This is a genomic window from Bacillus sp. FSL L8-0528 (genome assembly GCF_038593085.1).
In the GTDB taxonomy this organism is placed as follows: domain Bacteria; phylum Bacillota; class Bacilli; order Bacillales; family Bacillaceae; genus Bacillus; species Bacillus paralicheniformis.
The window spans coordinates 740597-798267 of sequence record NZ_CP151961.1 but is presented as its reverse complement, the minus strand read 5'-3'; the positions used below and the strand labels follow the sequence as shown (position 1 = coordinate 798267).

At 45.1% G+C, this 57671-nt stretch carries 47 protein-coding genes and 2 pseudogenes (2 of these 49 running past the window's edge); 10 read left to right on the top strand and 39 right to left on the bottom strand.

All coding sequences use genetic code 11. From position 1 onward, the window contains the following. The 3 genes from MHI30_RS03960 to MHI30_RS03950 form a co-directional block, all read right to left on the bottom strand. Positions 1–221 carry the 5' portion of a hypothetical protein gene (locus tag MHI30_RS03960; protein ID WP_026578901.1) on the bottom strand. The gene continues 199 nt to the left of window position 1, outside the view, so the window shows 221 of its 420 coding nt (coding positions 1–221); it begins with the start codon at positions 219–221; its stop codon lies off the left edge, out of view. Between the two features lie 288 nt (positions 222–509). Continuing rightward, a complete protein-coding gene (locus tag MHI30_RS03955; protein ID WP_075755041.1) occupies positions 510–1946 on the bottom strand; it encodes an anion permease in 1437 nt (478 codons plus the stop codon). Between the two features lie 312 nt (positions 1947–2258). After that, positions 2259–2606 carry a general stress protein gene (locus MHI30_RS03950; protein ID WP_020450524.1) on the bottom strand — a complete coding sequence of 116 codons (348 nt, stop codon included), beginning with the start codon at positions 2604–2606 and terminating at the stop codon, positions 2259–2261. Between the two features lie 195 nt (positions 2607–2801). Here MHI30_RS03950 and MHI30_RS03945 point away from each other — a divergent pair, with 195 nt between their 5' ends. Next, positions 2802–3185 carry a DUF3212 family protein gene (locus MHI30_RS03945; RefSeq protein WP_065644553.1) on the top strand — a complete coding sequence of 128 codons (384 nt, stop codon included), beginning with the start codon at positions 2802–2804 and terminating at the stop codon, positions 3183–3185. A 50-nt stretch (positions 3186–3235) separates the two neighbouring features. After that, positions 3236–4264, top strand: a complete 1029-nt coding sequence (locus MHI30_RS03940) for an NADP-dependent oxidoreductase (RefSeq protein ID WP_142238643.1) — start codon at positions 3236–3238, stop codon at positions 4262–4264. A gap of 43 nt (positions 4265–4307) precedes the next feature. Here the strand turns inward: MHI30_RS03940 and MHI30_RS03935 are convergent, their stop codons facing one another. Next, positions 4308–5438, bottom strand: coding sequence for a DEAD/DEAH box helicase (locus MHI30_RS03935; RefSeq protein WP_075755037.1), 1131 nt, complete (start codon positions 5436–5438; stop codon positions 4308–4310). A 137-nt stretch (positions 5439–5575) separates the two neighbouring features. Here MHI30_RS03935 and MHI30_RS03930 point away from each other — a divergent pair, with 137 nt between their 5' ends. Next, positions 5576–7132 carry an ABC-F family ATP-binding cassette domain-containing protein gene (locus tag MHI30_RS03930; protein WP_020450520.1) on the top strand — a complete coding sequence of 519 codons (1557 nt, stop codon included), beginning with the start codon at positions 5576–5578 and terminating at the stop codon, positions 7130–7132. Between the two features lie 221 nt (positions 7133–7353). On the opposite strand, the gene MHI30_RS03925 is transcribed toward MHI30_RS03930, so the two are convergent. Together MHI30_RS03925 and MHI30_RS03920 are read right to left on the bottom strand one after the other, a co-directional pair. Beyond that, entirely contained in the window at positions 7354–8538 is a 1185-nt protein-coding gene (locus MHI30_RS03925; RefSeq protein WP_020450519.1) for an MFS transporter, read from the bottom strand. Positions 8539–8609: 71 nt separating this feature from the next. After that, positions 8610–9032: a MerR family transcriptional regulator gene (locus MHI30_RS03920; protein ID WP_003179703.1), complete on the bottom strand. Its 423-nt coding sequence runs from the start codon at positions 9030–9032 to the stop codon at positions 8610–8612. 164 nt (positions 9033–9196) lie between these two features. Here MHI30_RS03920 and MHI30_RS03915 point away from each other — a divergent pair, with 164 nt between their 5' ends. Then, positions 9197–10027: an ion transporter gene (locus MHI30_RS03915; protein ID WP_075755035.1), complete on the top strand. Its 831-nt coding sequence runs from the start codon at positions 9197–9199 to the stop codon at positions 10025–10027. A 39-nt stretch (positions 10028–10066) separates the two neighbouring features. On the opposite strand, the gene MHI30_RS03910 is transcribed toward MHI30_RS03915, so the two are convergent. The 9 genes from MHI30_RS03910 to MHI30_RS03870 form a co-directional block, all read right to left on the bottom strand. Next, complete coding sequence (locus tag MHI30_RS03910; protein WP_075755033.1) at positions 10067–11263, bottom strand: cytochrome P450; 1197 nt, start codon at positions 11261–11263, stop codon at positions 10067–10069. A gap of 17 nt (positions 11264–11280) precedes the next feature. Further along, entirely contained in the window at positions 11281–12273 is a 993-nt protein-coding gene (gene bioB / locus MHI30_RS03905) for a biotin synthase BioB (RefSeq protein ID WP_075755031.1), read from the bottom strand. Further along, complete coding sequence (bioD, locus tag MHI30_RS03900) at positions 12270–12977, bottom strand: dethiobiotin synthase (protein ID WP_075755029.1); 708 nt, start codon at positions 12975–12977, stop codon at positions 12270–12272. Before bioD ends, bioB begins: the two co-directional genes overlap by 4 nt. Beyond that, positions 12974–14125 (bottom strand): 8-amino-7-oxononanoate synthase, encoded by a 1152-nt coding sequence (gene bioF / locus MHI30_RS03895; RefSeq protein ID WP_075755027.1) that lies wholly within the window; start codon positions 14123–14125, stop codon positions 12974–12976. The genes bioD and bioF overlap by 4 nt, the downstream gene beginning before the upstream one ends. Beyond that, positions 14115–15461 carry an adenosylmethionine--8-amino-7-oxononanoate transaminase gene (gene bioA, locus MHI30_RS03890; protein ID WP_075755025.1) on the bottom strand — a complete coding sequence of 449 codons (1347 nt, stop codon included), beginning with the start codon at positions 15459–15461 and terminating at the stop codon, positions 14115–14117. Before bioA ends, bioF begins: the two co-directional genes overlap by 11 nt. After that, positions 15458–16228, bottom strand: coding sequence for a 6-carboxyhexanoate--CoA ligase (gene bioW, locus MHI30_RS03885; RefSeq protein ID WP_142238642.1), 771 nt, complete (start codon positions 16226–16228; stop codon positions 15458–15460). Before bioW ends, bioA begins: the two co-directional genes overlap by 4 nt. 181 nt (positions 16229–16409) lie before the next feature. After that, the gene (locus tag MHI30_RS03880; protein WP_075755023.1) at positions 16410–17612 is read right to left on the bottom strand and encodes a GTP-binding protein; all 1203 of its coding nucleotides are present in this window, start codon (positions 17610–17612) and stop codon (positions 16410–16412) included. 65 nt (positions 17613–17677) lie between these two features. Then, the gene (locus MHI30_RS03875; RefSeq protein WP_075755021.1) at positions 17678–19351 is read right to left on the bottom strand and encodes a nucleoside recognition domain-containing protein; all 1674 of its coding nucleotides are present in this window, start codon (positions 19349–19351) and stop codon (positions 17678–17680) included. Then, positions 19345–20457 (bottom strand): NAD(P)/FAD-dependent oxidoreductase, encoded by a 1113-nt coding sequence (locus MHI30_RS03870; protein WP_075755019.1) that lies wholly within the window; start codon positions 20455–20457, stop codon positions 19345–19347. Before MHI30_RS03870 ends, MHI30_RS03875 begins: the two co-directional genes overlap by 7 nt. Positions 20458–20589: 132 nt before the next feature. Here MHI30_RS03870 and folE2 point away from each other — a divergent pair, with 132 nt between their 5' ends. Beyond that, complete coding sequence (gene folE2 / locus MHI30_RS03865) at positions 20590–21492, top strand: GTP cyclohydrolase FolE2 (protein ID WP_075755017.1); 903 nt, start codon at positions 20590–20592, stop codon at positions 21490–21492. A gap of 135 nt (positions 21493–21627) precedes the next feature. Next, a pseudogene (locus MHI30_RS03860) lies at positions 21628–21904 on the top strand (helix-turn-helix transcriptional regulator). 29 nt (positions 21905–21933) lie between these two features. On the opposite strand, the gene MHI30_RS03855 reads toward MHI30_RS03860, so the two are convergent. Then, positions 21934–22599 carry a DJ-1/PfpI family protein gene (locus tag MHI30_RS03855; protein ID WP_075755015.1) on the bottom strand — a complete coding sequence of 222 codons (666 nt, stop codon included), beginning with the start codon at positions 22597–22599 and terminating at the stop codon, positions 21934–21936. Between the two features lie 125 nt (positions 22600–22724). On the opposite strand from MHI30_RS03855, the gene MHI30_RS03850 reads away from it, so the two are divergent. Further along, a complete protein-coding gene (locus MHI30_RS03850) occupies positions 22725–23639 on the top strand; it encodes a LysR family transcriptional regulator (protein WP_075755013.1) in 915 nt (304 codons plus the stop codon). A gap of 29 nt (positions 23640–23668) precedes the next feature. On the opposite strand, the gene MHI30_RS03845 is transcribed toward MHI30_RS03850, so the two are convergent. The 14 genes and pseudogenes from MHI30_RS03845 to MHI30_RS03780 form a co-directional block, all read right to left on the bottom strand. Then, on the bottom strand, positions 23669–25558 hold the full coding sequence (locus MHI30_RS03845; protein WP_075755011.1) for an ABC-F family ATP-binding cassette domain-containing protein: 1890 nt from the start codon (positions 25556–25558) through the stop codon (positions 23669–23671). Positions 25559–25642: 84 nt separating this feature from the next. Continuing rightward, entirely contained in the window at positions 25643–27067 is a 1425-nt protein-coding gene (locus tag MHI30_RS03840) for a DASS family sodium-coupled anion symporter (RefSeq protein WP_075755009.1), read from the bottom strand. 146 nt (positions 27068–27213) lie between these two features. After that, complete coding sequence (locus MHI30_RS03835) at positions 27214–28065, bottom strand: methyl-accepting chemotaxis protein (protein ID WP_075755364.1); 852 nt, start codon at positions 28063–28065, stop codon at positions 27214–27216. A gap of 16 nt (positions 28066–28081) precedes the next feature. Further along, entirely contained in the window at positions 28082–29539 is a 1458-nt protein-coding gene (locus MHI30_RS03830) for an aldehyde dehydrogenase family protein (RefSeq protein ID WP_061578645.1), read from the bottom strand. Positions 29540–29697: 158 nt separating this feature from the next. Continuing rightward, the gene (locus MHI30_RS03825) at positions 29698–30021 is read right to left on the bottom strand and encodes a DUF2178 domain-containing protein (protein ID WP_240931694.1); all 324 of its coding nucleotides are present in this window, start codon (positions 30019–30021) and stop codon (positions 29698–29700) included. Then, complete coding sequence (locus MHI30_RS03820) at positions 30005–30214, bottom strand: helix-turn-helix transcriptional regulator (protein ID WP_003179660.1); 210 nt, start codon at positions 30212–30214, stop codon at positions 30005–30007. Before MHI30_RS03820 ends, MHI30_RS03825 begins: the two co-directional genes overlap by 17 nt. Positions 30215–30358: 144 nt before the next feature. Further along, positions 30359–31078 carry a YebC/PmpR family DNA-binding transcriptional regulator gene (locus tag MHI30_RS03815; protein WP_075755362.1) on the bottom strand — a complete coding sequence of 240 codons (720 nt, stop codon included), beginning with the start codon at positions 31076–31078 and terminating at the stop codon, positions 30359–30361. Positions 31079–31475: 397 nt separating this feature from the next. Beyond that, positions 31476–32234, bottom strand: coding sequence for a methyltransferase domain-containing protein (locus tag MHI30_RS03810; protein WP_075755358.1), 759 nt, complete (start codon positions 32232–32234; stop codon positions 31476–31478). Between the two features lie 164 nt (positions 32235–32398). After that, complete coding sequence (locus tag MHI30_RS03805) at positions 32399–32521, bottom strand: PhrK family phosphatase-inhibitory pheromone (RefSeq protein ID WP_011197633.1); 123 nt, start codon at positions 32519–32521, stop codon at positions 32399–32401. Further along, the gene (locus MHI30_RS03800; RefSeq protein ID WP_075755356.1) at positions 32518–33630 is read right to left on the bottom strand and encodes a Rap family tetratricopeptide repeat protein; all 1113 of its coding nucleotides are present in this window, start codon (positions 33628–33630) and stop codon (positions 32518–32520) included. The genes MHI30_RS03805 and MHI30_RS03800 overlap by 4 nt, the downstream gene beginning before the upstream one ends. A 274-nt stretch (positions 33631–33904) precedes the next feature. After that, positions 33905–34753 carry a PRD domain-containing protein gene (locus tag MHI30_RS03795; protein WP_075755354.1) on the bottom strand — a complete coding sequence of 283 codons (849 nt, stop codon included), beginning with the start codon at positions 34751–34753 and terminating at the stop codon, positions 33905–33907. Between the two features lie 29 nt (positions 34754–34782). Next, positions 34783–36249, bottom strand: a complete 1467-nt coding sequence (locus MHI30_RS03790; protein ID WP_075755374.1) for a glycoside hydrolase family 1 protein — start codon at positions 36247–36249, stop codon at positions 34783–34785. Positions 36250–36254: 5 nt separating this feature from the next. Beyond that, the gene (locus MHI30_RS03785) at positions 36255–38120 is read right to left on the bottom strand and encodes a beta-glucoside-specific PTS transporter subunit IIABC (RefSeq protein WP_075755352.1); all 1866 of its coding nucleotides are present in this window, start codon (positions 38118–38120) and stop codon (positions 36255–36257) included. Between the two features lie 485 nt (positions 38121–38605). Continuing rightward, positions 38606–39208 (bottom strand): annotated as a pseudogene (locus MHI30_RS03780) (methyltransferase domain-containing protein); the annotation flags it as partial. 433 nt (positions 39209–39641) lie between these two features. On the opposite strand from MHI30_RS03780, the gene MHI30_RS03775 reads away from it, so the two are divergent. After that, the gene (locus MHI30_RS03775) at positions 39642–39857 is read left to right on the top strand and encodes a hypothetical protein (RefSeq protein ID WP_075755350.1); all 216 of its coding nucleotides are present in this window, start codon (positions 39642–39644) and stop codon (positions 39855–39857) included. Between the two features lie 634 nt (positions 39858–40491). On the opposite strand, the gene MHI30_RS03770 is transcribed toward MHI30_RS03775, so the two are convergent. The 7 genes from MHI30_RS03770 to MHI30_RS03740 all read right to left on the bottom strand — a co-directional run bounded on the left by MHI30_RS03770 (position 40492) and on the right by MHI30_RS03740 (position 53196). After that, positions 40492–41829, bottom strand: a complete 1338-nt coding sequence (locus tag MHI30_RS03770) for a DNA cytosine methyltransferase (protein ID WP_075755348.1) — start codon at positions 41827–41829, stop codon at positions 40492–40494. An 11-nt stretch (positions 41830–41840) separates the two neighbouring features. Then, positions 41841–42563 carry a phospholipase D-like domain-containing protein gene (locus MHI30_RS03765; RefSeq protein WP_075755346.1) on the bottom strand — a complete coding sequence of 241 codons (723 nt, stop codon included), beginning with the start codon at positions 42561–42563 and terminating at the stop codon, positions 41841–41843. Then, entirely contained in the window at positions 42564–44315 is a 1752-nt protein-coding gene (locus MHI30_RS03760; RefSeq protein ID WP_253185719.1) for a DUF1998 domain-containing protein, read from the bottom strand. Further along, a complete protein-coding gene (drmA, locus tag MHI30_RS03755) occupies positions 44305–47664 on the bottom strand; it encodes a DISARM system helicase DrmA (protein ID WP_020450479.1) in 3360 nt (1119 codons plus the stop codon). Before drmA ends, MHI30_RS03760 begins: the two co-directional genes overlap by 11 nt. Positions 47665–47668: 4 nt before the next feature. Then, positions 47669–50068: a DISARM system-associated protein DrmE gene (gene drmE / locus MHI30_RS03750; RefSeq protein WP_256700788.1), complete on the bottom strand. Its 2400-nt coding sequence runs from the start codon at positions 50066–50068 to the stop codon at positions 47669–47671. A gap of 785 nt (positions 50069–50853) precedes the next feature. After that, positions 50854–52233, bottom strand: coding sequence for a 23S rRNA (uracil(1939)-C(5))-methyltransferase RlmD (gene rlmD / locus MHI30_RS03745; RefSeq protein ID WP_075755342.1), 1380 nt, complete (start codon positions 52231–52233; stop codon positions 50854–50856). Positions 52234–52281: 48 nt separating this feature from the next. Continuing rightward, positions 52282–53196, bottom strand: a complete 915-nt coding sequence (locus MHI30_RS03740) for a diacylglycerol kinase (RefSeq protein WP_075755340.1) — start codon at positions 53194–53196, stop codon at positions 52282–52284. Positions 53197–53395: 199 nt separating this feature from the next. Between MHI30_RS03740 and MHI30_RS03735 the strand changes: the two genes are divergently transcribed. Beyond that, a complete protein-coding gene (locus MHI30_RS03735) occupies positions 53396–54346 on the top strand; it encodes a nucleoside hydrolase (protein WP_075755338.1) in 951 nt (316 codons plus the stop codon). A 16-nt stretch (positions 54347–54362) separates the two neighbouring features. Next, entirely contained in the window at positions 54363–54905 is a 543-nt protein-coding gene (locus MHI30_RS03730; RefSeq protein WP_075755336.1) for a GNAT family protein, read from the top strand. Positions 54906–55002: 97 nt separating this feature from the next. Here the strand turns inward: MHI30_RS03730 and MHI30_RS03725 are convergent, their stop codons facing one another. Together MHI30_RS03725 and MHI30_RS03720 are read right to left on the bottom strand one after the other, a co-directional pair. Continuing rightward, positions 55003–55203: a hypothetical protein gene (locus MHI30_RS03725; RefSeq protein WP_075755334.1), complete on the bottom strand. Its 201-nt coding sequence runs from the start codon at positions 55201–55203 to the stop codon at positions 55003–55005. A 131-nt stretch (positions 55204–55334) separates the two neighbouring features. Then, a protein-coding gene (locus MHI30_RS03720; protein WP_075755332.1) for an efflux RND transporter permease subunit crosses the window boundary here: on the bottom strand, positions 55335–57671 show its 3' portion. Its footprint extends 822 nt past the window's final position; only the last 2337 of its 3159 coding nucleotides appear in the window; its start codon lies off the right edge, out of view — the gene reads right to left on this strand; the stop codon is at positions 55335–55337.

The following is a 57671-nucleotide window of genomic DNA, read 5'->3' as shown; positions in this document are numbered from 1 at the left end:
AGAGTTTCACCAGTTTCAGCCTTAATAGTTCTTGCACTAGCAGTTATAGTGGTAGATTTATTGCTTAGTTTATGTTTAGCTTCTCCAGTTACTGCTGATCGGATATTGAAAGAATATGGCTCATTATAAGCTAAACTCACCGTACTAAAGCCGAAAATAAAGACCAAAGCTACCACAGAGAAAGTACCAAATATTTTCTTTCTCTTTAATAATCTTTTCATAAATAATCCCCTCTTCCTTTTTATCTTCTTTTTGATTGTCCAATCAGAAACAGATCTGTCATATATTAGGTTAATATGAAAAATAATGTAAGTCAATGCATAAATTAGATTTCTATATCCATCATTTGTTTCAAAGAAATAACTAATATAAAACGGATATATGATGATAGATAGGCTAATTCCAAAGCTTTTAATTTATTACGACTTTTAACCGCAAGTGTGGAATTTCAAATCAACAGCATCGAAATGGACATAAAAGAAAGGACAGGATCTCTCCTGCCCTTCATTTTACCATATACCCAAAAATTTCCACCACAATCCTCCGACAACAAGCCATGTCACAATATGAACAATCGACAGGATAAAGCCGATTGACCACCATTTGCTTTGCGGAATATAGCCTGCCCCGAAAAAGACGGGAGCCGCTCCAGCTCCGTAATGTGTCGTCGAAGCAAAAAGGTTGCTGAAAAAAGCAAGGCTTAATGCTGCGAGGAGCGGCGGAGCGCCTGCAGCGATAATCACGGCGAGAAAGGCCGAATACATCGCGCTGATATGAGCGGTTGCACTCGCAAAGAAATAATGCGAATAATAGTAAACCGCAATTAAAATGAGAAATGCGCTGACCCAGGAGAATCCTGAAACATACGATTTCATCGCATCGCTGAACCAGCCGACCATGCCGAGTTCATTCAAGAAGCTCGCCAGCATGACGAGCGCGGCAAACCATGTCAGCGTATCCCATGCGCCTTGCTCTTTCTTAATATCGTCCCACGTCAGAACCTGTGTCAAAAGCAGGACGGCTAAACCGATCAATGCCGTTGTCGTTGCGTCAATTTTCAGGTTTCCGCCGAAAATCCATAAAAAAAGGACGAGCAAAAAGACCGCGACCATCGAGAGTTCCGATTTTTTGAACGGGCCCATTTCTTTCAGCTTCTCTGTTGCGATTTTCGCCGCATCAGGTGTTTCTTTCACCTCAGGCGGATACAGTTTATAAATGACAAGCGGGGTGATGATCAAGCTGACAAGTCCCGGGACGATGGCCGCCACAGCCCAGCTTGTCCAGGTCAGATTCACACCTGCCACATCATGGGCAAGTTTGGCAATCAGCGGATTTGCCGCCATAGCCGTTAAGAACATCGCTGAAGTGATCAAGTTCCCCTGAAAGCCCACCTTCAGCAAGAAAGCGCCAATGCGCCGTTCCGTGCCGTCCTTGGGCGTTGACTGAAAAGTTTCGGATAACGAACGAATAATCGGAAAAATAATTCCCCCGGCCCGTGCGGTATTACTCGGGATCGCCGGCGACAAAATCAAATCGCTGACAAGAAGTGAATACGAGAGTCCGAGTGTTTTTTTGCCGAACATCCGCACAAATAAATAGGCGATTCGCGCACCTAAACCGGTTTTAATGAATCCCCGTGAAATAAAAAAGGCAATGACGATCAGCCAAATCGTCTTGTTTCCAAAACCGCTGAGCGTTTCTTCAATCGACAGCGTTCCGGTCAGCGCCGTAACCGCCAATGCGAATACGGCGATTGCCCCCATCGGCAGCGGTTTTGATATAAAGCCGATAATCGTTGCCACAAAGATTGCAAATAAGTGCCATGCTTTCGGGTCCAATCCGGCGGGCGACGGAATAAACCAAATCACCGCTCCGACTAAAATCGTGACCGCAAGAGGAATGATGTTCAATGCCGATTTTTGTTCTGCATCTTTTTCTTTAGCCAAAACCTTTTCCTCCTATTCATATCGTTTTCGTTTATTATTCTACTCCTTTCCTGCTATCATTCAAATTTTATTTTATTAAAAAAACTGCCGACCTTGTCGGCAGTCTCAGATTTTTGACAAAATCCCAAAACGACTTCTAGTTTTGGGATTTTGTCATCCCTTCAGCGTGATTGAAAACCTTTGCAGTCTAGGAAGGCCGAGCATCGGAGCGGAGCGAATGTTGGAATTCGTGAGCACCGACGCGCAGGCCTGACAACGAATGCGAGGGTTTCTCGACACGCTGAAACTGCCGACCTTGTCGGCAGTCTCAATTTATACCCAGGATTTCACTCTTTCATGATCCGTGACAAAGAGGAGGACTTTTCCTTCATCAAGCTGCTTCTCGAATTGTTCTGCTTCCTGTTTTGAAAAGCCGATCTCATGAATTTTATTGCGAAGTTCGTCCCCTTTTTTGTTGAAGATATTGCCCACGGCATTTTTAAGGCCTGTCTCTTCGGCTCCGATCGTATTGGCATCCGCGTTGTCTGCGAGTCTTTCAGTACGGTCGTCATCATGTGACAGAACGTAAATATCTTCTCTTGCAACTCCGATTTCCCTGAGTTCCTCAACATCCTTCATCAGTTTTTCATCATTAGTATATTGTCTTACTACTGGTTTCATATGAATCTCCTCCCTTTTTTCATGTTGTATTTAACACTTACCCTTTGTTTGCGCGGCTAAACGGATGAATGCTCTGTCATGACATTTTCATTTCAATGTTACAATTGTTATAAATTTTCAGACAAAACGTTTGAAAGGATTGCCAATTCAGGTACATTACAAATAGACAAGGCTTTGAGATGGGGTGATTGAAGCGTGTATTATTTTTCACCGGAACAGCAATATAACGCATGGATCATTAGCGATTTGGTCAAGCAGATTTTTTCAAGGGAAGGTCATCAAGAAGTTGATACTCATCGATTTGAATCTTTTGCCGCCAGACGATTCGGCATTAATATCGATTACGTCTTTTCAATCATCATGAACATCGGCGATCCGGAAGAAAGGAGAACGGCAAGCAGCACCGAAGACCTCCTCTCTTCATATCTCTTGTCATTGCTTCCTTTTATCACAAAAGACATGTTTCAATTTTCGAGAGAAAATGCCAATCAATATCTTTTAAATGAAAGAAATGCTGATGTTTTTCATCTTTTTCTGCCCGATGCTGTGCTGAAAAAAACCTTTCATGCAACCCGCTGATCTTTTGCTAAACCTCTTTTTTACGTGGTAAGTTATAAGTAAAAGGAGGAATCATTATGTCGCAAAAACAAATTGAACTCGCAAGACGTCCGCAGGGCATACCTGTTATGGACGATTTTCGCATAAAAGAAACGGAAATTCCGGAAGCAAAAAACGGTGAAGTGCTTGTAAAAACGCTTTATGTCTCAGTGGACCCTTATATGAGGGGAAGAATGCAGGACACGAAATCCTATGTCGAGCCATTTCCGCTTGATAAAGTAATCACCGGAGGCGTGATCGGCGAAGTGATATCTGCAAAAGGAGACAAGCTCAAAAAAGGGGACATTGTTTTGGGCCGCTTGGGCTGGCAGGAGTATTCAGCGGTTCGCGAAGACAATCTGCAGAAAATCGATCCGTCCCTCGCGCCTGTTACCGCTTTTCTTGGGATTCTCGGCATGACCGGTTTGACGGCTTATTTTGGACTTTTGGACATCGGACAGCCAAAAGCCGGTGAAACGGTTGTTGTCTCCGGTGCCGCCGGAGCAGTCGGCTCCGCCGTCGGACAAATTGCCAAAATCAAAGGGGCGAGAGTCGTCGGTATTGCAGGCTCTGACGAAAAAACGGCATACTTAAAAGAAAAGCTCGGTTTTGATGAAGCAATCAATTATAAAACAACGGAAAATATGGCCTCAGCGCTTGAACAAGCTTGTCCGGACGGTGTCGATGTTTACTTTGACAACGTCGGAGGCACGATTTCAGATGCTGTCTTCCCCCTGCTCAATAAGTTTGCACGAATTCCGGTTTGCGGGGCGATTTCTTCTTATAACGTCAAAAGCGCAGAAGATGATATGGGGCCGCGTGTACAAACGGCCTTAATTAAAACAAGCGCCCTGATGAAAGGATTTGTTGTCAACGATTACAGGGACCTCTTTCCTGAAGGAACCAAACAGCTCGCCGAATGGGTCAAAAGCGGGCAGCTTCAATATGAGGAAACGATAACAGAAGGTTTCGAGCGGATACCTGAGGCATTTTTAGGCTTGTTTGAAGGAAAAAACCTCGGCAAACAGCTGATCAAAGTCGCCGATTCCGACAATGCCTGAGCATTCATATAAAAAAGAGGCCTGCCGGCAGCAGGCCTCTTTTTTATCTTTCAATAATCCGTCCTCTTTCATACACGATCCGCTGAAGCGGGATTTCAAGCTTCTTCGCCAGCTTTTTCAGCCTTTCCTCTTCAATGCGGTTGACAAGGCTGATCACGGTTCCTTCATTCCCCGCTCTTCCCGTCCTTCCCGACCGGTGGATATAGCCTTCAATGTTTGGCAAATCGGCGTGGATGACATAAGGGAGATCTTCGATGTCGATTCCGCGCGCTGCGATATCGGTCGCGAGAAGCAGCGTGAATTCGCCTGCTTCAAATGCCTGCAATATTTTGGCGCGCTCGATTTTTTTCGCCTCGCTGTGAAGAACGCCGATGTCGACATGATGAAATTTGAGCTTTTCGGCATACACGTTTAAGTTGCCGATGTCTTTGACAAAGACGAGCGCCTGCATGCCCGGAAGCCGCGAGAATTTTTGCAGGATCTTCACCTTATCCCGCTGGTCGCATACGAGAAATTGGTGTTTGATTTTTGCAGATTCTTCTTTCGACCTCTTGATCCTGAGAACTTCCGCTTCTGTCGTCATGCTGCGGAGCTCGCGTTCGGCGTCGTCTTTTAAAGTCGCCGAAAAACAGAGGAGCTGCCTGTCGCGGAGCGTCGATTTGATGATGCTTTGTATCGTCCCGTGATGCTCCGGTGTAAGCAGATGATCGGTTTCGTCAAGGACGATCGTTTTCACTTCATGCATTTTCAGTTTTTTCATTTTAATCAGCTCAAATACGCGTCCAGGTGTGCCCGCAATGATGTGCGGGTGTTTTTTCAGCTTTTCCTGCTGCTTTTTAACATTGGCGCCGCCGATCAGGGAAGCGGCTCTGATATCCGATCCTTTTTTCCATTCGACGATCACATCAAAAATCTGCATGACAAGCTCGCGGGACGGAGCCAAAATCACAGCTTGCACGTTCTTTTGATCCGCCTCCAGCTTTTCCAGAATCGGCAGGACATAAGCGAGCGTTTTGCCCGTTCCAGTCGGCGACTCGGCGATCACGTCACGCCCGTCCAAAATCAGATCGACTGCATTTTTTTGGACACTCGTCGGCTCTTGAAAGCCCGATGCCTTCCAGTTTTCTTGAATAAACGGTTTTGCTTTATTTAAAAATGGCCATCTTTCTGTCATGTTTTTCTCCTTTTATCAGGTTGATTCTGCTCCTAGTATCTCAAAACAAAAGCGGCTGCGCAATTTTTCTTTTATTGTTCCCTCTGAGTTCGATATAATCTTATAGAATACAGATTATATTTTTTGAGGTGCAAAACATGAGTTTACTTACAGTCACAAAGCTGAGCCACGGTTTTGGCGACCGGGCGATCTTTCATGATATATCCTTTCGCTTGCTGAAAGGCGAACATGTCGGTCTCATCGGAGCAAACGGCGAGGGAAAATCGACCTTCATGAATATCATTACAGGCAAACTTGAGCCTGACGAAGGAAAAGTGGAATGGTCCAAAAAGGTCCGGGTCGGCTATCTTGACCAGCATACATCACTTGAGCGCGGACAAACAATCCGCGACGTGCTCAGAAACGCTTTCCATTATTTATTTGCGATGGAAGAAGAAATGAATGCCATCTACACAAAAATGGGCGAGGCTGACCCCGATGAGCTTGAAAAGCTTCTCGAAGAAGTCGGAACGATCCAGGACGCCCTGACCAACAACGACTTTTACGCGATTGACGCAAAAGTTGAAGAAATCGCCCGCGGCCTCGGGCTTAACGATCTCGGCCTTGACAGGGATGTCGCGGATTTGAGCGGCGGCCAGCGGACAAAGGTGCTGCTTGCTAAACTGCTCTTGGAAAAGCCCGACATCCTGCTGCTCGATGAGCCGACAAACTATCTGGATGAACAGCATATCGAATGGCTGAAACGCTATTTGCAGGAGTACGAGAACGCCTTTATTTTGATTTCTCACGACATTCCGTTTTTAAACAGCGTCATTAATTTGATCTACCATGTGGAAAACCAGGAGCTGACCCGCTATGTCGGCGACTACAACCAATTCCGCGAAGTATACGAAGTGAAAAAACAGCAGCTTGAAGCAGCCTACAAGAAACAGCAGCAGGAGATTTCGGAGCTGAAAGATTTCGTCGCCCGCAACAAAGCGCGCGTCAGCACAAGAAATATGGCGATGTCCCGGCAAAAAAAGCTCGATAAAATGGATATGATCGAGCTCCCTTCGGAAAAACCGAAGCCTGAATTTCATTTTAAACAAGCAAGAACATCCGGAAAGCTGATTTTTGAAACGAAAGAGCTCGTCATCGGCTATGATGAGCCGCTGTCCCGTCCGCTGAACTTGAGAATGGAGCGGGGCCAAAAGATCGCTCTGTACGGAGCCAACGGCATCGGAAAAACGACATTGCTGAAAAGCCTTCTGGGTGAAATTTCACCACTGTCGGGAGAAGTCGAACGCGGCGAACACCTTCATATCGGCTATTTCGAGCAGGAAGTCAAAGAGACCAACAACAACACATGCATAGAAGAAGTGTGGAACGACTTTCCGTCCTTTACACAGTACGAAATCCGCGCGGCTCTGGCGAAGTGCGGACTGACGACAAAGCATATCGAAAGCAGGGTATCCGTATTAAGCGGCGGGGAAAAAGCAAAAGTCAGACTATGCAAGCTTATCAATTCGGAAACGAACCTGCTTGTACTCGATGAACCGACAAACCACCTTGATGTTGAAGCAAAAGAAGAATTAAAAAGAGCTTTGAAAGAATACAAAGGCTCCGTCCTGCTCATCTCTCACGAACCTGAATTCTATATGGACATCGCGACAGAAACATGGAATTGCGAGTCATGGACAACGAAAGTTTTATAAACAAAAAAAGCTTGTTTCCTTTTAGGGAAACAAGCTTTCAGATTGTTGACAAAATCCCTAAACGGCTTTTTGTTTTGGGATTTTGTCATCCTTTCTGCGTGATTGAAAACCTTTGCAGTCTAGGAAGGCCGAGCATCGGAGCGGAGCGAATGTTGGAATTCGTGAGCACCGACGCGCAGGCCTGACAACGAATGCGAGGGTTTCTCGACACGCTGTTTTCATTAATGACCGGCTTTGATGCCTGCCAAATAACGGCGGCCTCCAGTCAAAACAGCCATGCCGGCAAGCACGGCAATGCATCCTGCAAAATAGGGAGTATGCGCAGTAAAATGATCGGCTAACACACCGGCGATCCAAGGCGCAATGGCCCCGCCGATGAACCGGATGGAGCTGTAGGCAGATGAAGCGACAGACCGTTCGACAGGCGCAGCTTCCATCACCGCTGTTGTCAAAATCGTATTGATCATGCCCAGAATCCCTCCGGCTATGATGATCGCCCCGATGACGAGCGCCATGTGCTCCGTCCAAATTCCAATCGCGAGCAAATCAGCTGCAAACAGCATAAACAGAAAGATCAGCGAGCGGACGGTTCCAAAGATCCGCTGTACGGCCGGAGCGATGAAAACGGAAGTGATCGCAAGAAACAGCCCCCAGCCGAAAAAGACGTAGCCGAGGCCCCGTTCATTTAAGTCAAGAACAAACGGCGAATATGCAAGCAGGGTGAAGAAACCGAAGTTATATAAGAATGCGGCGCCTGAAAGCGTCAATAGCCCTTTATAACGAAGCGCTTTGATCGGCGCGCTGACGGAAATTTTCTTCCGCGGCTTTTGGACAGGCGGCAAAAGAAAAAAGATGGCCAAAAGAGCGGCCGCCATTAAAACCGATACGCCGAAAAACGGCGCTCTCCACGATATTGTGCCAAGCTCTCCACCGGCAAGCGGTCCAACCGAAATGCCCAATCCCAAAGCAGCCTCATACAAAATAATGGCTTTTGCGCTTCCGCCAGATGCCACGCTGACAATGACGGCAAGCGCAGTTGAGATAAACATGGCATTTCCGAGTCCCCAGCCGCCGCGAAAGCCGACGAGCTGAGAAATGGAATGCGAAAGCCCGCCCAAGCCTGCAAAAACGATGATCAGGATCAAGCCGCTGATTAACGTCAGCTTTGCCCCAATCCGGCTCGATACGGCGCCTGATAAAAGCATGGCGAAACCTGTGACTAGCAGATAGCTTGTAAATAAAAGCGAAACCTGGCTGGGGGAAGCATGCAGCTGCCGCGCAATCGCCGGCAGAATCGGATCGACAAGCCCGATCCCCATAAACGAGATCACGCAAGCAAAGGCCACGGCCCAGACCGCTTTTGGCTGTTTAAACATACTTGAGTTCTCAGGTGGTTGTTCATTCATGATCTATCAAACCTTTCTTTGCAAATAAAGAAACGCTATAAAAATAGCGTTTAAAATAGCGTTTTTCTTGTTTAATCAATTGATTGAAGCGCATTCTCGGCTTTTGCCTGCATACCCTCCAAGCGCTTCTTGAATGATTGAAATTTTTCAATCTTTTCATCAATCATTCTCATCTGTTCATTCAGCATCCTCTGAATGTCTTCAAGCTTTTCTTTTCGTTCCCGTTTGTCCAGCGATAAAAGATATCCTTCTTTATTCATCTCCAAGTGCTTGCCCGTTTCCATGAACTGCTGGAGCTCCTGCAGCGAGAATCCCAGCACTTCCTTCGCGCTGATCACTCTTTCAAGCTCTTCAAGATCGTCTTCAGAGTAAAGACGGACACCGCCTTCCGTCCGCTTCGGTGAAGAAAGCAGACCGATTTCTTCGTAAAAGCGGATCGTTCTTTTCGTCAGGCCGCTTCGCTTGGCCATTTGATCAATCTTCATCCACTCCACGTTCATATCCCCCCGAGATTTTTCTTCTTTTCTATTATACTACCATTATACTTTTACGTAAACGTTAAGTTTTTTGATGCAAAAAAAAGAACTGACTTGACATCATCCTGCTGCTGTAACGTATCATAGAAATGGACAACAAAACAGGAGGACAAATAATTAGAGTGAACACTCATCAAAATCGATTTTCAGTTCAAAGCAAAGTTTCGGCATTGATTGAAAGCCGGCTGTTTCAGTCATTCATCACGACGGTCATTGTGTTGAATGCAATCTCGATCGGTTTGGAAACTTACGCTTTCTTTAAACCTTATCAAAAAGTATTTTTTATTGTGGATTGCTTGTTTTTAACGATATTTGTAATCGAACTATCTCTTAAACTATTCGTTCAAAAACAGCACTTTTTTAAAAACAACTGGAACGTTTTTGATTTTGTAATCGTCGCCGGCAGTTTGATTCTTTACAACACGAATTTTGTCAGCGTTCTCCGTATCTTCCGGGTGCTGCGGGTGTTGCGGACGATCACTTCCGTTCCCTCATTAAGACGGATCGTCAATGCGCTGTTTATGGCGATTCCGACTATCAGCAGCGTCATTATCCTAATGAGCATCATTTTTTACGTGTACGCCGTCATCGGTACGATGTTCTTTTCTGCCATCGCACCGGAATACTTCGGCAACCTGCAGCTCAGCCTTCTGACACTGTTCCAAACCTTCACGCTCGAATCGTGGGCAAGCGGCATATTCAGGCCGATTTTTGCCGAGAGCGGCTGGTCATGGCTCTATTTCGTTTCATTTATCGTCATTGCGACTTTCATTATGATCAACTTGATCGTCGGGGAAATCGTGAATAATGCACAAAAAATTTCTCAGGAAATAGAAGATGAGACGGGCGAGCTGAAAGAGGATACAAAAGAAATCAAAGAACTGCGCGCGGAGGTTAAAGAATTAAAAGCGCTTCTGAAAACCTATATCACGCAAAATGAAAAGAAAGATTAAAAGGGGCCGGCATCTGTATGCCAGCCCCCTTTTTCGTCTTTAATTGAGGATAACAGGCAGCTCGGCCAGCGATCTAAAGCCGATTAACCTGCGAAATGGAACGTCTGTTGAAGCAAGCTTCAACTTAGGCAGCCGCTCCAACAGTGCGGGAATGGCAATTTGCGCTTCGAGCCGCGCCAATGCCGAACCTAAACATACGTGTGCACCGGCTCCAAAGGCAAGGTGCGGGTTCGGTTTTCTCGTGATGTCAAATACATGCGGGTTTTGAAATATCTTCGGATCGCGATTGGCGGCGCCTAAAAGGATGTATACGTGGTCTCCTTTTTTGATCACTTTCCCGTTGATTTCGCAGGCCTTTGACGCGGTGCGCGCTGTCAGCTGTGTCGGACTTTCATAGCGCAGGCATTCTTCAACAGCTGACTCAATCAGCAGCGGACTTTCTTTCAGCGCGCTGAGCTGGCCGGGATGGTTGATGAGCAAAAACAATCCGTTCGTCAAAAGGTTGACCGTCGTCTCGTGCCCGGCAATCACAAGCAGAATGCACGTCGCAAGCACTTCATCTTCGGCGAGCTGCTCATGACCGGCGAATGTGCTGATCATGTCTTGAGAAGGATGAGCTTTTCGCTTTTCAATCAAATCTTTAAAATACGCCGTCAGCTTGGCAACGGTATCCCCGCCTTTTGCCAGCACCTTTCGTGTGCGGGTCAAATCGATCGTTTGAATGAGATCCGCCGTCCATTGCCTGAATTGATATCTCTCCTCTGCGGGGACGCCGAGCATGTCGGCAATGATAAAGCTTGCCAAAGGAAAGGCGAATTCGGATACCATGTCCGCCGTCTTCTTGTTTTCAAGCTGATCGAGCAATTCATGGACGATTTCTTCTATAACAGGGCGGAAAGATGCCGTCTTCTGCGGCATGAATTCTTTGCCGACAATCGTCCGCATCCGCTTATGGCCGGACTCATTTTGAAACAGCATCATATTCCGCTGCAATTCGTGAAGTTGTTCATATTTTGTAGAGGCTTCAGGGAGAGGAACGCGGTTTTTAAATGCCGCGTCCCTCAAAATCGCCGCCGCTTCCTCATATCCGGTGACATACCATCCCGGATGCTTTAAAACGGTTCCTTTATATACAGGATGAACGGACCGCAGTTTATCGTAAAACAAATATGGATCTCTCCAAAAATCCGAATCCGATTTCAGACGCGGCCCTGCCTCGTGCAGTTCTGTCGTCATGTTATATCTCCCCCGTGTTACCGCTGTAAACTGGCTTCCACCGATTCGACTTCAAATCCTAAATCATGGAGCATCTTATGGTCCTCTGTTTCATTCTGCCCTGCCGTTGTTAAATAGTCTCCGACGAAGATCGAATTGGCGGCATACAGCCCCAGCGGCTGCAAGGAGCGGAGGTTGACTTCGCGCCCCCCTGAAATACGGATTTCCTTTGTCGGGTTGATAAAGCGGAACAAAGCCAAAACCTTTAAACAATAAAGCGGATTTAATTCATTGACCCCTTCCAGCGGAGTTCCGTCGATCGCATGTAAAAAATTAACCGGAATTGAGTCTGCATCAAGCGCCTTTAAGCTGTTCGCCATATCGACGACATCCTGCTTCGTCTCTTTCATCCCGACAATGACGCCCGAGCATGGGGACATTCCGGATTTTTTGGCTGTTTCCACAGTGTTTACCCTGTCATCATACGTGTGGGACGTTGTAATGTTTGAATGGTTGCTTTTTGATGTATTGATGTTGTGATTGTACCGGTCCACTCCGGCTTCCTTCAGCCGCTCGGCCTGTTCGGGCTTTAGCAGTCCGAGGCATGCACAGACTTTTAAGCCGTACGTTTCTTTAATTTCTTTAACGGCGCCGACCACTTGATCGACATCTCTGTTGGACGGGCCTCTGCCGCTCGCCACGATGCAATACGTTCCGATATTTAAATCGTGCGCACGCTTTGCACCTTCAAGCAGGGTCGTTTTGTCGACCATCCTGTAGCTGTCGATCGGCGCTTTTGATATTGAAGACTGCGAGCAGTAGCCGCAGTTTTCCGGACAAAGTCCGGATTTTGCATTCATGATCATATTGAGCTTCACTTTTTTTCCGTAGTAGCGTTTTCTGATATGAAATGCAGCATGCAGAAGCAGGAGAACGTCGTCATCCGGACATTCCAAGATGGAAAGCGCCTCTTTTTCAGTTACTTCTCCGCCATCCAGCACCCGTTCTGCAAGTTCCATCCATTGATTCATGTTTCTGCCCCCATTTGCATTTGATTCATAATCAAGGAAACATCGACATGCTCCTTAATCATGTGGTGAATTTGTGTTGGTGAAGCGTCTTCAAGCTTCGGTGTAACGCCGAGGAGCGGCACACCGCAAAATCTTTCAATCATGTCCGGATTCGTCTGTTCGTCAAGTCCGGGCCGGCTGCTGATGCCGTTGATCACGATTCCGATCACGCGTATCCCCATTTGTTTTGCGTATTGGACGGTTAAATACGTATGGTTGATCGTTCCGAGATTGGGGCGCGCCACAATGACAGCCGGCAAATCGAGCGCTTTGATCAAGTCGCTGACGAAATAATCCTCTCCGAGCGGCACCGCAATCCCGCCTGCCCCTTCGACGATGAAGCAATCGTGCCGATCCTTTATCTTTTTCCAATGGTTCACGGCATCTTCCAGCCCGACGGTCCTCCCTTCGAGCTTCGCAGCTGTGTAAGGTGCAAGCGGCTCTTTAAACACAAAAGGCGTGATCTCCTCATCAGTAAGAGACGTTTCAGAGCTGTTCTTCAAAAGTGCTGTATCACTCTGCGGATCGCTGCTGAGCTCGCCGCTCAAAAACGGCTTAAACACGCCGACATCAACTTGCTGCTCTTTCAACAAAGCGGCTAGGCCGCAAGCGATAAACGTCTTCCCGACTCCCGTATCTGTTCCCGTTACAAAAAAACCCTTCATTTCAGCAAGTTCAACTCTCTTCCCACTAATTTAACCCCCTCTAATAGTTCTTCAATATCTCTTAACCTGCGGTCTGCGGTGACGGTCAGCCTGATCCGGCTCTCTCCTTCCGCAACAGTCGGCGGGCGGATGGCCGGGGCATCAATCCCTTTCTCCTTGAGGCCGTTTGCAAATCGAACGGCTTTTAGAGGGTCTCCGATCATAACGGGTATGATCGGCGTATCTTCTCCTTTGACCGTAAACCCGATATCCTCGAGACCCCGTTTGATCGTGGTCACCGATGATTGCAAAAGCCGGCGTTTATCCCGGCTATCTTCGATGATGTCAAAAGCTTTGCATGCCGCCGCACAGCTTGCGGGCGGGACAGCCGTTTGAAAGATAAACGTTCTCGCATGATTCAGCAAAAAATCGATCAATGCTTTAGAGCCCGCGACGAAGCCGCCTTCCGCGCCTACAGCTTTACTTAACGTGCCGATCACAACATCTGGGGAGACGCCGAAATACTCGCTCGTTCCCCTGCCGGCTTCTCCCAAAACCCCTGTTGCGTGGGCATCATCAACGATGACAAAGGCCCGGTACCGCTTGGCAAGGAGCATGATTTCGTCAAGCGGTGCAATTGTACCGTCCATGCTGAACACGCCGTCTGTCACAATAAAGCGGCGTGCACGGCTCTGTGCGGCACGGAGTTTTTCTTCAAGATCATTCATATCCGTGTGGCGGTAAACAACCGGATCAGCTTTTGAAAGGCGGCAGCCGTCGATGATGCTCGCATGGTTCAATTGATCGCTTAATATGACGTCTCCTTTTTCAGGCAAAGACGAAAGCACGCCGATATTGGCCAAATATCCGCTTGAAAACAAGAGAGCGGCTTCTGTCTGCTTAAAACCGGCGATTTTCCGCTCAAGCTTTTCATGCCATTTGGTATTGCCGGACGTCAGCCTTGATCCTGTGCTTCCGGCTCCAAAGCGGCGGAGCGCCGTTTCTGCGGCGTGAATCAGCCGTTTGTCGTTCGCCAGGCTCAAATAATCGTTTGACGCCCAATTCGTACGTTTTGCTTCCGCGTCAGCTTGAGGCGGTTTAAGCGAGCGGTAAAGCTCGGCTGCCTTCGTCTTTGCGAGCCGGCTGCTGAGCCATTCGTCAATGTGCACAGCCTGTAACCTCTTGAATCGCTTCTTTCATAATGGACACCATAGCACGCAGGTCATCGGCAGTGCTGGCGAGCGGAGGAAGAAATGCGATAACATCCCCGAGCGGCCTCGTCAGCATGCCAAGCTCTCTCATTTTCAAAGACACCCGGTATCCGATTCGCTCTTCAGGCGGATAAGGCTGCCTCGTTTCTTTCGACTGAACGAGCTCGATCCCGCTCATTAAACCGAGCTGGCGGATGTCGCCGACATGAGGGAGCGCTGCCAGATCATGAAAAAGCGATTCCAGTATTTTCGACTTTTCGGCAATTTGAGCGACGATTTTTTCCGATTCGAACAGGCGCAAATTTTCCAGCGCAACAGCGCAACCAAGCTGGTTCCCCGTGTAAGAATGGCCGTGGAAAAACGTTTTCAGTTTGTCATAGTCATCATAAAATGCCTGATAAATTTCCTCTGTCGCAAACGTTACGGCGATCGGCAAATAGCCTCCGGTAATGGCCTTTCCTGCCGCCATCAAGTCCGGCTGAACACGTTCATGCTCACAGGCAAACATTTTCCCGGTTCGTCCGAATCCTGTCGCCACTTCATCGACAATCATTAAAACGTCATACTTCGTGCAAAGCTCCCGGACGCCTGCCAAATATCCTTCAGGCATCACGATCATCCCCGATGCCCCTTGGACCATCGATTCGACCGACAGCGCGGCGATCTCACCGTGCCGCTCGCTCAGGAGCCGTTCGAGTTCTGCGAGGCATTCATCGCGGCACTCTTCCGGGTTGCCGCTTTTCGAGCGGTATACGTAAGGAACATTTACCTTAAAGCTTTCAAACATAAGCGGCCCGTATACATGGTGGAAGAGCTCGATCGCACCGACGCTGACAGCGCCGATCGTATCGCCGTGATAGCCGTTTTTCATCGAAATAAATTTTTGTTTCTCCGGCTTGCCGATGTTTTTCCAATATTGAAAGGCCATTTTCAGCGCGATTTCCATTGCTGCAGCGCCGCTGTCCGAATAAAAAACACGCGTCAGCTTTTCCGGCGTGATCTTGATTAACACCTCGGCAAGCTCTGTCGCCGGAACATTTGTCATCCCCAGCAATGTCGAATGAGCGATTTTGCCGAGCTGTTTTTTGATGGCTTCATCCAGTTCCTTCTTGCGATGGCCATGGACGTTGAGCCATACGGAAGAAAATCCGTCATAGTACTCTCTGCCGTCGATATCTTTCAGCTTGATGCCCTCTCCGCTTTCGATGATCAGCGGGTTTTCGTCATAGTCTTTCATTTGTGTAAAAGGTAGCCAAAGATATTTTTTGCTTTTTTCAACGAATGATTGATTCATGTTTTACCTCCCGACCGAATGAATACAGGCTGTTTTTCCAAACCGTCTATACAGCTCTTGATATCTGCTAATCCATCAACAAAAAAAATCCGGCAGCCGCTCTCGTCTCCATGCTCTTTCATCTTTGTTATCCGCTGATAACCTAACTTTTTAGCGGCAACATAGCCCGTTATGTAATCAGGGTCATCCGACCAGCATAATTCGGCGACGACAGCCGGGTGCTCACATACCTTAGAAGCGATAGCAAGCGCCTCTTTCAACCGCGGATTTGGCGGCATTCCGCACGAAGCCGCCCACCTTTGAAAATCGGCTTCCGGCCAATCGAGCCGTGAGACGCGCACTCCTTTTTGTTTTCTTCCGTCAATCCTCCGGCCTGAATGAATGTCAACCAAAACGGCGCCCCTTACGTCCGAGTATTCGGCAATGCCTTGAAACGCTTTGTCTACCGCGTTTTTCGGTACGCCGGCGCGGCTGATCAGCTCACGGGCAAGCGCTTGTCCTTCTTCCGCTGATTTTGTTTCATTCGTTTCAATGCGCAGAGGCTGAACAAACTTTATCGGTTCGTTTACAAGATCGAAGCGAATTTGCATAAAGTCCGGCTTGCCCCGCGAATGAGACAATGCTTTTTCCAATAAATCGCTGACGGCATCCTTTAAACCGATAAAAGGCGCAAGCCGCTCTCCTCCGGATATGTGTTTCCCCCCCTCTTCATGGGGACCATTCTCGGAGGCTCTCATTCTCACACTGTAATACGCTTCCCCTTTCATGCTTTCATCCCCCCTCTAAACACCGCACTTATATGTTAACCTATAAATAATTTAAGTTAACATTACAATAAAATATTAGTATTCCTTTCCTGATATGTCAACATGGTGTACAAATCACCGGGTTTGTTTGAAATAAAAAAAGACAAAAGAGATATCTCTTTTGTCTTAATGTGGAATTCATTTATCTAGCTCTTTCAATCTGCCAATCGAACGGGTCAGATAATAGCGACCAGTCGTCCGCCATCTCCGAATCTGTCAAAAGGCAGCGATCCGCTTCGGCGGTAATTTCTGACGGGGACAGATCCAATCCGATAAAGACGAGCTTTGTGTGGCGGTCTCCGAATTCTTCATTCCATTCTTTTAATAGCTCAGGGTTCTGTGTGAGGATTTGTTCCTGTTCCGGCTTGGACAGCGCGGCCACCCAATAAGAGATCGGTTCCAGCGACACGGAAGGTCCCGCCTGCGACATCAAAAGGGCAAGGCTGTTGCGCGTCGCACACCAGGCGATTCCTTTCGCCCTGACGACGTTTTCCGGCAGCGAATGAATCCAGTTATAAAACCGCTCGGTATGAAAAGGACGGCGCGCTTCGTATACAAACGAAGATATTCCGTATTCTTCAGTCTCAGGCGTATGCTGGTGGTGTCCTTCGTTTAATTCCCTGATCCAGCCTGCTGAACCGCTTGCTTCGTCAAAATTGAAGAGACCGGTGTTTAAGATGACCTTCGGATCGACTTCTCCTTTGACCGCTCTGATGATGTTTGCTTTAGGCTGCAACGTTTTCAGCACTTTCTCAAGCTTTTTCAGATCTTCCTCAGAGACAAGGTCGCATTTATTCAAAATCAGAACATCGCAAAACTCGATTTGATCGATGAGCAGATCGGCGATGTCGCGTTCATCCTCTTCACCGACAGCCTCTTTCCGGTCCAGCAGGCTGTCCCCCGACTGAAAATCGTGCCAAAAGCGATTAGCATCGACAACCGTGACCATTGTGTCTAGGCGGCAGAATCGGGTCAAATCTATGCCCAATTCTTCGTCGATGTAAGAGAACGTCTGAGCGACCGGGATCGGTTCGCTGATACCGGTCGATTCGATCACGATATAATCAATATTTCCTTGCTTCGCCAGTTTTTCGACTTCAACCAGCAAATCCTCTCTGAGTGTGCAGCAAATGCAGCCGTTTGACATTTCGACCAGCTTTTCATCCGTCCTCGACAGGCCGCCGCCTTGCTTGACAAGCCCGGCGTCAATGTTGACTTCGCTCATGTCATTAACGATAACGGCGACTTTCAGCCCTTGGCGGTTTTGCAATATGTGATTAAGCAGCGTCGTTTTACCCGCCCCCAAGTATCCGCTTAATACTGTTACAGGAATCTTTTTACTCATTTTTTCATTCTCCTTCCTCTTATCAAATCGTAATTATTACGATTTATATTTTATTTCATCACAATTCATTTAAAAATGCAAAGCGTCAGCTTCCAGATGATCATGATGATCAAAACCGAAACGACTGAAGTGGCCATCTGTTTTCCCATAATGCCTGCCGCCGTTTTCATCCCCAGTTCCTTGGCAATTGTCCAAACCGTCACCATGCATGGAGTAAAAGTCGATGCCAAGTAAATGAGCAGAAAGAGCGTTGCCCCCGGCAGCACATCAAGAAGCGCCCCATTCCCTTCATTAAACAAGAGAATGCCGTCTTTCCTGATCAGAGAAAAAACTAGGCCCGGCGCCGCATCCTCCGGAGCGCCGAACAGGCTTAAAACAGGCGAGACAAGCAATGTCACAAGACGGATGACACCGAGTTCATTCAATACTGTCGCCGCCAGGCAAATGATGAGAAAGATCGGCATCGCCTGAAAGATAAATTGCTGAAGCACTTCTTTTACTCGAAAGACAATCCCTTTCCAGGACGGCATCTGTAAAAACGTTTGCCGGCGCTCGAAGTAAGCGGCCCATTTCTGATCGATGCGATACCATATCCGGTTATGAGTGGCTGCTGCGGCAACAAGAACAGCGAGGTAAGGGATAAACAGCCACTCCCTTCCCGCAGCATGAAAAATCGACAGCGTCGCACCGATTTGGTAGCTGCACGCTGATCCGAAAGAAATAAATGATACACAACGCTTTCTCGTACACATGCTGCACGACCGCGTCTGCTGAACGGCAACGACATTGCAGCCAAATCCGGTCAAAAGCGGAACTAAATCACGGCCATTCAGACCGATCTTCCGCATCAGCGGGTCCAGTGAATCGACGATCCGGTCCTTTAAACCCGAATCATCTGCTGCCGCATTTGCTATAGACATAAACAAAACGACAGGAAACGCCCAAACAAACGAGTAAATACCGAGGGATAACAGGCCATAATTCCCCGCCAATGCCGCGCTCAGCCATGACGGCAAGCCGCCGACCGCATTTTGGAGCGGTTCAACCGCCCATTCGTCCGCGTATTGCTGCATCCACTCTGATGTATGATAAGCCAATACGATCGGCGCCATAAATAACAAACATAAAAGTGCAGTGCTCACAACAGGCCCAACTACGGGACGATGAAACACAAACTGCTGAACAGCCACACTTTCAAGTTCAATCTGTTTCATCCGCCTCCGTTTCAGCAGATGAAATTCAGCCTCTTTTCTTAAAAAAGCGATGATCCGCTCTTTTTTATCGTCTGTCACGGTTCTCGTATCAACCAGCAGGATCGGGAGACTGTGCTTGGCGACCTGCTCAGAAAGCGTCCGGCGCATGGTGTCCGTCATTTTATCCTGAAACGTAACGATAAAGCAGACGCGCCTGGCATCCGGCGGAATCAGGTCCAAGACCGCGTTCAGCTCTTCTGAAAAATGGGTGCCGCGCAAGACGGCAATCACCTCATCGGCCTTTTCGATCTCTTTTTTCAGCGCTCTTTTCGACACGCTGTCATCCTCGCGAATGCCCGGTGTATCAATGGCTTGCCAGCCCGGAAGGCTTTTGACCTCCCGTTCAGCCGCAAATATCGTCGATCCTTTCACATTGGCTGCTTCCCCTGCTCTATGATCAGTGATCGCGGAAAAAAGCGTTGTTTTTCCGACTGATTCGAGTCCGATGAAGAGCATGCGCTGCCGCCGCGTTGGCTCTTTCAGCATTCACACTGCACCTCACAGCAGCTCAAATCCGTGAGAAACATTTGATTTTCCCTGTATTCTGTCAGCACCTTTTCATCGATCGAAAACTTTCGTTTTTTCAGCAAACGCTCAGCGATGACGGCGAATCGCTGTCTGAATTTATAAATGAAACAAAAGACGGCGTTTTGGTGCTGAACGCTCGGCCCGATTAAATAAAGACCGTCCGTCACGGTCGACATATCTTCATTCGTTAAAAGCGGCTTGCCGTTCTCTCCCCATTCAAACAAATGCTCGATTTGTTTTGTCCCGGAATGAAAGCCTGTCGCGATAACCGGCCGTGTTTCCGAGCGGATTTTCCTCCCGTCACACAAATATAAATCATAGGCTGGTCCGTTTGCCGCCAGTTTTTCTACAACGGCTTTTTCCAAAAACTGAACCTGCCCTTTTTCATACGCATCTTCAAGACGCTCCCATGTATAAGGTGAAAGCGACCGGCTTGGATCGGCTTCAGCGTTTTCGCTGAGCGAATTCGGCATCACAACCGTCACATCGCTGCCATAGAACGCCAGCTGAACCGCCGCATCCATTGCGCTTTCATAGCCGCCTACCACGTAATAATGAGCTTTTTCAAATTGGCTCCATCTGGCGACCTTGCTGTTGTGGATGCCAATCTCCGCACCGTGAAACGAATATTTCGGAAATTGGAATTCACCGGCTCCCCAAATAACGTCTTTGGCCTTCATCATGCCTTTATTAGTTTCAACTGAAAAACCGCCGTCGTCTTTATGAACGCTGCGAACCGATGTGCCTTCTTGAATTGGAAGCTGAAAATGATCGGCCAAAAGCGACAAATAATTTCCATACTCCCGCCCGCTCAAGTGCTCGCGGTGAAAAGTAAAGGCAGGGGATGTTCCTGGAGCAACAGCATTTAAATCCAAAGCTCCGAATCCCTGCCCGGTAAAGGACGGTGTTATCAGTTTCATTTCTTCAGGCCAGCTTCGGAATGAAGCTCCTGCACGGTCTTTTTCCAAAATCGTAAACGATTGAAAACCGAGTTTTTTCAGAACGATCCCCATTCCAATACCTGCGGGTCCCGCTCCAACAATGACGATTTCGCTATGCTGCATAACAACCACTCCCTAAACGAAATCATTTCGATTTAAATTGCATGCTTTAGACATGACCACTTGATTTTATCACAGCATTGCCTCAAAATAAATAGTAACTATTTCGATTTACCACAGAAAGGGGTCTCATCAATGGAACGCAAACTGCATTTGCCCGCAAAACCCGAACGCCACCGCCGCTTCGGATCTGTCGAAGCCGTGAAAGGAATAAAACCGACTGATAAAGAACAGATGAAGGATATTCAAAATACACCGAACGACTATTTTTTTGACATTGACCATGTCGGTGTCTCAAACGTTTCGCATCCGATTTTGATTGCTTCCTCGCTCAAGCCGTTTACACAAACGACGATCGGCGCTTTTTCCTTTACGACGAGCCTTGCGCGCGACCGCAAAGGAATCAATATGAGCCGCCTGACAGAACAGCTGCAGCGCTATCACGAAGCAAACTGGACGATTGATGTCCATACACTGAAAGATTTTGCAAAGGATTTAGCCGACAATATGGAACAGCAAAGCGCATCCGTCTCTGTCAGTTTTCCATGGTATTTCGAGCGCCTTAGCCCGGAAACCAAACTGTCAGGATTGATGCACGCCGATATCCATATGACAGTCTCTTATCATGAAAACAAAGGCTTTTCACAAACCGTCGGCATCACGGCCCATGTGACGACGCTCTGCCCGTGTTCAAAAGAAATCAGCGAATACAGCGCCCATAACCAGCGCGGCATAATCAAGATCACCGCACATATCAATGAGCAGGCGGAGATGCCGGACGATTTCAAAACCGAGCTTCTTGCCGCAGCGGAAACGAACGCAAGCGCAAAGCTCCATCCCCTCTTAAAAAGGCCCGACGAAAAAAGAGTGACTGAACAGGCTTATGAAAATCCAAGATTTGTAGAAGACGTCATCCGCTTAACGGCTGCCGACTTATACGAAATGAACTGGATCTCCGCCTTTGAGATCGAATGCCGGAACGAAGAATCGATTCACATGCATGATGCGGTGGCGCGGCTGTCGTTTTCCAAAATATAAATCAAAAAGAGCTGCCGGTTTTTCCGGCAGACTCGATCCTTATGCAGTTTTTGATTGATTCAGCGCCCGGCTGTTTTTAAACAGGAGCATTGAAGAAATGTATAATACCGATGCAAACAGACAAACCGCCCTGACATCAGTTTATCCGCTGTTCTTTACGCCCTCAGTGATCAAATCAGACTTCAAATCATAAAAAATCTTGCAGAAGCCGGCGAACAATCGTGCAGCGCTGTTAACGTTCCCATTCCAAAATCAACCCTGTCTCATCACTTTAAAGTCCTTAGGGAATCGGGAGTCATTCATACAAGAATAGAAAGAACACAACGGTTTATTTAGGCTTCGCCTAGAGGACTTGGACAGCCGTTTTCCGGGGTTGCTTCAAATCGTTTTACAGGCAGACGAACCGTTGTAAACTGCCGGGTTCTCCCCGGCAGCTTCGACTTATTTCTCTTTCCGCACGTATTCAATATCATCCTGATACTGGCTGTACCCCTCTTGATATTCCATAACACGCGCTGTTTCTTCTATGAAGCTTTCATCATAGCCCGCTCTTCTCAATAAGTGAAAGCCCATTTCCATGCCTGAAGCAATTCCCCCGGCGGTGATGATCCGTCCGCTGTCGACGATTCTCGCCCGGCTGACGCGGCAGGTCGGCGCGATGTCCGCCAAGCGGTCGATCGGTACTTGCCCCATCTCTGACGCCTCAAGCCGATCCGGCTCTTTCCGGCTTGTGGCGGAAAGCCCGTCTAAGAGCCCCATGCGCCCGTAAATCCATGAACCTGTACATACGCTCACCAAAAGCGTCGACTCAGGCAGAGAGCGGATAAACTGATGCAGCCGTTTGTTGTTGGTCTCCTGTCGTGTACCGAAACCGCCCGGAATTAAGAAAGCATCCATATCTGGCTGGTCATTGAAGCTGTAATTCGGATGAACGGTAAGCCCGGCTTGCGTCTGAACCGGTTTCATCGCATCCGCCACAAGAAAGGCGTCCAGTTCAGGATCGAGCCTCCTCGCCACTGAAAACACTCCGTATGGGGCGGCATAGTCGATGATTTCAGCATCCTTGAAAATGTACACGCCAAGTCTGAATCCTCTCGTTCTTTTCATTGTTTTCCTCCTCAATTTTTCTTTTATTCTTGCAAAACCTACGATATCATGGGGAGAGACATTTTACTTATGAATGATTACGATAGAAATCATTTTGATTTTCGATATCAAGGAGATGACAAGCTATGATTGAGCTTTTAGAGGGTAAATTTTTTAAAACCTTCATCGCCGTCATGGAAGAAAAAAACTTCAGCCGCGCCGCTGATCGGCTGGGGTATGTACAGTCGACAGTCACCAGCCATATTCAGCTTTTGGAGCAGGCTTGCGGACAGCGTTTGTTTCACCGGCTGTCAAGAGGTGTGAAGCCGACACCGGCCGGTTTGAAGCTAAGTAAATATGCCTATCAATTTATTCATTTAGGCAGCACCTTGGAAGAAGCGATGAATGAACTGGATCAGCCGCAAGGAACCGTCCGCATCCGCATGCAGGAATCGTTTTTTCTGACGCGCACGTCTCTCCTGATCCGGGATTTTATTAAAGAATATCCAAAGATTAGATTGCAATTGGAAAACGGGTTTCAGCACGATATCGTTCAGCAGGTGCAAAATCATGCCGTCGATTTCGGAATCGTACCGCAAAATCCGAATAGGCCCGACATCCTTTTTACCCCTTTGCTCGAAGAAAAGCTGGTGTTCATCGCTTCCAATGATCTCGCTGAAAAGGTTGAAACTGAGAGCCTTGGCGCTCTTAGTCGTGAAACATTCATCAGCTTCGGCACAAGCTGCGTCTACCACACAAAAGCGGGCAGATTATTGCAAGATGCCGGGATTGAAGGAAACAGCGCCCTGGAGTACCCAAGCATCGCCATGATCAAAGAGGCGGTAAAATGCGGCATCGGCTTTGCCTTCATTCCTGAAATCGCCGTCAAACAAGAACTTGAAGCCAAGCAATTCAAACTGCTGCCTGTGACTGCTCCGATTGTCTCCACCCACGGGCTCATCGTCCATCAAGACAGAGAGCTGAGTCTGGCGGAGTCTTTATTAAAGGAAAAATTAATCGGCTATTTTTATAACGATGCTGAAAAAAGCCCGACAAATTAAAAACTGCCGGGATTTCCCGGCAGCTTCCATTACAATTGTTCCAGCTCCTCGATCATCAGCGACAGCTCGGTCCAACGCTCCATTGCCTCGTCAAGCTCTGCGGCTGTTTGCGCCTGCTCTTCCATCAATGTCTGAATCTTGGCGAAGTCGCTGCCGGCGGCGGCGATTTCCTCTTCAAGCCGTTTATGCTTTTCTTCCAGAGCGGCGATTCTGTCTTCGATGCCGTCCCATTCCAGCTGATCTTTATAAGACAGCTTCTTTCTTTTCTTTTTCTCAGGTTTGGCAGGTTCTGCGGCTTCAGGCGCCGGCTTTTGACGGCTGGTCTCCTTTTGCTTCTCCATATATTCGCTGTATGAACCTTGAAAACGCGAAACGTTTCCGCTGCCTTCAAATACAAGCAGCCTGTCGACGACACGGTCAAGGAAATAGCGGTCATGGGAAACGGTCACGACAACGCCGGGAAACTGTTCCAAATAATCTTCCAGCACTCCGAGCGTCTCGGTATCAAGGTCGTTTGTCGGCTCATCAAGGAACAGGACGTTCGGCTCTTCCATCAGCACTTTCAAAAGATAAAGGCGCCTCTTTTCTCCGCCTGACAGCTTGCGAATCAAGTTGCGCTGCATGCTCCGCGGAAAAAGGAACCTTTCCAGCATCTGCTCAGCTGTGACCACTTGTCCGTCGGCCGTTTTGACGACCTCAGCCGTCTCCTTAATGTATTCGACGACCTGCAGCGCATCGTTCATTTCGCTGTGATCCTGTGTATAGTATCCGATTCTTACAGTCTGGCCGATCGTGATCTGCCCTCCATCAGGCTTGACGCGGCCGGCAAGCGCGTTTAAAAGCGTTGTTTTGCCGATCCCGTTCGGTCCGATGATGCCGATCCGGTCCCCCGGCACAATCAGTTCATCGAATGAACGGACAAGCTGATTGCCGCCGCGGCTGATGTCAACACCTTCAGCTTCAATCACCTGCTTGCCGAGACGGTGGGAGCCGATGGCGAAATCAAGGGAAGAACCGGTTTCAGGCGCATCTTGTTCCTTTAGTTCCTCCACCCGCTGGATTCTTGCTTTTTGTTTTGTCGAACGGGCTTTAGCTCCCCTTCTCAGCCAGGCAAGCTCCCTGCGGAGAAGGTTTTGCCGCTTCGTTTCGCTTTGTTCGACGAGCGCTTCTCTTTCGGCCCGCTTTTCCAAAAACACTCCGTAGTTCCCTTTGTATGTGTATAGGCGCCCGCGATCCAGTTCATAGATCCTGTTTGTCACCCGGTTTAAAAAATAGCGGTCATGGGTGACGAGAACGACCGAGCCCGGGTACCCGCTCAAATAGCCTTCAAGCCATTCGATCGTTTCATTGTCAAGGTGGTTTGTCGGCTCATCCAAAATGAGGAGGTCAGCAGGCTGAATCAATGTTTTTGCGATCGCAACCCGCTTTTTTTGCCCTCCTGATAGCGAGCTCACTTCTTTTGCCACATCCGCGACGCCAAGCTTCGTTAAAATCGTTTTTGCCGCCGTATTCGCGTCCCAGGCGCCGTGTTCGTCCATTTTCCCCTGTGCCGCCAGCAGGTTTTCCTGCTTTTTCGGATCATCAGGCGAAGCATTCAGCTCCTGAAGCGCCTGCTCATACGCCCTCATCGTCCGCATCATCACGGAATCTCCCGAATAAATGTGCTCAAGCACGGTTTCCGGGCCGTCCAAATCAGGATCCTGATCCAAGTACTCGATATGGAGGCTGCCGGGCTTGGTGATATCTCCTTTTTCGGTCGATTCATGGCCTGCGATCACTTTCAGCAAACTGCTTTTTCCCGTTCCGTTCGGTCCGATCAAGCCGATCCGTTCGTTTTCTTCGATATGGAACGATATATGGTCAAATAATGTTTTATCTCCGTAAGTTTTATATAAACCTTCCGCTTTAAAAATGCTCATCTGTCTACCAATCCTAACGTAATGTCATAACCTTATTTTAATGCAGATGATGCGAGAAAACTAGTGAGAGCTTTTTCACGGACATTACAGGAAGACGGCCGGAAGCCAGAAATATACGCTGATCACGATCAAGACGACACCTGCCATATTGAGCCAAAAGCCCGCCCTGACCATATCCTTCATCGTCAGCAGATTGGCGCTGAAGACGGCGGCATTCGGCGGGGTGGAGATCGGGAGCATAAAGGCGCATGATGAAGCAAGCGCAGCTGCCGCCATCAGCCCGTACGGCTCGACCTGAAGCGCGGCGCCAAGGCCGATCGTCATCGGAATCACCATATTGGCGACAGCCGTATTAGACATGATTTCGGTCATAAATAAAATCGCAGCCGTCAAAATAATCAGCACTAATAAGTAAGGGTGGCCTTCCAACAGCTTGAGCTTGCCGCTGATCCACGCCGTCAGATTGGTCGCCGAAAAACCGGCTGCAAGCGACAAGCCGCCTCCAAACAACAGAAGCAGCCCCCATGGCAGTGTCTGCATATCCTTCCATTCCAAAATCCGTTCATCCTCTGTACTCGGAATTAAAAACAGCAAAACCGCTCCGAAAATCGCGATCGCCGTATCTGAAATTTGAAACGGCAGGATGAATTTGAACATCCACAAACATGCGGTCAACAAAAAAACGGCAAAAACCGATTTTTCCTCCCTCGTCATTGCGCCAAGCGCCTTTAAATCATGATCGATAAAATCAGGCTTTTTTCCTTGAAAAGTGCTCACTTTAAATTTTATTTTCGTTAAATAAACATATAAAATGGCAAGAAACAGAACGGAAACCGGGAACCCGAATAAAAACCACTCAAAAAACATAATTTCGTGATTGAGCATCTGTTTGGACATCGCGGCAAAGACCGCATTCGGCACGGAACCGACCAATGTGGCAAGTCCGCCGATCGAAGCCGCATACGCGACAGCCAGCAAAATGCTTTTGCTGAACTTCTGCAGCGATTCGCCTTTTAAAATTTCTTTTTCCTGCACTTCTTTAATAACTGCAAGCGCTACGGGAAGCATCATCAAAGCGGTCGCAGCATTCGAAATCCACATCGATAAAAACGCCGTCGCCGCCATCACGCCGAGCACGATTCGATGGCTTTCAGTCCCGATCCGCTTCAAAATATGCAAGGCCATCCGTTTATGAAGATTCCATTTTTCGATGGCGATCGCAATGATAAATCCCCCCATATACATAAACACAATCGGATCGCCGTATGCTTTGGCCGTCGCTTCCATATCTAAACCGCCCAATGTCGGCAGCAAAATGACTGGCAAGAGCGATGCCGCCGGAATCGGCACGGCTTCCGTAATCCACCAGACTGCCGTCCAAGCTGTAACCGCAAGAACGATCCGCGGCGCGTAAGCCAGCTCAGCTTCCGGTATCAAGCCGAGAATCAGCAAAAAACTGATCGGCCCCAATAACAATCCGGTCAGTTTAGTCGGTGTATATACTCTCATTTACCCCTTCCCCCTTTGAAAGCGATTTCCCATTCATCACTTTCGCTTCGCCCGGGGAAAATTCCTCTAAAAAATTTAAAATAAAATTTTAATAATTGAAAATATGAGAAAATCCCGCCAGTTTTGCCGACGGGCTTGTAAATGTTCTAGTCTTCAAAATGATGTTCCGCCATCTTGGCGAGGTTTTGCGCGTTGCTGCTGATCTCCTGCATGGTGGCGGAAATTTGTTCAACGCCGGCGGCCTGGCCGCTCGTATGTTCATTGATGACTTCGATCGAATGCTCAAGGTCTTTTAATAACGCGTGGATTTTCTTCGTGATTTGGTCAATCTGGCCGACGTTTTCTTTTGAGTGTGTCGCAAGCTTGCGGATTTCGTCGGCGACGACGGAGAACCCTTTTCCTGACTCTCCGGCTCTCGCCGCTTCAATCGCCGCGTTCAGCCCGAGCAGGTTGCTTTGATCTGAAATGCCTTTTACGGTGACTGAAATTTTCTCGATTTCTCCGGCGCTTTCACTGACTTCCTTCGCCTGCTTGGAGATGTCGGACATTTGTCCGGAGAAGCCGCTGACAGATTCGGCGATATCCTGAATGGCCGAAGCCGTCTGCTCGACGATGACCGACAGGCTTTCCGCGACGCGGTGAAGCTGATCCGATTTTTCAAGGCTCGTGCCGAGCCCGACTCCGCCGATAACCCTTCCGTTCTCGTCGTGGAGCGGGATCGCTCTCGCCGCAAGAGGGAAGCCGAACAGCTCCTTAGGCACCATGCTTACTTTCTTTTTGTTTTGGCGGATGGCGTCTGTAATAATATCGCCTTCCTGCAAAGGGTCACCCGCTTTGACATTCAGGGAAAATGTCTTTCCCGGGATGTTGACGATCAGCTTTTCGGTATCGTAAATCCCCACTGTCACATCGTCCTGAATCAGCTGATTCAGGAACGGCGCCACTTTCACAAAAGCATCCAGCAGCGGGTGGATGTCCGTTTTTACTGCTTCATTCATGTATCAAATCCTCCTCTTAATATGGAAAACTCCTTTTTTGGTGCTGGACGGAAATCCATTTTAATGTCGTAAATTCGTCAAGGCTCCACTCTCCGTTCAGCCTTCCGATCCCCGATTGCTTTTCACCGCCGAAAGCGACATGCGGCTCATCGTTGATCGTCGTGTCATTGACATGGATCATGCCCGTCTCGATTTGCTTTGCGATGGCAACGCCGCTCTCCACATTTCCCGTGTGTACGGCTCCGCTCAGTCCGAAAGGCGTGTCATTCGCGATCTCAACCGCGTCTGCTTCGGTCTCAAACGGCATGACGCATACAACCGGACCGAACAGCTCTTCCTTGGCGACAGACATATCAGGCGTGACATCCGCAAGAATCGTCGGCTCGACGAGATTGCCTTTAATATCGCCTTTCAGAAGCGGTGTGGCGCCTTCTTCGATGCCTTTTTCAATCGATTTTCTTAAATGTTCAGCTTGGCGTTCATTAATAACAGGGCCGATAACGGTTTCAGGGTCCAGCGGATCGCCCGTTTTAAGCCCGGATACTTTTTGGCTGAACAGCTTTAAAAATTCCGGATACACTTCTTTTTGAACAAGAATCCGGTTGGCCGACATGCAGATTTGCCCTTGATGTGTGAAGCGGCTGAAAGTCGCGGCATTGACGGCGTATTCCAAATCGGCATCCTCGAGAACGATCAAGGCGCTGTTTCCGCCGAGTTCAAGCAGCGGTTTTTTGAAATGTTTGATCGCCAGCTGCCCGATATAGCTGCCGACCTTCGTTGAACCGGTAAACGAGATGATTCGCGGAATCGGATGCTCAACAAAGCTGTCGCCGATTTCCCCGATATCTGTAACGACGACATTCAGCAGTCCCTTCGGAAGACCGGCTTCTTCAAAAATCTTTGCAATCAGCGTGCCGCCGCAAATCGGTGTTTCTTCATGCGGCTTTAAAACAACGCCGTTCCCGGCGCCAAGCGCAGGCGCAACCGATTTTACAGATAAAAAGAACGGAAAGTTGAACGGACTGATGACGCCGACCACTCCCGCCGGAATGCGGTATATCCGATTTTCTTTCCCATCAACCGGTGAAGGGAGAATTTTTCCTTCCATTTTGAGCGGGAAACCTGCCGCTTCTTTGATCATATTGACGACAAGATCGATTTCAAAAGCCGCTTTCAGCCGTGTTCCGCCAAGTTCCTCCATAATGAGGTACACGATCGCTTCTTTATTGTCTTCAATATAAGCCGCGGCTTTTTCTAAAATCGCCCTTTTTTCATAGGGATTGACGTTATCCCATTTCTTTTTCGCCTCAAGCGCAGCTTTGTACGCCGCATCGACATCCTCCCGCGTCGCTTTCCGAAAAGAGGTAATCGTTTTATGGGTAAAAGGATTCAGATCGTCCAAGACGCTTTCACTTTGGCCGACTCTCCATTCCCCTCCTATGTATTGACGGTTGAGGTCAGTCATTTGAATCATTCAGTCCATCTCCTATCAAACAGTTTTGGGAAAAGTTAGACTACATCTTATGTATCGGCAGTCTTTCAAGAAAATTCAATCTTATGAGTCTTTTGGATATAAAAAAAGATTTTACCGATAAATCGGTAAAATCCGGATGCAAGGGGAACAGCACCATCTTAGTTTTTCTGCGCAAGGTAAACGGTTGTGATCAGCATTGATAAACATTGCAGGATATATAAACCTGTTATTAAGAAAAATGAAAAGGAAATCCCTTGGAAAATAATCACCAATGCCCAGACAATTAAAATAGCCGCCATTGTAATGTTCCAGGAAAGCGCCTTAGCCTGATAATTAATTTTCTGCTGGCGTTCATCGAACAGCCTCTCTTTTTTGCCAATCCTTCTGTTCACACTGTAAATCATTGCGATCCCGAGCACGCCTATTCCTAAACCTGCTAAAGCGATCAGTGTGTTTGTCATCGTTTCAGTCAATATTTTCATCCCCCTCAAAAATAAATAAATCTTCAATCAGACATTCAAAAATTTGAGCCAGTTTATGCGCCAGAACGAGTGAAGGTTTATATTTTCCCTTTTCAAGGGAAATCACCGTTTGCCTCGACACATTAAGCCTTTTAGCCAGTTCTTCTTGTGTCATGTTCAGCGAAGTGCGCTTTTCCTTTATTAACGTTTTCATCTTTCCTCCATTGGAATGTAAAGTTTACTATACGTAAAGTATACTTAACAAAAAATTGGGTGTCAAATTAACTTTACAAATAAAAAAAGATAGACAAAACAGACTTTCGCCTGTTCATCTATCTTTTTACTTCACGATTTCTTTTTACGCCCCTAAATCGACATTATGGTAAACTTGCTGAACGTCTTCCAAATCTTCCAGCGCGTCAATCAGCTTTTCAAACTGTGCGCGCGCATCCTCTGGAAGGGCGACGTCATTTTGCGCGAGCATGGTCAGCTCGGCCACCGTGAACTCTGTGATGCCGGCGTTTTGCAGCGCCTCCTGTACGGCGTGGAACTGATCGGGTTCGGCATAGACGATCACCGCATCGTCTTCTTCTAAAATATCACGGACATCAATATCCGCTTCCATCAATAATTCGAGCGTCTCATCAGCCGTTTTGCCTTCAAAGCCGATGACGGCCGTCGGATCAAACATGTAAGCGACAGATCCGCTCACACCCATGTTTCCGCCGTTTTTGCCAAATGTGGAGCGCACATCGGCAGCCGTGCGGTTGACGTTGTTTGTCAACGCATCGACGATCACCATCGCTCCGTTCGGACCGAAACCTTCATAACGCAGCTCGTCGTAATTTTCCTCAGAGCCGCCCTTCGCTTTTTCGATCGCCCTCTCAATAATCGCTTTCGGGACATTGTATGTTTTGGCGCGCTCAAGCACGAATTTCAGCGACTGGTTCAGTTCGGGATCGGGCTCTCCCTGCTTTGCCGCCACATAGATTTCGCGGCCGAACTTGGCGTAGATTCGGCTTGTATTCGCATCCTTGGACGCTTTCTTCTCTTTTATATTGTTCCATTTACGGCCCATGATGTAACCACTCTCTTTCAACATTGAATCTTTCATTCACAAAATCTATTATACCGCAGGGCCGGGCGATTTCATCAAATTGATGCATCGAATTTACGACATTTTTTTGGAAATCCGCCCTAAGACGCGAGTTCCGCTGCCTTTCTTTACAACCGTGACAAAGATTCCGGCAATCACAAACACGATTCCGGACAAATGAACGAATGCAATAAAAAGCAAGCACCATAACAATCAACGCATAATAGACTCAGCCGCACTATCGAGAAAATAATTGGTAACAGTTTGGGATGACATCGCTTTTCCTCCTGATGTATGGATAAATAACTGGCTTTACGAAAAAAAGGATGCCACCATATAATATGAGACACCCTTCTTAGGCACAATCTTTGATCAAAATCTAAATCGCTTCCGCTAAAATCATAAACCGGTACTGTGTAACGTCAAAATAACCCTTTTCTTTAATCATTTTATGAATCGCATACAATTCATCCTTGTATTGATTCACTTCAAAACCGGGCGCCTGCCAGGGAATGGCTTTCAAATAATAGACCAGAGCCCCAATATCATAAAACCTTTGAACCGGACACTCTTCCCTGCTTTTTAAAATCTTAAAATCATGCATTTCTATTTCTTTTAACGCTTTTTCCAAGTTCCAATCCTTAAATTCTTCATTTAGCGGCACACCAAGTTTTTCATTTATTTCTTCGCAATCATGCCCGCCAACTTGCTGAGTGAAGAACAGTCCTCCTTTTGAAAGGATTCTCCTCACCTCTTGTGCTGAATATGATTCGTGTTTATTGATGATCAGGTCAAATTGGCCAGATTCAAATGGAAGAGCTTCATCATCATCAATTTGAACGACCTGAACCCCTAAAGGCGTCAATCGTTCCGTTGCGATTGGCACATTTGGCAAATAACATTCCGTAGCGTATGCTGACGAAGGAAACGGCCCCAATTTCGATAAAAACTCTCCGCCGCCTGTCCCCATATCGAGCATGGATTTGGAATCTTGTATAAGAGACAGAGCCATGCTTCCGTATGACCATGAAAGCAGGTCGCTTTTCATTCTTCCCGTTTCATCAATGAAAGAAAAATCCCAGCCGCTGAAAGGCTTATCTGCGTGTTTTAAATATGAAAGAAATGTTTTGTCATTCATGATATTCCCCTCCAATTTTGAAGTTTAAATATGTTTTAAACGATTGGAGGGCCTCTCGCGAATATGGAAGGTTTTTATATATCATGCTCTTGCAGATTCACTGTCATCGCACCCCATTTCATGGCTTTAAAAAAGAAGCCCTGTAAAAAGGACTTCAGCGAACATTAACCCCCAACCGGCAGCTCAGCTGTTTGAACGCCGCCTGACGCCTGATTGTGGCTTTGGGATAAAGCTGCTCCGCCTAAGACCATAGCAGTTAACGACAAGCAAAGAATCAATTTTTTCATGACAATACCTCACTCCCTAATGATCTCATTTTGTTTTCGGCTTTCATGAATATTTTAACAAATTCCAGCGCTTCCTTGAAATCTCCTTTTTTCTCGAAATAGCTTGAGATGAGCAATGAAAGGTCACAGACACCGTCTAAATCATTCATCTCGTCCAAGGAATCGATGTCGTCTTTGATGCTTTTGACGTTTTCATGGCAATACAGCTCATAAATAATATTTATTTTCTTTTCATAATGCTTATTCCCGTTTTTCTTTAATTCCTCCTGTCCTTTTTTATAATAGAACAGGGCCGCTTCTGTTTCGCCGATTTTGAAAAACTCTCTGATCAGCATGTAAAGCGAGTTGATATAGTAGCTTGACTCGCACCATGCGGGGTTGCTCAAAGCATGCTGGACGGCGAGAATGCATTCCTGAGACCGGCCGGAATTGGAATACAGAATGCTGATATTGTGGTGAAGCATCGCTTCTAAAAACGAATCGTCAATCTTTTTGGAAATTTCAATCGATTCTTCAAAGTACTTCTCCGCATCTTGAAAGCGCTGCATCTGCATGTAATTTGTCCCCATCACAACCTGGGAAATCGCCAGCTTTTTTTCGTACCCGCCATGCATTTTGTAAATATTCATCGCGTCTCTCGCATAATTGAGAGAAACCGCATTTTGCCGGAGAGACATATACAGCCAGGACACTTTAAAATAAAACTCGGCCGCTTCGATCTGATCGGGCACCTTTGCTAGTTTTTTCTCGGCAACCTTGTACAGGCTGATCGCTCGCTCAACATTCTTGTTGTACGCTTCATGCATCGCCTCAAAAAAGTAGAAATAATAATCGATCATATGATCCGTCTGCTCCATGCACTCGATCTGCGAATCATTAAAGTAAGACTCCCGCGGCAGCCGCTCTCCCCTCGCATCATAAAGCATCATCCGGTACCGCTCCTCAAGAAGCGAAAAATAAGCCAGCACATTCTGATCCTCTTCCATCTCGGAAAACATCGACTTCGCCTCATCAAAAAGATGCTTTGCCTGCTCAATATCATGCTTTTTAATGGCCAAATGGAATTCGTTCAACACCCCCGCAACCACCTCTGAAGCGACCTTGCTCATGCCGAACCCCCCTCTTTCTCTTTAAGATTGTTCTCTATCTGTAAAATGATCTTATCACATGTGTAAATTTTTGTAATGACCTTTTGTCAATTAGTGTTATGTTTTTGTCAACAATTCGATATGAGACCTTTCTCGATTGAGGAAAAAGCCTTTTGCTATCAATTTTAACTGTTGGTATAGATCAATCAACACATCTGGCCTATAAACAGAAGCGCTCCTTCTTTTTCCAAAAACAAGAAACCACTCGCCTTCCAAAGAGGCAAGTGGTTCTAGTTTATTTTAATTGTTGATAAGAAATCAATCGATGAATATGAACAGCCAAGTAAGTTAGTTCATCGTTCGGAATGACGATTCCGTGTACCTGTTTGATATAATCCTTGATTTTGAAAGCTACATCCATTGCTTGCGGATATAAATTAGCAATTTGCTCAAACAATTCATTCTCCTGATCTGCCAGCAATTTATCAGCGTAAAATCTTTCAACGAAAAATTTAACGTGTGTGATAAATCGGCTGTAATGAATATTTTCTTGATCCCATTTCATATTTAATGTGTAACGGACAAGATTGACAATGCTCCCGATCATTTTTGCATACTTCATTCCATTTTTTGATTCTGTTTCTTCTCCTAATGCATTAATTAAGTGGAACGCAATATTTGCCGCTTCCTCTTTCGGCAATTGGATCCCGAGTGTTTCATTGATGAGCTGCAGCGCATAATTCCCTGCCTCAAACTCTTCTGTATAGTAGTTTTTAATTTCCCAGTAGACGCGATTCGTAATATTGATGTTCTTTTTATAACGCTCTACTGCAAAATTCAAGTGATCCATTAATGTGAAGTATACACCGGAATTTAGCTTTGTTTTTAATTTTTCTTCTGCATAATGAACAATTTGCTGTGTTAATTCAATAAATTCTTGCGGTATTGAATCCAACAGTTGGAGAAATTCCTTTGCCTTCATATTGTCTACTGGCATAAACACTTGATCAGCCTGTTTTTCTTCAATCATATTCCCAGGTTTTCGTCCGTAACCGATGCCCCTGCCGCATAAAACCATCTCCTGTCGGTTCTGATCTTCAGCCAGTACCACACTCGAGTTTAAAACTTTTTTTATTTTAAACATCGCCATCACCTTTTCATGAATGCGGTTTTTTAGTCTAATACTTCTCCATTTGACTCGATCACTTTCTTATACCAGTAGAATGAATCTTTACGTGAGCGCTTCAATGTGCCGTTGCCATCGTCATCTTGATCAACATAGATAAACCCATATCGTTTGGACATTTGAGATGTTCCCGCACTAATAATGTCAATGGATCCCCAGCTCGTATATCCAAAGAGATCAACACCTTCTTCAATGGCTTCTTTCATCTGACGGAAATGTTCTCTGAAATAGTTAATGCGATAATCGTCATGGATCGATCCATCGCTTTCAACAACATCTTTCGCACCCATGCCGTTCTCCACAATAATAAGAGGTTTTTGATAGCGATCATACAATTCAATGAGCGAAATTTTTAAACCGACCGGATCGATTTGCCAACCCCAATCTGTTGCAGGCAAATATGGATTTTTCACACCGCGAATTGTATTGCCATCTGTTTTTTCCAGCCCTTCCTGTGCAGATTCTGTCAGGGACATATAGTAACTAAATGAAATGAAGTCTACCGTATGTTCTTTCAAAATGGCAAGATCGTCCGCTTCCATCTTAATATTGATATTTTTTCGTTCCAGCATGCGTTTGATCAATGGCGGATATTCGCCAAACACTTGAACATCTGCATAGAAATAGTTATCAAGGTTTTGCTTCAGTGCGCGTTCAACATCATTCGGATGACAAGTGTGCGGGTATGTCGTGAGTTTCGTTAGCATACATCCCACCTGACTGCCGGGAATGATGCGATGACAATCTGCAGTCACAAGAGCGGATGCCACAAATTGATGGTGCAATGCTTGATAAACCGTTTCCTCTATTTTTCCTTCAGGACAGCGGTCAGGAATGATTCCCGCTGTAATGAAAGAATGGCGATGTATACTGTCTATTTCATTAAAGGTAAGCCAATATTTCACAACATCTTTATAGCGTTCAAAACACACATTGGCGAATTTCACAAAGAGGTCGATCACTTTTCTTTCAACCCATCCGTTGTATTTCACACTAAGTGCTAATGGCATTTCATAATGTGATAGAGTCACGATCGGTTCAATGTTATGTTTTTTCATTTCTTGAAACAGACGGTCATAAAACTGAAGGCCTTTCTCGTTCGGCTCAGCTTCTTCCCCTGTCGGGAAAATTCGGCTCCATGCAATCGATATACGCAATGTTTTAAAGCCCATTTCTGCAAAGAGAGCCAAATCTTCTTTATAGTGATGATAAAAGTCAATGCCTCTGCGCTTCGGATATTTTTTTACGTCCGGGTCTTTCATTGCGCGTTCAATGTTTTCAGAAGTAACAGCAAGATGTCCTTCGTAATCTTCTACACTCAAATTCGAACGGTACATGGCAATATCTGCAACAGACGGTCCTTTTCCATCAACATTCCAAGCGCCTTCTGCCTGGTTTGCGGCAATCGCACCGCCCCATAAAAAACCTTTCGGAAATCCTTTTGTCTTTGTCATCATGATTACCCTCCTAATTGTGTAACAACCATCAACGTATCTTGACGATTGACCTCTTTTAATTGCGTTACTTTTATATCATATTGATCCGTATTCGTAATAACTGCTAGTGTAACTGGATCATAACCTGCTTCTTTAATTTTTTCCACGTCAAATTGAATGAGCAGATCACCTGCTTTGACTTGATCCCCTGCTTGCACCAATGGTTTAAAGAACTTGCCCTCTAGCTGAACGGTGTCAATCCCAATATGGAAAAGAACCTCAACTCCGTTTGCTGTTTTCATGCCGAGCGCATGGTTTGTTTCAAAGAGAAGGGAAATCTCGCCATCTACCGGTGCATATAGTTCACCCTTTGAAGGAATAATGGCAATTCCCTCTCCCATTACCTTTGAAGAAAATATGTCATCTTCTACATCAGATAGTGAAATCATTTGACCGATGACTGGACTTTTGAATGTCTCATCTGCGCCAAGTTTTTCAGCGAAAACACCTTGCTCTGCTGCTTTTTCCGTTTCTTCTGTCTTTCGATCTCTTCCTAAAATAAAGGCAGCAGCAAAAGCAACAACAAATGAGATGCCAAAACCGATAACTGCAAACATAAAGTTGCGTGGAAGCTCGTCAGATATGAACATCGACATACTTGCAAGACCAGGTCCAACAAGAACAAACGCTTGAAGTCCGACAAGTCCAATGAAGATACCGCCGATGAAAGAACCGATCATGACACTGCTAAGCACACGTTTATTTTGCAGTGTCACCCCGTATAATGCCGGTTCGGTAATGCCAAAGAATGCGGAAATCCCTGCAGAAATGGCAGTTGAACGAAGCACTTTATCTTTTGTACGAAGGGCAATTGCGAAACACGCCCCGCTTTCGGCGAGATTGTGTGCAAGTGATGCAGGCAAGTAAAGTGCTTCTTTTCCGAGATTGCCCATTGTTGTTACAGCGTAAGGCACCATCGCTTTGTGCATCCCTGATGCGACCATAAATGGAAGGACTGCTGCCAGGATCGCAACCGCAACCCAGCCCACTTTGTCAAACATAGCAAGGATGATTGCTGTTAAGCCTTGCCCAGCTGTAAAACCGATTGGTCCCAGCAACAGGAGAGTGATCGGAACTGTAATAACCAATGACATCATCGGTACGAAGAAAATTCGAATCGGTTTTGGCGAAATACGAGTAAACCATTTTTCCATCTGTGCATACAAGAGGACAGATAATATCGCCGGAAACACCTGATAGGCATACGCAATATTTTTCAAATCAAATGAAAATAATTGAGCGCCTTCTGTCAGCATAGACGTCATGTTTGGCAGAATAAGAGCGCCGACTGCCGATAATGCAACAAGCGGATTCACTTTTAGCTTATTGGCTGTTGTCACCGCTACCAGCAATGGCAGGAAGTAAAGCGGCGCATCGCCAACCATATTTAATATTTGATACGTTTGCCCTTTGGCATCAATTAATCCGAATAACGAGAAGAGGAGGAGAAACGATTTTAAAATCCCTCCACCCGCAATGGCTGGAACAAGCGGTTGAAAAACGCCAACAATAAAGTCTAAAAGTACAGTCCCCATCTTTCGCTTTTCCTTTGGCTGATTGGAAGACCCATTATGTCCAGAAGATGATCCGCCGAGAAGGCCGGTCAATTTCTCATAGACTTCGATGACATCGTTTCCAATCACAACCTGGCATTGGCCCGACATACGGACAGCGATGACACCTGGTGTTTTCTCAAGTGCCGGTACATCCGCCTTGTTTTGATCAATCAGTGTAAAACGGAGTCGTGTCGAACAATGCTCCAAGTGGGCAATATTCTCTTTACCGCCTACATGCTGCAATACGTCTCTTGCTGTTTGTGTGTAATTCACTGTTTCTCCCCCTTTTCTGAAACATGAGACCTATATTTAGGCAATAAAAAAAGGACCCAAACCGACAAATTAAAAAATTTATCGGTTTTAGATCCTGCCTGCATGACCAGTCACATGTCTAATTTATCAATATTGGATTTGATTAAAGTATATATCGGTTTTATGAAAGCGTCAACATTTATTTTGGTTTTTTTGAAAGAAGGAATTTTTCCTAAGTCTAATGGCCTACAATTATTTCCTAATGGCGATCATATACATCCTCATATGTTTGCTTTAAGTGTTGGATCAGGTCACCATCATGTTACATAGCATCCATGACACCACAGTTGACACGCACCTTTTAAAGAACAAGCGGTCCAGTTCGGAACTGTAATAGATTCATCTTCAAAAATATAAAAAGGCAATGGATACAATGCCGCTGACCGCAATCCATTGCCTAGAAAAGACTCATATATAAATGTGTTGACAATTCGCACAAGAACAGCTTACATCCCTCTCGCTAAAATGATAAAACGGTGCTGTGTTGCATCACAATAACCCTTTTCTGTAATCATTTGGTGAATCGTATATAATTCTTCCTCGTATTGACTCACTTCAAAAACCGGTACTTGCTAGGGAATGGCTTTTAAATAATAGACCAGAGCCCTAATATCATAAAACCTTTGAGTCGGAAACTCTTCTCAACTTTTTAAAATCTTAAAATCATGCTTTTCTATTTTTTTTAACGCTGTTTTCAAGTTCTAATCCTTAAATTCTTCATTTAGCGGCGCGCCAAGTTTTTCATTTATTTTTTGGCAATCAAGCCCGCCGACTTGCTGAGTGAGTCCTCCTTTTGAAAGGATTCTCCTAACCTCTTGAATTGAATATGACTTGTGTTTATTGATGATCAAGTCAAATTGGCCAGATTCAAAAGGAAGAATCTTCATCATTATCAATTTGAACGACCTGAACCTCTAAAGGCGTCAATCGTTCCTTTGCCACTGGCACATTAGGGAAATAACATTCAGTAGCATATGCTGACGAAGGAAGCGGTCCCAATTTGGATAAAAATTCTCCGCCTCCTGTCCCCATATCGAGTATGATTTGGAATGGTGAAAAAGAGAAATAGCCATGCTTCCATATTATATTAATAACCCAAGGAGCTAATTAAATATGCACAAGTAATTTGATGATTATCCAGAAATCGTTAATGTTTCTGATATCCAAACAATACTTGGAATTGGAAGAAAATAAGCATATGAACTTGTTCATTCCGGCAGATTTCATGTGATCAATATCTGAAAGCGGATCAAAGTATCAAAAAATGTATTACTTCATTGGATTGAAGGAAGATTCAGTAATGACAAAACAAACTAAATTGGTTAAATGCGGATCAACAATATTTGTATACGATTAGGATTTGAACAGGATCCTATTAATGGACATATTACTGATTTGCAAAGGCTAATTTTAATTAATTTTGTTGATGAAAGATTATTGGTAGCATTTAATCTAAAAATACACTTATAAGAATCTGAAGATGTGCAAAACAGATTAAGGCATTTTATTTACCAGATTCAAAAAGCTAGTGGACAATCTGATGTCAAATACTTAGCCGTATTAGATCTCCCTAGTAAAAAGAGTGCTTCCAATATTAATTTAAACCTTATCACGGATATTGAAATTGGTAAGTTAACAATGGCTTTAGATGGAGATCTTTCAGATGAGGAGGAAGGTGAGTATTTTAAAAAAATGTGAAAAACCAAGTATTTATTGACGTATACACACGAGAGGAATTCTTAAAAATATTTTCTTCTATTTATTATAATAACTGACAAACAATGTTGTTTCCAAGGACTCTGCCGTACTTTTTCAAAGCAAACTCAAAAAACCTGTTGTTAAATGGAATGACAATGCAGAGGAGTTCATAAGGAATCAAGGCGGGCTTCGTTATTTCAAATGAATACTCAATTTAATACTTCCTATTGCACAGGGGCATTGTACAATTAATTACCTGAAAACAAGGAACTCATTTTTAGAGCTCCTTGTTTTGATTTCAATTACAAACATTTCATACTAGAGATGAATTATTAAAACCACTAAAAGATAGACCAAGAATCAGTCACAATCCAAAAATATTCTTGTGTCCGTTCCTTACTTACATCTCATTCATAAGATCCTGTCGTCTCCTCTCTCATTTTCTAAAATTCTGGTGGGGATTATTTTACTCTTACATAGTAAAAAACACTCGCCAAAAGGCTAAGTGTCTTCCAGTACCACTTCATCTTTTCAATAAGAAAACTCTTTTAACAAGTTTAAGTCACGTTACTAGGTCTATTCCAATTTCATGAAACATCTACTTTTGCAGATACAAGAATTACTAGTCAGTCTTTTAATGGTGACCATTAATAACATCTTTCACTGCTCTCGCAATTACTCCAGACATGAGAGGTGGCACAGCATTTCCGACCTGCGTATACTGAGCGGTACGCGGACCTTCAAACTTATAGTTATCAGGGAAACCCTGTATCCGGGCAGCTTCTCTTACCGTTAGAGACCTGCACTGTTCAATGTCAGGGTGAATGTTATAATGACCATCTTTTGATATATGAGCAACTACAGTGTGTGGAATAATATCCCACCAATGTACCTTAAATCGGTCTAGAAATGCCTTCTCATTCTTATGTGTCTTCAATCTCTCGGGCAACTCATTGTACTTGATTTGTCTTCCTTGGGTGGCATGTTCTATAGCAATTTGATATATTTCTGCATCACGCTCTTTAATAGGTCTTGCAAAGTGATTAGTAAATCCAATACTGTCCTCTCTCATCATCAGTTCATAAGGCGACAATTGATCAACACCCTGTGTCGTATCATACTCGAAAAGTCGAAGATCATGACCTTGTTTTGGCTTCAAGACTGGTAGGTCTGAAATAACATCTCGGGTGGTTAAAGGACTATTCCAAGATAATTTATGTCTTTCAAAGTTAGGGTACTCATAATTTAATTTCTTTTGAAAGCCAAACAAGATAACCCTTTTTCTTCTTTGAGGTACACCAAAATCAGCAAAATCGATTACATTACTCCTGTCTTCTTGGCTTGTTCCTGATAACACTGTGTAACCAATTTGATCAAACGACTCTTTAATCTCTTGGTACACCTTCCCCTGCTTAGCAGTAAGTATCCCCGGAACATTTTCAAACACAAACGCTTTGGGTTTAAACTCATCGACAATTCTTTTATAATACTGGAATAGATAGTTTCTTGAGTCCTTACCTACACTATCTTTCATCCTGCTTCGCCCAACCAAAGAGTATGCTTGACATGGCGGTCCACCAATAATTAAATCTACACTTGTAGCACGGCTATACTGTAACGAATTCTGAATAAGTTGTATCATCTGTGTTGAAGAAGTCGCTGTTGGGTCATTATGGGGATTGCCAAACTTCCGATTTAGTACTTCCATCTCAAGCTTCTCTCTTAACTCAGGATAACGTTGAAAGACAAAAGCTCTCGATTGTTCAATATTGCGGTAATTGTCTGACACCCTTAAGTATTCGTGATACAATTCTAAATCGTTCTGTGCCTTTAGAAAATGGTAAAACAAACGCGTTTTAATTGTTTCACACGCCCAGTATTCTTTTTCAACATGCGCCGCAATTTTAAAATCGTGCTTATGAAATCCCTCACTCAGCCCTCCCGCTCCAGAAAATAAATCAATTACAATCATTTTCAATCTCCCTATGCATACCATATAATTTTTTCGAAATAATTATTCTTAACCAATTCTAGGAGAACATTTTTTATTACCAAAATTTTTTCTCCGCCAACCAATGTACCTATCTCTATATTATTTACTATCCCATTATAGGAAAGATTTGCGGATGAGACAAAGGCTTTTTCTTCGTCAACCATAATTACTTTTGCATGCAGAGATGAATATCCTTGAGAACCTTTATATACATACACATTAAAGTTACTCGGAAGATTTCTCCCTCTTATGTTTTCTATATAGCGATCAGTCTGGGAATTCCGGTCAAGAAAAATATCAACATTAACTCCAGCAAGTGCCTTTTCTAAAACCCTTTCCATAATTTCATCTACATACTCTGACACTGCATATCCTGTAACAAGGATAGTATTTTGTGCACCGTGAATCATTTCTCTAATGACAGCAATAGTTTTTCTAAGCCTAACGTCTACTTCACTTGGAACTGTTGCAACAAACTCAATACTACTCTGTTGTTGCTGCTCACTGTAGAGCTTAAAAAGCAAGAGCAGTTCTGAAAACTGCTCTTCGGAAATACTTAAGCGTGATAAATCGACTGGTCGTACTCCAAATTCTCTTTGTACAGTCCCTTTATCTAAGGACTCATAGAAATCTTGTGCACTAACTTCCTCATACTTCTTCAGTACGCTTTGAATTTGGTAAAGTACCATATGCGAACGAGTCAGATTCCTCATCTACAATAACCCCTTAAAGAATGGTGAGTACTTGCTGTCTATTGTTTTTACCAACAGTGAACGGTCTAATAATCGGTTTCCTGTTTCGCAAGAAGTTTCAGCAACCATGGAACAAGCAAAGCAGGCACAGCCGTTTAACTGGTTATCCTCACTCGGCTCTAAGCTCGCACAAGATGGGTCATTAGAACAGAATATGGCCTCTTCAAGTGCATCTACAATTAGTGGCCGAAGTTTATCTATACTACCCATTTCGACAAGACCACCTAAGGAACCTTCTTGATCAGTACTTCCAGTGTACAAGAGAACACCAGCCATGTTCTTTCCACAATATATTCTTTCTTTAATCGCCACTGACGAGTACCCCGATTGCAAAGATAACTGTTTAATCAATAGGTGTGCAAATGTATGCAGCATAACGTACACAATATCTTTTTCATCACGTACTTCCCATCCTTTACTCTCTATCCAACTTGCGTACAAGGATGAAAACTTCTCTGATCGCTTAGGAAGCTCACTGTTTTCTTCGAGCCACTTGCTTATAGTCGTATGGTTAAATTCAATAAAAATCCCTTCTCCGTGCACTTCAATTGCTGGTAACCAGTTTTCATACCCATCTGACTCTAACCATACAATCTTCTTCGGTTCATTGACATCCGGTTCAGGACTGTCATTCCTCATAAACCCTAGAAGCACAAGAATTTCCTTTAATCTGTGAGCCTTTACAATTCTATTGAAGTAAGGTTGAAAATCATCTGGAACTGTTTCAACTTCCGCCTCGAAGTCTCCCATCTTTACCTTCCTATCAAAAGCAGTAAAAGCCCTATACTCAGCTTCCTTAATCTGATTATACTCAATTTCTTCTTCTGAATCGTTACTATTAAGATATGCAGTCCACTTCGCGATGAAATCCTCAGCATCTGAGAACTCACTGTGACCGGTTAAACGATCACTGTAGAATTTATAATGCCAGTTTTCACCTATAAGGTCAGCATAAGTATTGATAACTTCCTTAACTGAAGTAAAAAAATCATCAAGATTGTTATCCTCACTGGCGTTGCTAGGAATAACAATAGCACTTCTTAAAGCTGGAAAGTAAACATTTGAAGCTCCCCGCTGCAAAGGAATTACAGGTTCGTTACAATTTGACTTCTCATTTAATTTATGGGGATGATTACCTGTACACTTGTAGTTCTCAAAGGAACTATCTTGCATCGCACCTCGAAGGCTCTTCTTCTTTTTACATTCACACTCTACATACAGAGAATCCAAACTAGATGTATTACCTGTACTCCATAAACGCAGTTTTCCTTTACATTCCGTATCCTGCTTACCATGCGCCCACCATCTCCAAGGAAAATCATCTAAATGATTCTCTTGACACGAGACCACGAAACGGGCAGGATACGACTTTCGTGAGCAATCAGGACACTTGGGACCACCTTTAAGATAGTCGCTCATTACAAAATTATCTCTAAGGTCAAAGAGACGTGAGCATTTTACATTGCTACACACATGGTAGTTTGGAAATGGAATTGCTGGCAAATCCTTGTGTTTCGTAGATGGGATTTTCCTGAAATAGTCCTTTTTTAGGAACTTCATCAAATTTTTATCAAATATCTTCTTATTATTATGATTAGTCCAATACTTTATGTCCAAAATCACAAGTGAGTCATTTACAGAATCCATAATTGCTCCTGGACCGTATGTTGTAATTAATTGCCCTGGTCGGACTTCCCCTACTTCATTCTTCACTGCTATTCCACCCTTCATAGATATACAACGAAGATGTACCCTCTACTTGCCTCATTGAATCGAGAGTTGGCTTTCCGCCATGTTTTTTCTCCTCAGAAAAACGTGCTAGTAAACGACTTTGGTTTCCTATTCTTGCGCTTCTTGTCTTAGGATTGAAGTAATACTGCAAATTGTCTTCCGATACGGCCCGACTGATCCACTCGTCTAGGAAATGTTGCAAATGCTCCATAGTATCCGAGACATTTCGATATTCCACAGTGGATACACGCTTTTTAACTACATCCTTGAGATAGTTCAAGTCCATATCCTTTATATTCTTTGCATCCAAGTTCTTTGCCAACTCTGGATAGCTCAACCTCAGCAAAGCAACTGCAATAGCGTGCAAAAAGCGGTCCCTAGCCCTAGAAGCATATGGAGTTGCTGTAGTTCCCTCTACAAAATGGTATAATCGCTGGTGATAACCCTTGAAATTCTGATAATGTGACATATCACGAGGCCGGTAAGGGTTGTACACAGTAATTACGAGTCCTGGCTTACTACGACCCACACGGCTAGATGATTGTATATACTCAGAAGTTTGCTTTGGTTGACCTGTAATTACCATAAGTCCTAAACGGTCAACGTCCATCCCAACAGAAATCATATTAGTAGCCAAAACCACATCTAGTTCCTCGTTGCCTATCTCCTTTTCCAACTGCTCCAATACCTTAGGAATTCTACTTGATGGCACACGGGAGGTGAGTTCTGGCTTACGGCTGATGTATCTCTGCTTACTGTACTTATACTTCTTCTGCAGGGTTTGAATTCTCTTTTTTATGTCATCCTCTAACAAACGCACTGCACCACCTAGTTCCCTGATACTGTTGAAATAACCAACAAGGGTTCTATACGGATCAATATATTTTGAAAGTTCTTCATCTTCCAAAAGGTGCTCTGTTGTTTGAAGTAGCACCGCATATATCCGTAATAGGACTGTCTTCATTGAGTGACCAGATACACAAACACCTGCATAAAGCCTGAAGGGAAACTCATCTAAGTTTCTTTCTCGCGCAAAAAAAGAATCCTCTACCTTCAATCCAGGAGGCGGGAATTGCTGTGTGAGTTTCCTTCCGAACACCTTTTCGACTTGCACCTCAGCATTCTTAATTGTAGCAGTCGCAGCAATGTACTTAGGCTTGAGATAATCTTCGCCCTCATGAGCTGTACTTAGCTCTTCAATAACCGTTTCGTACCCGCCGTACACAGTTCCTAGTGGCCCAGTTATGAGATGTAACTCATCCTGAATTATAAGTTCTGGTGGATAAAATGGTTTAACATCGTGAACACTAGCCTTAGGGTTTCGATGAGATTTTTCATGCTTTTCCCCCTCAGCAATATAGCCACACCGTTCACAAAACCTATTTACTTTTCCGAATAAAGCTGCGGTCTTTTCATCCCAAGGTAGCCGCGCAAACTTATCAACTGTAGATATAACCACAGTAGGCAATTTACGATAAATCTCTTCGTCCACCAAGTAGACTGGGATATGTGTTTTTGAAAAGAAGCATGACTCATTTGTGCAAAAGATTTTAATTCCGGTCTTTTTTGTCTTGGTGTCTCTACTTGGCAAAAACTTATACTCTAAGCCCTTTGTCCCACAGCAAGGGCATTCAATTACTTGCTTTTCAATCTTTTCATATTCCTTCAGCACCTTGTCCCTGTCAAGGTAGTACTCGTTCTCAGTAAGGTCATCTAGCTTATTTACCGTCACTTGTGCCCCTACCCAGAAGCCAACCGAAAACTCTGACTGTCCAAAGGCATTGGTTTTTTGACGTGTATACTCACATGCGCTTATCATACGCATTAATCTATCACGTTGCTGAGTAGTTAAAAGGCGGAGAGTGTATCTTAGAAGAATCGTCACACCGCCATCACGCTCATAGGCGCTGCTAGTAGAAGCAAATAGTCGTCTATATCCCAATAGGAAAGCACAAATGCCTAGGTATGCCTCTGTCTTTCCTCCACCTGTTGGGAACCAAAGAAGGTCTACAATTTTACGATCTTTTGATTTTAAATCTACTAACCCTTCTAAGTTGAGCAAAATAAACGCCAACTGAAAAGGCCGCCATTCAAGATTTTCCTTGCGTATCTCTGTCTCGAGTGTGGTGGTCTTATTATTCCTAGAATATCTTTTCATGGCATCCTGTGTATGCATGACTGTATTCATAAATTTGAAAGCAACAAATGCCTTATTATTCTCTTCGTTCGCTAACAGCTGAATGCCTCTTCTGATACGTGTTAGAGTTGCTTGACAATCTTTAATAACTCGCTCAGTTGCTTCTTTATTTGCTACCTTATCAACAGGCAACTTGTTGATCCAGCTCTCATACCTATTCGCTAGGTTATTCAGCTTGTCTATAGTCTCACGTTGGTCATCAGCCTCTGCAAATTGCTTAATGGAAAAATAACCTTTAGGGAGTTCACCATAATTTTCATCGTACGGTAAGTCTGTGCTCATACTCTCGACTTCATGTTCTGGGATAAAGGCTGACTTTAATTCACTTGCGTAGTTGCTGCTCTCTGCTTTCCAGGTAACAGCACAGCCAAACCCTTTTGCAAACACAGGCTTATTCCGATATAGGAACTCACTAAAGTCATTTTTATCCTTCCTTGCTTCGTTTTCACATAGGAAAATACCTTTACCTTCTTCATGAGTTAGAGTAAGCTCACACTGGAACATGGCATTATTGCTATTTTTATCAACTCGTTTATTTACAAGGAAAACTGAAACAAGGAATACATCTGTACCTGAAAGCTTTTTTTTGCTAACAACAAGTGATACTTCCTGTGTAATAGGGATATCAATATTCTGATCGAATGAGGACAAGGAAATATACTCCTCAAAACACTCAATTTGACGTGTCCATAAAATAACTTCTCTTTTCCTTTCGGAATCAAATTTCTTAGATGATGTGTATCGCCCCCATGCGATTGATGCACGTATATGATCAGTTGTTTCTCGCACATAGCACCTTATTCCCAGAGAGTTTTGATGCTTGAATTTCTTATTCGGTGTAATCTTCTCTTCTTCAGCTTCTTGTTCAAGTTCAGAATTTCTTTGTTGTTCCACATCTTCTTCCATTCCCGACTCAGGTTCATCGTACACGTCAGCAAATTGAACATCTTCTAAAGATTTTTCTGTTTCTACCTCGGATTCGAGAGGATATAAAATTCCCGTAATATATGCCTGGGATGGTGCTTCATAAATCACATCAGACTCGTCATGTGCTGGTCCAATTAAATCCCTTTTTAAATCACTAACCATAATACGGCGAACTTTCTTGTACATTTCACGTTCTGCTTTACTCATACTGTCACTCCTTGGCATCTACATTGTATAAAAGGCCAACTTCCGCAGGTTTTATGTAATACATCCTGTCTGAAACAATTTCCTTAATGCTTTTGGTAACTAACGATTCATTTAACTGCTCTAAAGTAAGATTGTATCTGGCCAATATAGCTGAGTCCTCATTACCAAGAACTTGTTTTGAGGAATAAATCAATTTATTTAAAATTCTAGAAGCTTTGCGTCGCTCCACCCTAATTTTCGACATTGCATTATAGTAGGTTTGGACATCTTCCACAAAAGTATTTATTCCAAGTACCTCACCCAATACCATAATGTCCTCCCTGTCCCGAGGGCCATAGCTATATCCCGTCCTCCAGTTTCGCAGAACGGATTTTGTGGTTTTATTCCAACCTGCAGTTCGCATCAATCGGAAAAGCCTATCATCGTCCATCCGTTTTTCCATAAACTTTTCTTCATATAATTCTCTCCACTTTTTAATAGACAGATATGCTTGTTTACTAGTGTCCTTCGCGTCAACAGATTGAATGAATATCCTATACAAATCTTTCCTAGCATCGTTATCGACAAAAAGAATAGTGTCTTTTAATCCTATTTCGTGAAAATGTTTATGTGTAACTCGTTTATTCTTGTTATCTAGCACATAAACTGCACTGTTCTTTGTAAAGAAGGATACACTTCCATCTGTAAAATGAACCAAAGTTGCTTTAACAGCATCTGTACCTTTATAATCCTTCTCCCCACGGTAAACAGCAGGGGACACTGTTGTACTCTTCTCTAACAAATCAGCAGCAGCACTATTTAAACCAATGACTTTCTGACGAGCAAACTTGTTGAATCGATTATAGAGATACCTATAAAAGTTAGTGCTATCCTGTTGAGTTGAGTTCTGAACAAAATGCCTTAATGCATAATTTTTCGCTTCCAATATCGTTTTCAATTTTTGAGTAATTAAGTTAATTTCTGAACTGTACAAATATAATTTGGCTCTCTTATAAGAAATTTTCAACAATGACTGTAAATCTCTAAAATTTATTGCAGAGTACATGACAAGAGAATCACAATGTACAGTAATATCTTGGGCCCAAATATCTTTAGACACAAAGAATTGCAAATCGTATTCAGCCAATTCCTCTATTGTCATTCCCATTGCCAACGAGATGAACTCTTTTAGAGCAAGTTGGTTCTTTCGACTATTGGAGACCACACAAACACTCTTGCCTTGCTTTACTTCGTTTAGAATGAATGCCTTCAATTCATCCCCCTTAGGGTTAGAACGGTCAAGAGAATGTTTGTACAAAATATCCTCAAATAATGACACCATTTCCTCAAAAGAATCATTTTCATAACGACTTTCGCTATCCTTTAATTCTTGGAGTAATCCGAGAACAGTGTCCCAATATGGCTGCATTGATGCAATTAAATCGTAAAGTCCAGCACCGATAGGAAGTCGGATTAAAATATACACCAGCTTTGCCGCAACATTCGTATCATATCTTGAAAATTTCCCCTTTCTTAATTTATCCAATAGGTGGATTAGTCGCTCAATTTCCTGCTCAAAACTACTTTTAACATACTCTACATCCAGCGAATGAATGCTCACTTTATGTAGCAATTCTTCTATATTAATCATAGGTTGCTGTATTTCGTTTTCATCAATATTCTGGATACAATCCCCATCAACTATATAATTCTTAACAGCACTTTTCTGTAGATATGGGATGCGGTCATCTAAAAGGTTGTCAAAGAACAACAAAGTGCTCTTAGGTAAGTTCGATAAGCCCTTTTTAATGTAAGAACAATCCACAAAAATATAATCAAAACTATGTTCCTGCTCATTGAGCATGTCCAAATTCTCCGTAACATAAATTGTGGGATTTTGACTATCCTTCCTCCCCAATATATTTCTGTTCCCCCTTGAAAGCGCATTAAACTTGCGGTAGCCTGATGCAACAGGATATATGTAGTGCAAGGGAACATCTTGGGGTAACTTGCCTTCGTAGTAATGGTAAAGAATATGCCTCCAATACACTCGAGCAAAGTAGGTATCCCCCATATTGCAATACCCAATATATTGATGAATATTACTGCATATTTGAAAGAGCCTCTCCGCATTCACACGGCAAGTCTCCAAGAAGGCCAGCATCTCTAAGCGATTGGTTACCACCAAGATTTCCGCCCTTTTAGATGGATTCTCTCTTTTCTGAAACCCCATTGTTTCATCCATATTAAGCGCTCTCAATACTAGATGTGGAAATATGTACTTTCTCGGTGTACAGAGCAATATGTTTTCCTTGCACAACAGGGACCCAACAATTTCATCACCCATACACTCTTCGGCTCGATAAAATATCTGCTGAGGTACACTACAATGTACTAAAGACTTGTCTGATGTGCTATACAACATCTATCTCCTTCTCTCATTTGTAAAATCGTTGGATTCACCATACAAATTACAAAAAACTTAAATTTCATAATACTATTATACCAACAGAATTAGAGTACTTCTATATGTATATTAGAAGAACAGACCAATTGTGCCAATTTCCTTGTAGCGTTTTTTAACTGAGATTTCTCCCCACTATAAAGTTATTTTAGCTATCTATAACAATTTCAGTCCGCCTCGCTGAGGTACTCTGGTTTTCCTCACGCAACTGCTGGTCACCGGCTACCACCTGTTATTTTCTTGGGGGGGCACAAAAGGCCATTAGCCAAAGGCACTATAAAAACCTAGTACCCCAGAAAAATTTTTATCTATATAAGGGATTTTTAAGAATAATAGAGAAAATTGGAGGATTTACTTTTGTGAACTATAAAGTTGGTATCGTCACACCGTTTAATGTGAATACTCTTCACAACCAAGTAAAATATAGTCGGATTTTCAGATTGTTTTTATAATTACTACTAAAAATCAACTGAGATTACAGGAAATTATTCAAAATTAGGTCTAGACCTCTTTATGAATTTGGAGGATATTCATATGAAAGTTGAGCGTTTTTTTAATGAAAACAGCTCTTGAAACTAAATAAGATCAATTAGCATTACTTGAACTAAAACAACAGCTTGACGAATACGTTAATTTCTAAGAACTAACACCTGATATTTTACACCGCTTACTTACATAGAAAGAATTGAAATAAAAACAAACGGAAGTCCGAGAATTTTTTATCGATTCCCGGACTCTTCTGCTAATTATTTAATTAATTTTATCAACGCACAACACTCCACATGGCTCGTATGCGGAAACATATCAACAGGCTGCACTTCAAGCGTCGCATACCCGCCATCCTCCAGCACCCGCAAATCGCGCGCCAGGGTTCCCGGGTTGCATGACACATACACTACACGCTTCGGCTTCATTTCAATAATCGTCCGCAGCAACGCCTCGTCACAGCCTTTGCGCGGCGGGTCAACCACAAGCGTATCAGCCTTAATGCCTTCCTCATACCACTTCGGAATCACGACCTCAGCTTCGCCAACTTCAAACTCAGCGTTCTCAATGCCGTTCAACTCAGCATTCCGTTTCGCGTCGTCAATCGCTTCCGGCACAATTTCGACGCCGTATACTTTTTTCGCCTGCTTCGCCAGAAATAGCGAGATCGTGCCGATGCCGCAGTAGGCGTCGATGACGGTTTCTTCGCCATTCAATTCCGCGTATTCAAGCGCTTTGTCGTAAAGCACTTTCGTTTGCTCGGGGTTGACTTGGTAAAAGGATCTGGCTGAGATAGCGAATTTGATGCCGCCGATGGTGTCGTAAATGTATTCTTCTCCCCAGATGACGTGCGTTTCGTCGCCGAAGATGACGTTTGTTTTTTTCGGGTTGATGTTTTGGACGATCGATTTGACGTGCGGGAATGCCGCTGTGATCTCCTCGACGATTTTCGCTTTGTGCGGGAAGTCGTTTGTCCTTGTGATGAAGACGACCATCATTTCGCCTGTGACGGCGCCGTATCTGACCATGATGTGTCTGAGCCAGCCTTTGTGGTGTTCTTCGTTGTACGCTTTAATGCCGTATTTGCCGCAAATCTCTTTAATCGCTTGAACGACGCGGTCGTTTTCCGACTGCTGGATCAGGCATTCGTTCATATCGATGATTTCATGGCTGCGCTGCTGGTAGAAGCCTGCGATCAGACCGCCTTCTCTTTCGCCGACAGGGACCTGCGCTTTGTTTCGGTAGTTCCACGGGTTTTCCATGCCGAGGGTCTGGTGGACAGTGATCCGGCTTAAATCGAGCTTGCCGATTCGCTCGAGCACGCCTTTGACTTGCTTCTGCTTATAAAGAAGCTGGCCTTCGTAATTGATGTGCTGCAGCTGGCAGCCGCCGCACTGCTTGTAGATCGGGCACGGCGCGTCCGTACGAAAGCGGCTTTCTTCTTTCAAATCGATGAGGCGGCCGAAGGCGAAGCCTTTTTTGACCCGGGTCACTTTGATCTGCGCCTTTTCGTCAGGCAGCGCGTTCGGCACGAAAATCGGGAAGCCGTCGACTTTGGCGACGCCGGCTCCTTCGTGTGTTAAATCTTCAAATACGACATTGTAATATTCATTTTTTTGAACGGGGGCTTTTTGTTTCATCTTTTTCACCTGCTATAAGAAAAACTTGGCCAGCTCTTTAGACCAAGTTCAATCATCCAATTTTCTCGCTTTTTCTTTTGACATGACGACATCGATATGGCGGTAGAGGTTTTCGAATTCGCCCGGCAGTTCGCCGCCGTATTCGCCGTCAAGGTTCAGGAGCATTTTGTCTTTGACCGTCACTTTGACACGGTTCGCTTTCGTGTAGATGATATGCTCGTCATTGATATGTTCGCCGCGGAGGGCAAGTCCGACAAGTCTGATGAATTCGGCGAGGTTTGCCCGTTTTAAAATGACGAGGTCAAACATGCCGTCATTCAAGCTTGAGTCGGGGGCGAGCTTCTCAAAGCCGCCGACGGAGTTCGTCAGCATGACGAGAAACAGCATCACTTCTCCTTCAAACAGCTTGCCGTCGTATTCGATTTCAACCTCGGTCGGCCTCAGCGAAGGAAGGAGCATTTCCATTCCTTTTAAATAATAGGCAAGGTGGCCGAGCATCGTCTTCAATTTGCTTGGTACGTCATATGTCAGTTCGGTGAGGCGTCCGCCGCCGGCAATATTAATGAAATATTGGCCGTTGACGCGGCCGATGTCAATCGGACGGGCTTCTCCCTCTATTATTGTGTCAGCCGCCTTTAAAATATCCTCGCGCGGAATGCCGAGCGCTCTCGCAAAGTCATTCGTCGTTCCGACCGGAATGACTCCGAGCTTGGGGCGGTGTTCCAACGGCGCCAGTCCGTTGATGATTTCATTTAATGTGCCGTCTCCTCCGGCCGCAACAATTAAGTCAAATTCCCGCTCAGCGGCGTGTCTGGCGGCCTGTACGGCATCCCCTTCCCCTGTTGTCGCATGGCATGACGTTTCATAGCCTGCCTGCTCGAATTTCTGCAGAACTTGGGCAAGGTTTTTTTTGAAGATTTCGCGTCCGGAAGTCGGATTGTATATGATTCGTGCACGTTTCATGTTTTCATCATCCTATTAGAGTATCCGTATCATTTCTTTACCAACAACCTTTAATTATACTAGTTGTTGAAAAAATCGCAACAAAATGGGTTTTATTATTTGTTTAATTTTAGATAAAATACCCTAATTCATGGTAAAAAAGACTTCGGGATCTAATTGATGTAAAATAATCAATATTAAGAAAAAAGGAGATGTTGCTGTGAAAAAGCCCGTTTATTTTAACCATGACGGAGGCGTCGATGATCTCGTCTCTTTGTTTCTGCTGTTGCAGATGGAAGACATCAAATTGATCGGAACATCCGTCATACCGGCGGATTGCTATTTGGAGCCGGCTCTCAGTGCCAGTCGAAAAATCATTGACCGCTTCGGTTCGTACCAGGTCGAGATGGCGGCATCCGATTCAAGAGGGGTGCATCCGTTCCCGAAGGAGTGGCGCATGCACGCTTTTTATGTCGACGCTCTGCCGCTTTTAAATGAAAAAGGCGAAGTCCGGACCCCTGTGTCAGACCTGCCCGCCCACCTTCATCTGATTGAATGCGTCAAACAGAGCCCGGAACCGGTGACACTGCTGTTCACTGGCCCGCTGACAGACTTGGCAAGGGCGCTTGAGGAAGAACCGGCGATCATCAAGCACATTGCAAAGCTTGTCTGGATGGGCGGCACCTTCCTTGAGAAAGGGAATGTGGAAGAGCCTGAGCACGACGGGACGGCGGAATGGAACGCCTTTTGGGACCCTTACAGCGTCAAGACGGTGTTTGAACGCGATATTCAGATCGAAATGGTCGCGCTTGAAAGCACGAACCAGGTGCCATTGACAAACGATATCCGCTCCCATTGGGCGAGCCTCAGAAAGCATGTCGGGATCGATTTTATCGGCCAGTGCTATGCGATGTGTCCGCCGCTTATCCATAACGAGACAAATTCGACATACTACCTTTGGGATGTGCTGACGACGCTGACGCTCGGCGCCGTCGATATGACACGCTCGCGCACCGTCAAGGCTGTTGTCCATACGGAAAGCCCGCGCCAAGGAACGACAGAAGAGCATCCTCGCGGCAGAATGGTCAAAGTCGTCGATCAAGTCGACAGGGAGCAGTTTTTTGCGTATTTTGAAGAGTTGATGAAAAAAGCCGACCGCATTCCATCTTGATAAAAGGAGACTTTCCATGATCAAAAAAGGGACAAACATTTACATCAGGCCGCTCACGGCTGAAGACGCCGAGGCATGCCTTGAATTGCAGAACGCAAACCGCCCGTTTTTTGAACAGTTTTCAATGGAGCGGAACGAAGCGTTTTATACAATCGAAGGACAAAAGAAGAGGCTTCAAAGATTATATGAAAATATGCAGAACGATGAAGATTACTATTTTGGCATCTTTGATTCTGCAAACGATGCGCTGATCGGAACGATTAACCTTTTCCAGGTGCTGCGCGGTTCCCTGCAAAGCGCCTTCATCGGCTATTTTTTGGATCAGAAGCACAACGGCAAAGGCTACACGACAGAAGCCGTCAAGCTGATGGTCGAGTTCGCCTTTCACGATCTCAAGCTCCATCGCATCGAAGCCGGCGTCATGCCCCGTAATCTTGCCTCGATCCGGGTGCTGGAGAAGGCGGGTTTTCACAAAGAAGGTATCGCCCGGAAAAACGTCAAGATCAACGGAAAATGGGAAGATCATCAGCTGCTGGCTGTGATCAATCCGCATGATTAACCGCTTTTTTGCGGGGCTGGAGAACGAAATCAGCAGCATTAAAAAAGCTTGTCGATGAAGATCATTCAACCTTCATCGACAAGTACAAAATAAGCCTTCATCTGCTTTTTGTCTCTTTTATGATGCTGAAAATCACTAAGATGATAACACCTGCGCATACAATATAAAATAAAACATCAGTCACAGGGTTTCTCATATTTTTTAAGAGAAATATGACTCCGATCAACACGATCGGTATGATCCAGGTGAGCCACTTTACAATTTTGGGGCTTGGTTCGCTGTTTCCTTTCGATTCCATTCACTGCCTCCTCATCACGTTACCTTTGACAAAGCATAACACAGGATATTTTTGTTAAACACCGCCGATCGTCTCATCAAAGAAAAAACCCCTTGGGAAGGACCATTCCAAGGGGTTTATGTTTTATCGACTTACTCTTCTTCCATACCCGGTTTTTTCCGGCGGAATTTCGCCAGTACTTCGTATACGATCGGTACGATCAGAAGGGTAAGGAGCGTTGAACTGATCAAACCGCCGATAACAGTGACGCCGAGTCCTTTTGAAATGACCTGGCTGCCGCCTTCAAATCCGAGCGCCAATGGAATCAGGGCGCCGATTGTGGCGATGGCCGTCATCAGGATCGGACGGAGCCTTGTAGAGCCGGCTTCAAGGAGCGCTTCTCTCGTTGAGAGCCCTTCCGCTTCCTTATGGATGACGCGGTCGATTAAGACAATCGCGTTTGTGACGACGATTCCGATCAGCATCAGCATTCCGATCATTGCGTTCAGGCTGATCGTTTCTCCTGATACGTATAGTCCGACCAAGGCGCCGATAATCGTAAACGGCAGCGAGAACAGGATCGCAAATGGCGCCAGTGCTCCGCCGAATGTAATCACAAGCACGAGGTAGACGATCGCAACCGCCGCAAGCATTGCGAGTCCGAGTTTTGTAAAGGAATCTTCGATATCAGCGGATACGCCGCCGGTATCGATTGTGACGTTGTCAGGCAGTTCGATCTTGTCGATGTTTTTCTGTACGTCGACTGATACGGCCGTGACGTTGTCAGATGTGACTTCCGCCGTGACATCGGCATAGATTTTGCCGTCGCGTTTTGAAATCGTGTCAGATGTCGTGCCTTCTTTCACTTTCGCGACATCGCCGATTTTTACTTCCTGGCCGGTCGGAGTTGTGATTTTCTTGTTTTCTAAATCTTTGACACTCTTATAAGTTTCTTCTTCTGTTTTAATCGTGACATCAAGATCTTTTCCGTCTTTTTTCACGGTTGTAAGCGGCGCCTGCGATGTTTCTTTCATGAGCGCCTGAGAAATCTGTGATGCCGTTAACCCGAGTTTGCTCAATTTCTCCTGGTCAGCGACAAAAGTAAATTCGTCATATGTGCTGGACAGGCCTGAGCTTACGTTCTTCAGGTCTTTTTGGTCTTTCATAATCTTTTCGATCTCTTTTACAGTGCCTTTAATCTCTTTTTCTGAATCTCCGTACACATAATACGTTAACTCATTGTTATTGCCTGACGAGCTGAAATCCTGGGTTTTCCATTCTCCGCGTTTGGATTGCTTCTGAATGTCTTTTAGGACGTTGTCCTTTTCTTTATCAAAGTCAGGCGTGTCTTCCTCATATTTGATATAGAACAACGCGCCGTTTGAGCTTCCGCCCATCAGCGGATTTCCCGCTCCTAACGTATATTGAACCGTATCGACGTGTTTGCGGTCCAATAGGACTTTTTCAGCTTTTTGCGCTTCCTTTTCCGCTTCTTTTTTCGTTTCTCCCGGTTCAGGGGTATACGTGATCTGCACCATTTTATCTTTTGTAGCAGGCAAGTAGCTCGCTCCGATTAACGGCACGAGGAACAAGCTTCCGACCAGCATCAGAACCGCGATGATCGAAGTGATCCATTTATGGCTGAGCGACCAATTCAACACTTTTTTGTAGAAGTTGGCCAGTACCCCAGGCTTGTGTTCTTTCGCCTTCACCGGCGCACCTGTCAACGACTTTTTAAAGAGGGTGTGCGCAAGCATCGGGACAAGCGTGATTGCGATCAGCAGGGATGCGGCAAGCGCGAATACAATTGTTAAGGCAAACGGCAGGAACAATTCGCCGATTTGACCGCCGACGAGTGCGAGCGGCAGGAATACCGCGATCGTCACGATCGTTGATGACATGATCGGCATGAACATTTCCTTTGTCGCTTCGCGCACGAGCGCTTTTCCGCGCAGCGGCTCATCTTTCAGCCTCATGCGGCGGTAAATGTTTTCGATGACGACGATCGAGTCGTCGACAACCCGTCCGATGGCGACCGTCATGGCGCCGAGCGTCATGATATTCAGCGTGATATCAAGCTGGTTTAGGACGAGCAGTGCGATTAACAATGACAATGGAATCGAAATGACCGAGATTAATGTTGATTTAATATCCCTAAGGAATAAGAGAATGATCACAACCGCAAAGATCGCTCCGAAAATCGCTTTGCTCAGCATCGTCTCGACCGACTCGGTGATCGGTTCGGCTTGATCGTATGTCGAGCTGTATTTGAAGCCTTTGTGGTCTTTTTTGAATTGTTCGAGTTCAGCTTTTACATTGTCGGCTACCTCGACGGTATTGGCGTCGTTTGCTTTAATGACGCTGATGCCGATGCTGTCTTTACCATTGGTGCGTGAAATGGATTCGGCTTTTTTGACATCTTTAATCGTTGCGATGTCAGATAGCTTAACCGTCGGGATTCCCGCGCTTTGCTGAGCTTGTCCGGCGCT

Bases quoted from the DNA above. Each gene is read 5' to 3' on its own strand.
- MHI30_RS03820 (WP_003179660.1), bottom strand. From the start codon at position 30,214: ATGAAAACGTTAATAAAGGAAAAGCGCACTTCGCTGAACATGACACAA.
- MHI30_RS03805 (WP_011197633.1), bottom strand. From the start codon at position 32,521: ATGAAAAAATTGATTCTTTGCTTGTCGTTAACTGCTATGGTCTTAGGC.
- MHI30_RS03800 (WP_075755356.1), bottom strand. From the start codon at position 33,630: ATGAGCAAGGTCGCTTCAGAGGTGGTTGCGGGGGTGTTGAACGAATTC.
- MHI30_RS03875 (WP_075755021.1), bottom strand. From the start codon at position 19,351: ATGCTGAAAGAGCCAACGCGGCGGCAGCGCATGCTCTTCATCGGACTC.
- MHI30_RS03740 (WP_075755340.1), bottom strand. From the start codon at position 53,196: ATGAAACGTGCACGAATCATATACAATCCGACTTCCGGACGCGAAATC.
- MHI30_RS03795 (WP_075755354.1), bottom strand. From the start codon at position 34,753: ATGTTTAAAATAAAAAAAGTTTTAAACTCGAGTGTGGTACTGGCTGAA.
- MHI30_RS03910 (WP_075755033.1), bottom strand. From the start codon at position 11,263: ATGACGACAGAACTGCACGAGGCAGGGCCGCGTCTGAAATCGGATTCG.
- MHI30_RS03830 (WP_061578645.1), bottom strand. From the start codon at position 29,539: ATGATTCAAATGACTGACCTCAACCGTCAATACATAGGAGGGGAATGG.
- MHI30_RS03765 (WP_075755346.1), bottom strand. From the start codon at position 42,563: ATGAGGAATCTGACTCGTTCGCATATGGTACTTTACCAAATTCAAAGC.
- bioW (WP_142238642.1), bottom strand. From the start codon at position 16,228: ATGAAAGGGGAAGCGTATTACAGTGTGAGAATGAGAGCCTCCGAGAAT.
- MHI30_RS03880 (WP_075755023.1), bottom strand. From the start codon at position 17,612: ATGAGTAAAAAGATTCCTGTAACAGTATTAAGCGGATACTTGGGGGCG.
- MHI30_RS03950 (WP_020450524.1), bottom strand. From the start codon at position 2,606: ATGAAACCAGTAGTAAGACAATATACTAATGATGAAAAACTGATGAAG.
- MHI30_RS03850 (WP_075755013.1), top strand. From the start codon at position 22,725: ATGATTGAGCTTTTAGAGGGTAAATTTTTTAAAACCTTCATCGCCGTC.
- MHI30_RS03930 (WP_020450520.1), top strand. From the start codon at position 5,576: ATGAGTTTACTTACAGTCACAAAGCTGAGCCACGGTTTTGGCGACCGG.
- drmE (WP_256700788.1), bottom strand. From the start codon at position 50,068: ATGTTGTATAGCACATCAGACAAGTCTTTAGTACATTGTAGTGTACCT.
- MHI30_RS03925 (WP_020450519.1), bottom strand. From the start codon at position 8,538: ATGAATGAACAACCACCTGAGAACTCAAGTATGTTTAAACAGCCAAAA.
- MHI30_RS03790 (WP_075755374.1), bottom strand. From the start codon at position 36,249: ATGACAAAGACAAAAGGATTTCCGAAAGGTTTTTTATGGGGCGGTGCG.
- bioA (WP_075755025.1), bottom strand. From the start codon at position 15,461: ATGAATCAATCATTCGTTGAAAAAAGCAAAAAATATCTTTGGCTACCT.
- MHI30_RS03810 (WP_075755358.1), bottom strand. From the start codon at position 32,234: ATGAATGACAAAACATTTCTTTCATATTTAAAACACGCAGATAAGCCT.
- MHI30_RS03825 (WP_240931694.1), bottom strand. From the start codon at position 30,021: ATGAAAATATTGACTGAAACGATGACAAACACACTGATCGCTTTAGCA.
- MHI30_RS03855 (WP_075755015.1), bottom strand. From the start codon at position 22,599: ATGAAAAGAACGAGAGGATTCAGACTTGGCGTGTACATTTTCAAGGAT.
- MHI30_RS03840 (WP_075755009.1), bottom strand. From the start codon at position 27,067: ATGAGAGTATATACACCGACTAAACTGACCGGATTGTTATTGGGGCCG.
- bioB (WP_075755031.1), bottom strand. From the start codon at position 12,273: ATGAATCAATGGATGGAACTTGCAGAACGGGTGCTGGATGGCGGAGAA.
- MHI30_RS03725 (WP_075755334.1), bottom strand. From the start codon at position 55,203: ATGGAATCGAAAGGAAACAGCGAACCAAGCCCCAAAATTGTAAAGTGG.
- MHI30_RS03835 (WP_075755364.1), bottom strand. From the start codon at position 28,065: ATGAATGAAGCAGTAAAAACGGACATCCACCCGCTGCTGGATGCTTTT.
- MHI30_RS03815 (WP_075755362.1), bottom strand. From the start codon at position 31,078: ATGGGCCGTAAATGGAACAATATAAAAGAGAAGAAAGCGTCCAAGGAT.
- MHI30_RS03870 (WP_075755019.1), bottom strand. From the start codon at position 20,457: ATGCAGCATAGCGAAATCGTCATTGTTGGAGCGGGACCCGCAGGTATT.
- MHI30_RS03845 (WP_075755011.1), bottom strand. From the start codon at position 25,558: ATGAGCATTTTTAAAGCGGAAGGTTTATATAAAACTTACGGAGATAAA.
- rlmD (WP_075755342.1), bottom strand. From the start codon at position 52,233: ATGAAACAAAAAGCCCCCGTTCAAAAAAATGAATATTACAATGTCGTA.
- folE2 (WP_075755017.1), top strand. From the start codon at position 20,590: ATGGAACGCAAACTGCATTTGCCCGCAAAACCCGAACGCCACCGCCGC.
- MHI30_RS03730 (WP_075755336.1), top strand. From the start codon at position 54,363: ATGATCAAAAAAGGGACAAACATTTACATCAGGCCGCTCACGGCTGAA.
- drmA (WP_020450479.1), bottom strand. From the start codon at position 47,664: ATGAGTAAAGCAGAACGTGAAATGTACAAGAAAGTTCGCCGTATTATG.
- MHI30_RS03770 (WP_075755348.1), bottom strand. From the start codon at position 41,829: ATGATTGTAATTGATTTATTTTCTGGAGCGGGAGGGCTGAGTGAGGGA.
- bioD (WP_075755029.1), bottom strand. From the start codon at position 12,977: ATGAAGGGTTTTTTTGTAACGGGAACAGATACGGGAGTCGGGAAGACG.
- MHI30_RS03935 (WP_075755037.1), bottom strand. From the start codon at position 5,438: ATGACAGAAAGATGGCCATTTTTAAATAAAGCAAAACCGTTTATTCAA.